At 65.9% G+C, this 57671-nt stretch carries 51 protein-coding genes (2 of these 51 only partly in view); 22 read left to right on the plus strand and 29 right to left on the minus strand.

Annotation, left to right across the window (positions count from 1 at the left end; genetic code table 11):
• On the plus strand, positions 1-602 hold the 3' portion of the coding sequence (locus KG104_RS15550) for a hypothetical protein (RefSeq protein WP_207347764.1). 187 nt of this gene lie to the left of the window's left edge; 602 of the gene's 789 nt are visible here — the last part of the coding sequence; its start codon lies beyond the left edge, outside the window; its stop codon occupies positions 600-602.
• 412 nt (positions 603-1014) lie between these two features.
• Positions 1015-1521 carry a hypothetical protein gene (locus tag KG104_RS15555; RefSeq protein ID WP_207347763.1) on the plus strand — a complete coding sequence of 169 codons (507 nt, stop codon included), beginning with the start codon at positions 1015-1017 and terminating at the stop codon, positions 1519-1521.
• A 27-nt stretch (positions 1522-1548) separates the two neighbouring features.
• Here the strand turns inward: KG104_RS15555 and KG104_RS15560 are convergent, their stop codons facing one another.
• A complete protein-coding gene (locus KG104_RS15560) occupies positions 1549-2256 on the minus strand; it encodes a redox-sensing transcriptional repressor Rex (protein ID WP_104053062.1) in 708 nt (235 codons plus the stop codon).
• Between the two features lie 30 nt (positions 2257-2286).
• Complete coding sequence (locus KG104_RS15565) at positions 2287-2577, minus strand: glutaredoxin family protein (protein WP_104053063.1); 291 nt, start codon at positions 2575-2577, stop codon at positions 2287-2289.
• An 85-nt stretch (positions 2578-2662) separates the two neighbouring features.
• Between KG104_RS15565 and KG104_RS15570 the strand changes: the two genes are divergently transcribed.
• Entirely contained in the window at positions 2663-3475 is an 813-nt protein-coding gene (locus KG104_RS15570; RefSeq protein ID WP_104053064.1) for an HAD family hydrolase, read from the plus strand.
• Positions 3476-3561: 86 nt separating this feature from the next.
• On the opposite strand, the gene KG104_RS15575 is transcribed toward KG104_RS15570, so the two are convergent.
• The 5 genes from KG104_RS15575 to KG104_RS15595 all read right to left on the minus strand — a co-directional run bounded on the left by KG104_RS15575 (position 3562) and on the right by KG104_RS15595 (position 7471).
• Positions 3562-3660 (minus strand): 30S ribosomal protein bS22, encoded by a 99-nt coding sequence (locus KG104_RS15575; protein WP_003792170.1) that lies wholly within the window; start codon positions 3658-3660, stop codon positions 3562-3564.
• Between the two features lie 147 nt (positions 3661-3807).
• Positions 3808-4020: a helix-turn-helix domain-containing protein gene (locus tag KG104_RS15580; RefSeq protein ID WP_104160292.1), complete on the minus strand. Its 213-nt coding sequence runs from the start codon at positions 4018-4020 to the stop codon at positions 3808-3810.
• A 181-nt stretch (positions 4021-4201) separates the two neighbouring features.
• Complete coding sequence (gene gdhA / locus KG104_RS15585; protein WP_104160291.1) at positions 4202-5542, minus strand: NADP-specific glutamate dehydrogenase; 1341 nt, start codon at positions 5540-5542, stop codon at positions 4202-4204.
• 82 nt (positions 5543-5624) lie between these two features.
• Positions 5625-6179, minus strand: coding sequence for an ArsR/SmtB family transcription factor (locus tag KG104_RS15590; RefSeq protein ID WP_207347762.1), 555 nt, complete (start codon positions 6177-6179; stop codon positions 5625-5627).
• A gap of 83 nt (positions 6180-6262) precedes the next feature.
• Positions 6263-7471 carry an acetoin utilization protein AcuC gene (locus tag KG104_RS15595; protein ID WP_237685642.1) on the minus strand — a complete coding sequence of 403 codons (1209 nt, stop codon included), beginning with the start codon at positions 7469-7471 and terminating at the stop codon, positions 6263-6265.
• Between the two features lie 154 nt (positions 7472-7625).
• Here KG104_RS15595 and KG104_RS15600 point away from each other — a divergent pair, with 154 nt between their 5' ends.
• Complete coding sequence (locus KG104_RS15600) at positions 7626-9053, plus strand: TrkH family potassium uptake protein (RefSeq protein ID WP_104053067.1); 1428 nt, start codon at positions 7626-7628, stop codon at positions 9051-9053.
• A complete protein-coding gene (locus tag KG104_RS15605; protein WP_104053068.1) occupies positions 9046-9714 on the plus strand; it encodes a potassium channel family protein in 669 nt (222 codons plus the stop codon). Before KG104_RS15600 ends, KG104_RS15605 begins: the two co-directional genes overlap by 8 nt.
• A gap of 78 nt (positions 9715-9792) precedes the next feature.
• Here KG104_RS15605 and proC read toward each other — a convergent pair whose 3' ends face one another.
• The 6 genes from proC to KG104_RS15635 all read right to left on the minus strand — a co-directional run bounded on the left by proC (position 9793) and on the right by KG104_RS15635 (position 18999).
• Positions 9793-10641, minus strand: a complete 849-nt coding sequence (gene proC / locus KG104_RS15610; RefSeq protein WP_104053069.1) for a pyrroline-5-carboxylate reductase — start codon at positions 10639-10641, stop codon at positions 9793-9795.
• Positions 10642-10707: 66 nt separating this feature from the next.
• On the minus strand, positions 10708-11538 hold the full coding sequence (locus KG104_RS15615; RefSeq protein WP_104053070.1) for a sugar phosphate isomerase/epimerase family protein: 831 nt from the start codon (positions 11536-11538) through the stop codon (positions 10708-10710).
• Positions 11539-12573, minus strand: coding sequence for a Ppx/GppA family phosphatase (locus KG104_RS15620; RefSeq protein WP_207347761.1), 1035 nt, complete (start codon positions 12571-12573; stop codon positions 11539-11541).
• 72 nt (positions 12574-12645) lie between these two features.
• Positions 12646-15381, minus strand: a complete 2736-nt coding sequence (gene topA / locus KG104_RS15625) for a type I DNA topoisomerase (RefSeq protein WP_207347760.1) — start codon at positions 15379-15381, stop codon at positions 12646-12648.
• A gap of 173 nt (positions 15382-15554) precedes the next feature.
• Positions 15555-17195, minus strand: a complete 1641-nt coding sequence (locus KG104_RS15630; RefSeq protein ID WP_207347759.1) for a DUF7059 domain-containing protein — start codon at positions 17193-17195, stop codon at positions 15555-15557.
• 49 nt (positions 17196-17244) lie between these two features.
• Positions 17245-18999, minus strand: coding sequence for an FAD-binding protein (locus KG104_RS15635; RefSeq protein ID WP_207347758.1), 1755 nt, complete (start codon positions 18997-18999; stop codon positions 17245-17247).
• Positions 19000-19231: 232 nt separating this feature from the next.
• Here KG104_RS15635 and KG104_RS15640 point away from each other — a divergent pair, with 232 nt between their 5' ends.
• The 10 genes from KG104_RS15640 (at position 19232) to KG104_RS15685 (ending at position 32590) form a co-directional block, all read left to right on the plus strand.
• The gene (locus KG104_RS15640; protein ID WP_207347757.1) at positions 19232-21439 is read left to right on the plus strand and encodes an acyl-CoA dehydrogenase family protein; all 2208 of its coding nucleotides are present in this window, start codon (positions 19232-19234) and stop codon (positions 21437-21439) included.
• A gap of 77 nt (positions 21440-21516) precedes the next feature.
• Positions 21517-23670, plus strand: a complete 2154-nt coding sequence (locus KG104_RS15645) for an acetate--CoA ligase family protein (protein ID WP_104053076.1) — start codon at positions 21517-21519, stop codon at positions 23668-23670.
• A 79-nt stretch (positions 23671-23749) separates the two neighbouring features.
• Positions 23750-24364 (plus strand): TetR/AcrR family transcriptional regulator, encoded by a 615-nt coding sequence (locus KG104_RS15650; RefSeq protein ID WP_207347756.1) that lies wholly within the window; start codon positions 23750-23752, stop codon positions 24362-24364.
• A 25-nt stretch (positions 24365-24389) separates the two neighbouring features.
• Positions 24390-25217, plus strand: a complete 828-nt coding sequence (locus KG104_RS15655) for a VOC family protein (RefSeq protein ID WP_207347755.1) — start codon at positions 24390-24392, stop codon at positions 25215-25217.
• 102 nt (positions 25218-25319) lie between these two features.
• On the plus strand, positions 25320-26525 hold the full coding sequence (locus KG104_RS15660; RefSeq protein ID WP_104053079.1) for a thiolase family protein: 1206 nt from the start codon (positions 25320-25322) through the stop codon (positions 26523-26525).
• Positions 26526-26536: 11 nt separating this feature from the next.
• Positions 26537-26968 (plus strand): Zn-ribbon domain-containing OB-fold protein, encoded by a 432-nt coding sequence (locus KG104_RS15665; RefSeq protein ID WP_104053080.1) that lies wholly within the window; start codon positions 26537-26539, stop codon positions 26966-26968.
• 2 nt (positions 26969-26970) lie between these two features.
• Positions 26971-28437: an aldehyde dehydrogenase family protein gene (locus tag KG104_RS15670; protein WP_207347754.1), complete on the plus strand. Its 1467-nt coding sequence runs from the start codon at positions 26971-26973 to the stop codon at positions 28435-28437.
• Positions 28438-28556: 119 nt separating this feature from the next.
• Positions 28557-30041 (plus strand): MFS transporter, encoded by a 1485-nt coding sequence (locus KG104_RS15675; protein WP_207347753.1) that lies wholly within the window; start codon positions 28557-28559, stop codon positions 30039-30041.
• 90 nt (positions 30042-30131) lie between these two features.
• Positions 30132-31616, plus strand: a complete 1485-nt coding sequence (locus KG104_RS15680) for an MFS transporter (RefSeq protein ID WP_207347752.1) — start codon at positions 30132-30134, stop codon at positions 31614-31616.
• An 80-nt stretch (positions 31617-31696) separates the two neighbouring features.
• Positions 31697-32590, plus strand: coding sequence for a MaoC/PaaZ C-terminal domain-containing protein (locus KG104_RS15685; RefSeq protein WP_207347751.1), 894 nt, complete (start codon positions 31697-31699; stop codon positions 32588-32590).
• 71 nt (positions 32591-32661) lie between these two features.
• Here KG104_RS15685 and trhO read toward each other — a convergent pair whose 3' ends face one another.
• Complete coding sequence (trhO, locus tag KG104_RS15690) at positions 32662-33555, minus strand: oxygen-dependent tRNA uridine(34) hydroxylase TrhO (protein ID WP_104101910.1); 894 nt, start codon at positions 33553-33555, stop codon at positions 32662-32664.
• Between the two features lie 82 nt (positions 33556-33637).
• Here trhO and KG104_RS15695 point away from each other — a divergent pair, with 82 nt between their 5' ends.
• Together KG104_RS15695 and KG104_RS15700 are read left to right on the plus strand one after the other, a co-directional pair.
• Entirely contained in the window at positions 33638-34288 is a 651-nt protein-coding gene (locus tag KG104_RS15695) for a GNAT family N-acetyltransferase (RefSeq protein WP_104053086.1), read from the plus strand.
• A gap of 138 nt (positions 34289-34426) precedes the next feature.
• On the plus strand, positions 34427-36817 hold the full coding sequence (locus KG104_RS15700) for a DEAD/DEAH box helicase (protein ID WP_207347750.1): 2391 nt from the start codon (positions 34427-34429) through the stop codon (positions 36815-36817).
• Between the two features lie 8 nt (positions 36818-36825).
• Here the strand turns inward: KG104_RS15700 and KG104_RS15705 are convergent, their stop codons facing one another.
• The 7 genes from KG104_RS15705 to ssd form a co-directional block, all read right to left on the minus strand.
• Positions 36826-37209 (minus strand): Rv3654c family TadE-like protein, encoded by a 384-nt coding sequence (locus KG104_RS15705; RefSeq protein ID WP_237688610.1) that lies wholly within the window; start codon positions 37207-37209, stop codon positions 36826-36828.
• A 72-nt stretch (positions 37210-37281) separates the two neighbouring features.
• The gene (locus KG104_RS15710) at positions 37282-37611 is read right to left on the minus strand and encodes a TadE family type IV pilus minor pilin (RefSeq protein ID WP_237688611.1); all 330 of its coding nucleotides are present in this window, start codon (positions 37609-37611) and stop codon (positions 37282-37284) included.
• Positions 37612-37654: 43 nt separating this feature from the next.
• Positions 37655-38113, minus strand: coding sequence for a DUF4244 domain-containing protein (locus KG104_RS18275; protein ID WP_308470489.1), 459 nt, complete (start codon positions 38111-38113; stop codon positions 37655-37657).
• Positions 38114-38211: 98 nt separating this feature from the next.
• Positions 38212-38802 (minus strand): type II secretion system F family protein, encoded by a 591-nt coding sequence (locus KG104_RS15720; protein WP_104053091.1) that lies wholly within the window; start codon positions 38800-38802, stop codon positions 38212-38214.
• Positions 38802-39620, minus strand: coding sequence for a type II secretion system F family protein (locus KG104_RS15725; RefSeq protein WP_237687089.1), 819 nt, complete (start codon positions 39618-39620; stop codon positions 38802-38804). The genes KG104_RS15720 and KG104_RS15725 overlap by 1 nt, the downstream gene beginning before the upstream one ends.
• A complete protein-coding gene (locus KG104_RS15730; RefSeq protein ID WP_372434161.1) occupies positions 39617-40912 on the minus strand; it encodes a TadA family conjugal transfer-associated ATPase in 1296 nt (431 codons plus the stop codon). The genes KG104_RS15725 and KG104_RS15730 overlap by 4 nt, the downstream gene beginning before the upstream one ends.
• A complete protein-coding gene (ssd, locus tag KG104_RS15735; RefSeq protein ID WP_207347749.1) occupies positions 40909-42198 on the minus strand; it encodes a septum site-determining protein Ssd in 1290 nt (429 codons plus the stop codon). Before ssd ends, KG104_RS15730 begins: the two co-directional genes overlap by 4 nt.
• A gap of 187 nt (positions 42199-42385) precedes the next feature.
• Here ssd and KG104_RS15740 point away from each other — a divergent pair, with 187 nt between their 5' ends.
• The gene (locus KG104_RS15740) at positions 42386-43177 is read left to right on the plus strand and encodes an alpha/beta fold hydrolase (RefSeq protein ID WP_207347748.1); all 792 of its coding nucleotides are present in this window, start codon (positions 42386-42388) and stop codon (positions 43175-43177) included.
• A gap of 25 nt (positions 43178-43202) precedes the next feature.
• Here KG104_RS15740 and KG104_RS15745 read toward each other — a convergent pair whose 3' ends face one another.
• The 3 genes from KG104_RS15745 to KG104_RS15755 all read right to left on the minus strand — a co-directional run bounded on the left by KG104_RS15745 (position 43203) and on the right by KG104_RS15755 (position 47253).
• The gene (locus KG104_RS15745) at positions 43203-45233 is read right to left on the minus strand and encodes an iron ABC transporter permease (RefSeq protein WP_207347897.1); all 2031 of its coding nucleotides are present in this window, start codon (positions 45231-45233) and stop codon (positions 43203-43205) included.
• A 71-nt stretch (positions 45234-45304) separates the two neighbouring features.
• On the minus strand, positions 45305-46363 hold the full coding sequence (locus tag KG104_RS15750) for an iron-siderophore ABC transporter substrate-binding protein (RefSeq protein ID WP_207347747.1): 1059 nt from the start codon (positions 46361-46363) through the stop codon (positions 45305-45307).
• Positions 46360-47253 (minus strand): ABC transporter ATP-binding protein, encoded by an 894-nt coding sequence (locus KG104_RS15755; RefSeq protein ID WP_207347746.1) that lies wholly within the window; start codon positions 47251-47253, stop codon positions 46360-46362. Before KG104_RS15755 ends, KG104_RS15750 begins: the two co-directional genes overlap by 4 nt.
• A 193-nt stretch (positions 47254-47446) precedes the next feature.
• Between KG104_RS15755 and KG104_RS15760 the strand changes: the two genes are divergently transcribed.
• Positions 47447-49162 (plus strand): bifunctional 3'-5' exonuclease/DNA polymerase, encoded by a 1716-nt coding sequence (locus KG104_RS15760; protein ID WP_207347745.1) that lies wholly within the window; start codon positions 47447-47449, stop codon positions 49160-49162.
• On the opposite strand, the gene KG104_RS15765 is transcribed toward KG104_RS15760, so the two are convergent.
• The gene (locus KG104_RS15765) at positions 49144-50085 is read right to left on the minus strand and encodes a CPBP family intramembrane glutamic endopeptidase (protein ID WP_207347744.1); all 942 of its coding nucleotides are present in this window, start codon (positions 50083-50085) and stop codon (positions 49144-49146) included. The genes KG104_RS15760 and KG104_RS15765 overlap by 19 nt on opposite strands.
• A gap of 131 nt (positions 50086-50216) precedes the next feature.
• Here KG104_RS15765 and KG104_RS15770 point away from each other — a divergent pair, with 131 nt between their 5' ends.
• Both KG104_RS15770 and KG104_RS15775 read left to right on the plus strand, forming a co-directional pair.
• Complete coding sequence (locus tag KG104_RS15770) at positions 50217-51383, plus strand: sensor histidine kinase (protein ID WP_207347743.1); 1167 nt, start codon at positions 50217-50219, stop codon at positions 51381-51383.
• Positions 51380-52117 carry a response regulator transcription factor gene (locus KG104_RS15775; RefSeq protein WP_307858999.1) on the plus strand — a complete coding sequence of 246 codons (738 nt, stop codon included), beginning with the start codon at positions 51380-51382 and terminating at the stop codon, positions 52115-52117. Before KG104_RS15770 ends, KG104_RS15775 begins: the two co-directional genes overlap by 4 nt.
• On the opposite strand, the gene KG104_RS15780 is transcribed toward KG104_RS15775, so the two are convergent.
• Genes KG104_RS15780 through KG104_RS15790 form a run of 3 tightly spaced genes read right to left on the minus strand, consistent with a single transcriptional unit; the run spans position 52044 to position 54911 of the window.
• On the minus strand, positions 52044-52727 hold the full coding sequence (locus KG104_RS15780) for an NUDIX hydrolase (RefSeq protein ID WP_207347742.1): 684 nt from the start codon (positions 52725-52727) through the stop codon (positions 52044-52046). The two genes, KG104_RS15775 and KG104_RS15780, sit on opposite strands and share 74 nt — an antisense overlap.
• Positions 52724-53521: an endonuclease III gene (gene nth / locus KG104_RS15785; RefSeq protein ID WP_258059833.1), complete on the minus strand. Its 798-nt coding sequence runs from the start codon at positions 53519-53521 to the stop codon at positions 52724-52726. The genes KG104_RS15780 and nth overlap by 4 nt, the downstream gene beginning before the upstream one ends.
• Before the next feature lie 49 nt (positions 53522-53570).
• The gene (locus KG104_RS15790; RefSeq protein WP_207347741.1) at positions 53571-54911 is read right to left on the minus strand and encodes an MFS transporter; all 1341 of its coding nucleotides are present in this window, start codon (positions 54909-54911) and stop codon (positions 53571-53573) included.
• Between the two features lie 314 nt (positions 54912-55225).
• Here KG104_RS15790 and acs point away from each other — a divergent pair, with 314 nt between their 5' ends.
• A complete protein-coding gene (gene acs, locus KG104_RS15795) occupies positions 55226-57214 on the plus strand; it encodes an acetate--CoA ligase (protein ID WP_207347740.1) in 1989 nt (662 codons plus the stop codon).
• A gap of 118 nt (positions 57215-57332) precedes the next feature.
• Here acs and KG104_RS15800 read toward each other — a convergent pair whose 3' ends face one another.
• Positions 57333-57671, minus strand: partial view of an organic hydroperoxide resistance protein gene (locus tag KG104_RS15800; protein WP_104053103.1) — the 3' portion only. Its footprint extends 81 nt past the window's final position; 339 of the gene's 420 nt are visible here — the last part of the coding sequence; the start codon falls outside the window, past its right edge — the gene reads right to left on this strand; its stop codon occupies positions 57333-57335.

Genomic DNA, 57671 nt, shown 5'->3' on the forward strand with positions numbered 1-57671 from the left:
ATGGCCAGCCCTATGGACAGCAGCCGTACGGGCAGCCCTATGGCCAGCCGCAAAGCCCTTACGGCTACCAGGCACCGCAGCCCTCCGGATATGCGTATCCGGGATCAGGCGGGCCGGTTCCGGGTGCCAAGGGGCCTGCGCCCCGCGAGGTCATGACTGGCTTCTGGCTCATCATCGCGGCCGGCATCGTGACCTTCCTGTCCACGATTATCACGGTGCTCTCCACCGCCGACGATCCCCTGGCCACGCTTCCTCCCGAAGACCGCCGGGTCATGGAGGACGCCGGTGTCACCGCGGAGCTGATGCGAAGTTCGTTCGTGACGGTCGGTGTGGTGATGGCGGCGATCGCTCTGCTGATCTATGTCCTGCTTGCCGTCCTGATCCGCAAGGGCAAGAACTGGGCACGGATTGTTGCCACGGTGTTCGCGGCGATATCCGCCGTCGGGCTGCTGCTTTCCCTGGTGGCCGGAATGGCCTTCTCCTCGCCGCTGAACCTGCTGAACATGCTGGGCACATTGGCCGGAATCGCCGGCGTTTTCTTGCTGTACCGCCCTGAGTCCCAGCCATATTTCCGCAGTCAGCCGCGTTTCGGACCCTACTGACGGACCTCCAAGGCAGCCGCTGCTGAGGCGGCACGCACCAAAAAAGCCGGACCGTTTCCACGGACCGGCTTTTTTGGTGCCCGGGCCTCCCGGAGCGGGCCTGCAGTGGTCACAACAGCAGGGAAGCGGCGTAGCGTTTGATCTCCCGCTGGGATGGGCAGCCCATCCAGGCGCGGAGAGCGTATCCCTTTGGACGAAGGCGGCACCCGCGATGAGTTCCCTTCCTGCTTCCCCCGATCCACAAAAAACCCGTGTTTCCGCCCTGGGCACCAAGGTGCGAACATTGGTCACTGCACGCATCCGAACAGCGCGATCCGGCCCCAGGGAACCCGGCGGCGAGCCGGTGTCCGCTGCCCGGCCCACGGAAAAACATCCGGCGCCACCGGCACCCAGGCACAGAGAGGTGGCCGGCGTGGTGGTTCCCGATATGCCCTCTGCGGTCCCCGCTCCTGCTTTGCCTGCCCGTATTCCCTACAGCGAATGGAAGGGCCCGCGGCCGCGTGCCGTCCGGGTGGCCTATGCCCTGATTATGCTGGCCGGCTGCATCAGCCTCATCAGCGGCGTGCAGGCCAGCCGGGCGCCCGTCACCGAGATGCCGCCTCTCGTCGTCCAATTGGGAGAGCTGGGCGTTGACACCGGCGAATACGCAGCGGTTCTGCAATTCGTGACCTTGGCTGCCACGCTTGTGGTCTTCGGCCTCTACCTGCTGTTCGCCTCCATGATTCGGGAAGGACGGAACTGGGCTCGCATCGGAGGCTCGGTCCTGGTCGCCTCGGCACTGGTCTGGGCCGTCCTGAACGCGGTGGTTCCCCAAACGGTTGCGCTGCTGGTGGCCGCCCTGGGCCTGGCACTGCTGTACCGGCGGGACTGCGCCAGGTACTTCCGGCCCAGGCGGAGCCAGTATCTCGGCGAGTCCTGACCCGGAACCGCGACGGCGGCTCCACTACTACGTGGCGAGCCGGGCCCGCGCCTGCGCCGCTATATCCGAGGCCTGAGCCCGCTGGGCGTGGTAGGCCAGAATCTGAAGTTCGGTGGCCATGTCCACCTTGCGCAGCTGAACGTGATCCGGAACCTGGAGCACCACGGGCGCGAAGCTCAGGATGCTGGTAATGCCGCTTGCGATAACGCTGTCACACAATTCCTGGGCCACCTCGGCGGGAACAGCCAGCACCGCCATGTTGGCCCGCGTACGGTGAACCACGGCTTCCAAATCCTTGACGGGGCTCACCCGCAGCCAGCCAACTTCCTGTCCTACGACCATTTGATCGGCGTCAAACAGGGCCACCACTTCGAAGCCGCGCGATCCGAACCCCGGATATCCTGCCAGCGCCTTGCCGAGGTTTCCGGCGCCTATGATGGCAACCCGCCAATTGCGCGTCAGCCCCAGCGCAGCTGAGATCTGGTCGCTCAGGTAGGAGACCTCATATCCCACGCCGCGGGTTCCGTAGGAGCCCAGGTAGGACAGGTCTTTGCGCAGTTTCGGAGAGTTGACTCCCGCCGCTGCCGCCAGTTCGTCGGACGAGACGCGCTCCACACCCTCCGCCAGCAGCGCGCCCAGCGCCCGCAGGTAAATGGTGAGCCGGGCCAGGGAGGCAGGCGGAATGTGCCGGTGGACAACTGCTCCTGCCGGTGCGGGTTCCTCAGAATTGCTCACAAAGTCTCTATCCGTCGGTGGATTTCCACTCTATGCCCGGCGGGAGTCCGGACGAAGCCCGGGCCATCCCTCTTCCAGGAGCCGGCGGATCCTCGCCTCGTCCAGCTGCCAGAAGTCCCGCTGCACGCCGTCGATCATCAGCACGGGAATCTCTTCGCCGAACCGGGACGTCAGATCCGCATCGCCTTCAATGGACTGTTCGCGCCACTCAATGGACAAATCCCTGCTGATTCGTTCCAGCACCTTGCGCGCATCGGCACACAAATGGCACCCCGGGCGGGTAAGCAGGAGCAGGTCCGGAGCAGCCGGTGAAGAAGTCATACCTCTAAATTAGCCGCTCCGTCTATTTCTCCTGCCGCTTTTAGTCACGGGCCGTTAGGACCAACTTTTTGCGTAGACTCGGGGTATGCCCAGAACCACCGCAGTACGAGCCGTCGAGCCCATGGCAGCGGCGGTCAAACCTGGCGAGGCTGCCTTCTTCGACGTCGACAACACTCTGATGCGCGGAGCAAGCCTTTTCCATGTGGGGCGCAAGATGTACCAGCGCCGGGTGTTCACGCTTCGCGAAGCGTTCGGCTTTGCCCGCAAACAGCTGCGGTTTATGCTGCAGGGCGAGAATCTCAAGGATGTTCACTCAGTGCGCGACGCCGCCCTGACGCTGGCCACCGGGCTGGCAGCCTCGGACATCCGCATTCTGGGCGAAGAAGTCTATGACGAGATGATCGAATCCAAGATTTGGCCGGGAACCCGTGCTCTCACCGAGCAGCATATGAAATCCGGCCGGCCGGTCTGGCTCGTCACCGGGACCCCCGTGGAGGTGGCCTCCGTGATTGCTGACCGGCTGCACCTGACCGGGGCGCTGGGAACGGTCAGTGAAATCGACGGCGGCCTCTACACCGGACGCCTGGTGGGCGAGTTCCTCCACGGCCCCGCCAAAGCCGAAGGCGTGCGGGTGCTCGCGGAAAAGGAAAACCTCGATCTGCAGCATTGCTGGGCGTACAGCGATTCCTATAACGACGTCCCCCTGCTGAGCATCGTGGGCCACCCCGTGGCCATCAACCCCGATGCCCGGCTGCGCCGCCATGCCCGGGACCGCAACTGGCCCATCTATGACTTCCGGTCCGGCCGGCGCGCCGCAACCCTGGGGCTAAAAGGTGCCACGGTGGCGGGCGGCGCTTACGGCCTGTGGCGCGGTTTTTCCTGGGTCCGCTCCCGCTAGTCTTCCGGCCACACCCGGGGCTTTTTTGGTTAAATGACAAACCCGCCGGCCCAAGGGGCGGCGGGTTTGTCCAGGAAAGATCCTGGTTACTTCTTGTTACGACGCTGGTGGCGGGTCTTGCGAAGCAGCTTACGATGCTTCTTCTTTGCCATACGCTTGCGGCGCTTCTTAATTACTGAACCCACAGAGTCCTCACAAACTTGAAATAGTCAGACGCCGGCTCCAACGCTTCGGCACCGTTGGCACCCGCGCGTCGACACCGGCAGTTAATTGCCACGGTGTAAAACGTTCTTTAACAGGGTACCGCCTCGCCGCGGTATCCAGTGACAGCGCTACGCGGTGTCTGTTCGGCGGTCGGAGACGGCGTTTTTAAGCACCTGCTGCACCGCGGATTCAGGCACCCGGTAGGAGCGCCCAAAACGGACGGCCGGCAGCTCGCCGGAGTGCACCAGCCGGTACACGGTCATCTTGGACACACGCATGACGTCCGCGACTTCTGACACGGTCAGAAACCGAACGTCCGAGAAATTGCCCTCGTCTGCCATATGCCTTTTGTTCCTTTGCTGATGTGCAGCCACCAAGCTGCACGGCAGGTGAGTCCTCAGACGCGGATGCCTGCCAAGGGAATGCTGCCCGGTCTTCCACTCTAGTGTCTCACGTCACCCCAGTGAAGTTGGCGGGCCATCTTAGGCCTCCAAACCATCCTTTCGGCCGGAGCCTCCGGGCTTAGATCACACCCTGGGCGAGCATGGCATCGGCCACCCGGACAAAACCGTTGATGTTCGCCCCCACCACATAGTTTCCGGGTGAGCCGTACTTTTCCGCCGTCTGCGCACAGTTGTCGTGAATGTTGACCATGATCTCGGTCAGACGGCGTTCGGTGTGCTCGAAGGACCATGAATCACGGCTGGCGTTCTGCTGCATTTCCAGCGCGGAGGTGGCTACGCCGCCGGCGTTGGCAGCCTTGCCGGGGCCAAACAGCACGCCGGCTTCCTGGAAGATTTCAATGGCCTCGGGCGTGCAGGGCATGTTGGCACCCTCTGCCACCGCCAGGACTCCGGATTTCACCAGCGTCCGGGCATCGTCGGCGTTCAACTCGTTCTGCGTGGCACAGGGCAGGGCCACTGTGGCGCCGGCGTCCCAGATGGAGCCACCGGGAACATAGGTTGCTGAGCTGCCCCGGCGCTTGGCGTAGTCGGTCATCCGGCCGCGCTCCACCTCTTTCACTTCGCGCAGCAGGGGTACATCAATGCCCGATTCATCCACTACGTAACCCTGGGAATCGGAACATGCAATGACGTTTGCGCCGAGGGACTGTGCTTTGGCGATGGCGTTGATGGCCACGTTTCCGGAGCCGGAGACAATGACGCGCTGGCCGTCCAGGCTCAGGCTGCGGGTCTTGAGCATTTCCTCGACAAACAGCACCACGCCGAAGCCGGTGGCCTCGGGCCGCACCAGCGAACCGCCCCAACTGGTGCCTTTGCCGGTCAGCACGCCGGACTCGTATCGGTTCGTGATCCGCTTGTACTGGCCAAACAGGTAACCGATTTCGCGTCCACCCACACCGATGTCCCCCGCAGGGACGTCCGTGTACTCGCCAATGTGGCGGTAGAGCTCAGTCATGAAGGACTGGCAGAAGCGCATGACTTCGGCGTCCGTTTTGCCGCGCGGGTCAAAATCGGATCCGCCTTTGCCGCCGCCGATGGGCATCCCGGTCAGGGCATTCTTGAAAATCTGCTCGAAACCGAGGAACTTCACGATGCCCAGGTAGACCGAGGGATGGAACCGCAGGCCCCCCTTGAACGGGCCGAGCGCCGAGTTGAACTCCACGCGGAAACCGCGGTTGATTTGCACCTGGCCTTTGTCATCGACCCAGGGAACACGGAAAATGATCTGGCGTTCCGGTTCACAGATGCGTTCCAGGATGGCGGCGTCGCGGAACTCGGGATGCTTCCGGAGCACCGGCTCCAAACTGTCGAAAACTTCGACTACCGCCTGATGAAATTCAGTTTCGCCCGGATTGCGGCGAAAGACTTCATCCCGGACGCTGATGAGTGTTGGGTCCATGGTGTGATGCTCCTTAGCGTATTTCCTCTTCTACGCTAGCGTTTGCGCGCCGTGCCTGCGATGTGTGACGGCGAAAGAAGGGCTAGGAGCGGCGACGCCGGAACTTCGGGAACTGCCCCAGCAGGTCTGCGGCGCGTTCAGCAGCCCTGCCCACAGTGCGGCCCAGATGGGGCGCGAGGGCCGGATCCACGCCGGCAGGTGATGCCTCTGCGCTTCCGGGCTCCAGTGCGGCCGCTGAGACCGCCGCTGCGGAACGGGGATCCGGCGCCCCTGACCGGCCGGTGAACAGCGGCCTTCCCTGACGTGAGGGCGCAACTGCCGATCCCGCGGTTACGGACGCGAGCCGGGAGTCTGCCGCGGATGCCGCCGAGAACGAGGGCAGGTCAAACGCGCGCAGCCACAGCACAATCTCCTCCAGCGGAGCTGTCTGCAGCGAGTAGTAGCGCTTTTGCCCCTCGGCCCGCATGCTGACCAGCCCAGCCTCACGGAGAACCTTCAGGTGCTTCGACACAGTGGGCTGGCTGACTTCCAGCTCCTCCACGAGTGTGCCCACGGATTTGTCTCCGCTGCGCAGCGCTCCCAGCAGTTCACGGCGGGTGCCTTCCGCAATGACCGCAAAAACATCATCGATGACCATGACACCCACTTTATCCGTTCCCCGGGGAAAGCCCGGTTTTGGCCGACTCGGGCAGGTTCCCGCCCCGTCCCGGCCGCGCGCTGCTAATCAAACCAGGGATCGAGTCCGTGCAGCGGAAAAACCTCTTTGCGGGTAGCCATCACCGTGCGGTCAATCTCGTCATTGGGGTCATAACCAACTTCCCAGGACCGCCACCAGAGTTCCACGCCGTCACCCATCATCGGCGGGGAGTCTTCTCCGTAGTGCTCCTTCACATACTTACGCCACGGTTCCGGAACGGGAGTGTTGCTGCGGATCCTGCCGTTGGCCGCCACGGACATCAGCAGGCTCCAGGAACGCGGAACCACGGACACCACGTTGTAGCCGCCCCCGCCCGTGGCGATCCATCTGCCTCCGCAGATGGTGTTGGCGAGGTCCGCAATGGTGAGGGCCGCCTGCCGCTGGGTTTCGACGCTGAGGCGGAGGTTGGTCAGCGGATCATGGAGGTGGCTGTCGCAACCGTGCTGGCTGACGATCACTTCCGGTTCAAAGGCGGCCGCGAGCTGCGGAACCACGGCGTGGAAGGCCCGCAGCCACCCGGCATCGGACGTCCGGGCCGGCAGCGCCACATTGACCGCGGTTCCTTCTGCTCCGGGGCCGCCCGTCTCGTTGGCGAAGCCCGTGCCGGGGAACAGCGTCAGGCCCGTCTCGTGCAGGGAAATGGTCATGACGCGCGGGTCATTCCAGAAGATGCTCTGGGTTCCGTCTCCGTGGTGGGCGTCGACGTCGATGTACAGGACCTTGCTGACACCGTTGTCCAGCAGGCGGGCGATGGCGGCCGCGGCGTCGTTGTAAATGCAGAAGCCGGAGGCGCGGCTGGCCGCGGCATGATGCATGCCGCCGCCAAAATTCACCGCATGCAGCACCTCTCCGGACAGGATGGCGTCCGCAGCTGCCAGGGAGCCGCCCGCCAGCCGGGCGCTGGCCTCGTGGATGCCGGCAAAAGCGGGGTTGTCCTCGGTTCCCAGCCCAAACTTCTCGCTGGTCGCCGTGGGGTCTGCGCTGACGGCACGGACGCCGGCAATGTAATCACTGCCGTGGACGGTGCCCAGCTCAGCGTCGCTGGCAACGAACGGCTCCCCCACGGACACGCCCGGCAGGTCGAAGATTCCCAGCTCGCGGGCAAGCCTGGCGGTGAGGTCCAGACGCAGCGGACTCATGGGATGGCCCGCACCGAAGTTGTAGGCCAGCATGGACTCGTGCCAGATGATGCGGGTTGGCATGACCGGAAGACTCAGTCCGCGGTTGATCATGCTGAACAGGCTACGCGATGTGCGCGATACTTGGAGTTTGTACGCAGCGGGAGCATCCCGGTCCGCTGCTTCGGCACCGCATCGGTGGTGTACTACTGTTGAGCACCGCGCGCCCAACCCGTAATCACCTGTCACCAAGGAAACAAGCACGAATATGGCAACCATCCGGCAGCACCGGGAGCCCCGGGAACGCCTGCGGCAGCTTCGGCAACTGCAGCCCTCCAAGGTGTTCTCCGGCCTGCGTGACTTTGTGGATGCAGTCGCCGCCGGCTCCCCGGCCCGGCTGGCCCTGATCGTCTTCGCCCTGGTCATCCTGGTGTTCACCGGGCTTCTGTCCCTGCCGGCTTCCTCGAGCACCGGTCAGGTCACTCCCCTGCATGATGCGCTCTTCACTGCAGTATCCGCCGTCTGCGTCACCGGACTCACCGTGGTTTCCACCGCCACGCACTGGTCCGGTTTTGGGCAGGTCCTGATCCTGATCGCCATCCAAGTGGGTGGTTTGGGCATCCTGACCATGGCCTCCCTGCTGGCTCTGGCCGTTAACCGGCGGCTCGGAGTGCGCGGAAAGCTGATTGCACAGGAAGGCATGAACACCGGCCGGCTGGGTGAAGTTGGTTCCCTGCTCCGCATCGTCGTCAGCACCACCGTGGCGATCGAGCTGATCCTGGCTGTGATTCTGGCGCCGCGGTTCATGATCCTGGGTGAATCCGCGGGCCAGGCCATCTGGCATGCGGTGTTTTATTCGGTGTCCGCCTTCAACAACGCGGGCTTCACTCCGCATTCGGACGGCCTGGTGCCCTATGACGAGGACCTCTGGATCCTGATTCCCCTGATGGTCGGGGTTTTCCTCGGCAGCCTCGGCTTCCCGGTCATCATGGTCCTGCTGCAAAGCAAGCTGCACCTTCGTCAATGGAACTTGCACACCAAGCTCACCCTGCTGGTCACCGGCATCCTGCTCGTGGGCGGCAGCATTCTGTGGGGGGCCTTCGAGTGGTTCAACACACGCACCATCGGCGACATGAACGTGGCGGACCGGATTCTGCATTCGGTCTTTGCATCCGTCATGACCCGCTCCGGCGGCTTCAGCCTGGTGAACATGTCCGATCTGGATTCCAGTACGCTGCTGATCACTGACATGCTGATGTTTGCCGGCGGCGGGTCGGCGTCCACGGCCGGCGGCATCAAGGTCACCACGTTGGCCGTCATCTTCCTCGCCATCGTGGCGGAGGCCCGGGGTGATTCTGATGTCCGGGCGTTCGGCCGCACCATTGCCTACAGCGCCATGCGGGTGGCCATCTCGGTGGTTATCCTCGGCGCCACCATGGTGGCCGTTTCCACTGTTGCGCTGCTGGCCATTACGGAGGAGACACTGCAGCCGGTGCTCTTCGAGGTAATTTCCGCCTTTGCCACCTGCGGGCTGAGTATTGGACTGAGCGAAGTGCTGCCGCCGGAAGGGAAGTACCTGCTGTCCGCCCTCATGTTCGCCGGCCGGGTGGGTACGATCACTTTGGCCGCAGCACTGGCAATCCGGCAGCGCAGCACCCTCTACCACTACCCCGAAGAAAGGCCGATCATTGGCTGACAGACCAGCTCACAATGCTCCGGTTCTGGTGATTGGACTGGGACGCTTTGGCTCCGCCACCGCCGAACAGCTGGTCAAGCAGGGCCGCGAGGTTCTGGCCATCGAGCGGGATCCCACCCTGGTCCAGAAGGCCTCGGGCATTCTCACCCATGTGGTCCAGGCCGATGCCACCAACATCGACGCCCTCAAGCAGCTGGGCGCGCAGGATTTCTCCTCCGCCGTCGTGGGCGTGGGCACCTCCATCGAATCCAGCGTGCTGATTACCGTTAACCTGGTGGACCTGGGTATCGAGCATCTCTGGGTCAAGGCCATCACCTCCGCGCACGGCAAGATCCTCACCCGGATCGGCGCCAACCACGTCATTTATCCGGAGGCCGACGCCGGCCGGCGCGCCGCTCACCTGGTGGGCGGGCGGATGCTGGACTTCATCGAGTTCGACGACGACTTCGCCATCGTGAAGATGTACCCGCCGCGCGAGACCCAGGGCTTCACCCTCGGAGAGTCCAACGTGCGTTCCAAATACGGGGTCACGGTGGTGGGGGTGAAGTCCCCGGGCGAGGACTTCACCTATGCCCGCGCGGACACCAGGGTTTCCTCCCGCGACATGCTCATCGTCTCCGGCCACGTGGACCTGCTCGAACGGTTCGCGGCCCGGCCGTAGCTCTGTGCGGTGCCGAGGCATCAATCCGCACACCGGGGAGGTCCGCCCGGGACGCTGAGGCAACCCCTGCCCGAAGTGCTACTTCTTGGCTGAAAGCTCCGCCGTGATTTCGGCTGCCCGTTCCGCTGCGGCCCGCGCTCCCCGGGCGATGACGCCGGGCAGGTCCTGCTCGTCGAAGGTCCGGATGGCTGCTTCGGTGGTGCCGTTGGGGCTGGTCACGCCGCGGCGCAGGGCGGTTGCGTCGGCGCCGGGCTCGGCGAGCATGTATCCGGCGCCGGCAACGGTGTCCCGCGCCAGGACTGTTGAAAGCTCAGGGTCCAGGCCCAGCTCTACGCCGGCGCGGGCCATGGCCTCGGCCAGGTAAAAGGCATAAGCGGGGCCCGATCCGCTGACCGCCGACACAGCGTCCACTTGGTCCTCAGGAACCTGCACCACGCGGCCGGTGGCCGACAGCAGCTCGGCGGCCAGCGCCATTGTTGCCTCGGTGGCACTGGTTCCGGCCGAGATCGACACCACGCCGCGACCCACCTTGGAGGGTGTGTTGGGCATGGACCTGATGACGGGCTGTCCGGCGGGAAGGCCCGCCTCCAGCATCTCCAGCGACACGGCGGCAGCCACGCTGATGACAACGGCGCCGCCGGGCAGAGCGGGGGAAATCTCCTCCAGCAGTGCTGCGACGCCCACGGGCTTGACCCCGATGATGACGACGTCGGCGCCGGCCACGGCGGTGCGGTTGGCCTCGGCGTCGTCATTGCCGGCGAGCACGGTGATCCCGTGGCGTTCGCGCAGCTCGGCCGCCCGTTCGGGACGGCGCACGGTGGCCGTCACCTGCGCAGCCGGCAGCCCGCCGGCGAGGATTCCGCTCAGGATGGCTTCATTCATTGAGCCGCAGCCCAGAAAGGTCAGGTGGGTTTCTCCGGTATCCATGTTTTCGATTCTGTCACGGCGCTGCGCGCTGCCATGTTCCGTGACAAGCGGCTCATAAGAAGCAGGCTATTCCGAAATCTGCCCCAGGTTCATCCGCGCGAAGTCCAGCGTCTGCTTCAGCTGGTCCTCCCGCTCCCCCGCCCCCTTGGCCTTCCGGGTGCTCACTTCAATGGCCACGACGCCGTCAAAGCCGGTTTCGCTGAGGTACTGCAGGGCTTCGGCGCAGCGCTGTGTACCTTCTCCGGGAAGCATGTGCTCGTCGCGGCCGTTGGGTGTGCCGTCGGTGAGGTGCACATGGTGCAGCCGGGGCCCGAGCTTTCGCAGTTCCTCATAGGAGTCCATGCCGGCGATGGCCGCGTGGGAGAAGTCCCAGGTGACGTGCTCATACGGTTCCGGAATGGGATTCCAGTGCGGCAGGTAGGCCTTGGCCTCGCGCCCGCGGACCCGCCACGGATACATGTTTTCCACCGCGATGGTGACGCCGTACTGCTCGGCAATGTGCCGCACGCCTTCGGCGAAGTTCTCGGCATAACCGGACTGCCAGCGGAACGGTGGATGAGCCACCACCGTGGTGGCTCCCACTTCGGCGGCCATGGCGGCGGAGAGTTCAATCTTGGTCCAGGCCTTGCCCCACACCTGCTGGGTGAGCAGCAGTGTGGGCGCATGAATAGCCAGGATGGGCTGCGAATAACGCTCGCTGAGTCCGTTTAGGATTTGCGGGTTCTGGCTGTCGCTGTTTCCCGTAACCATGATTTCCACCCCGTCATAGCCCAGGTCATGGGCAACGGCGAAGGTGTCATGCACGGACAGCGGATAGACGGAAGCGCTGGAGAGGGCCACCGGAATGACTTTGGCGCCGCTTTCCTCCGCCGGTGGAGTGTGGGGTGAAGAAGGCATTCAGTTGGACTTTCCGTAGATAAGGCTGCGTCCGGCTCCGGCGCCGGACTCCATGACTTGAGGGATGCTCTCAGTTCGCGGAGTGTCGGGCAGCGGCCCGTCGGATTCAAAGCGGAGAGTGTCAAAACGCTGCAGGATCAGTCCCTCGCGCAGGGCCCACGGGCAAATCTCCAGCACCGGCAGGTCGAAGGCCTCCATCGCGGCGTGGGCGGTCATAGCGCCGGCCAGCACCTGGGCGGCACGGATCGGAGACACTCCGCCGAGGTTGCTGCGGTCGTCAATGCTCATGGTCTCCAGCCGTTTGGTCCACAGTCCCAAGTCTGTGCGCTGCAGGCGCCGACGGACATAGGGGCCGTCCGCGGAAGGCGCGGCACCGGCAATCCGGGCCAGTGACCGAAAGGTCTTGGACGTGCCCACGGCGAGGTCAGGCCGGCCATGCCGTTCAAATTCCGCGGCAGCCTCACGGACCTCACCGCGGATGTACTTGCGCAGCTTCTTGATGCTTTTGGCCGTGGGCGGATCCCCCGTCAGCCAGTCCCGGGTCAGCCGGCCGGCGCCCAGGGGAAGCGACAGCGCCGTTTCGGGCAGCTCATCGGCCCCCTGCGCCATTTCAAAGGACCCGCCGCCAATGTCCAGGTCCAGCAGCGTTCCGGCGCCCCACCCGTACCACCGGCGGACAGCCAGGAACGTTAGGGACGCCTCCTCGGGACCGCTGAGTTCACGCAGGTGGACACCGCTTTCGGCCTCGACCCGGGCCAGCACGGCCGCACCGTTGGCCGCCTCGCGAATGGCCGAGGTACAGAATGCCAGGAGGTCCTGGGCACGGTGCCGGCGGGCAAAGTCCCCGGCTTCGGCGACGAAATTGATCAGCTCGCGCTGCCCCGCCTCGGTGATGGCGCCGTCGTCGTCCAGGTGCGCTATCAGCGACAGCGGACGCTTGTGGGAGGCAAACGGCAACGGCCGCGCACCCGGGTGCGCGTCCACCAAGAGGAGGTGGACGGTGTTGGAGCCAATGTCGAGCACGCCTAATCGCATAACCCCATTATCCGCTCAAAACACATCCGCTCTGAAACGCAGCCGCCGTACGGCGGCTGCGCTCTTCGCGGGCTACTTCTTCGCGGGTGCGCGCTTGCGGGCTGCCGGCTTGCGGGCGGCGGGCTTCTTCGCCGGACCCTTTTCGCGCTTCTCCGCCAGCAGGTCAATGGCCTGCTCGCGGGTCAGCTCTTCAATCGCCGTGGACCGCGGGACCGTGATGTTGGTGATGCCGTCGGTGATGTACGGACCAAAGCGGCCGTCCTTGACCACAATCGGCTTCTCGGAGACCGGGTCGGTGCCGAACTCGGCCAGCGGAGCCGCTGCCTGACGCCCGCCGCGCTGCTTGGGCTGGGAATAGATTTCCAGCGCCTGTTCCAGCGTGATGGTGAAGATTTCCTCTTCCGAACCGATGGAGCGGGAGTCGGTGCCCTTTTTCAGGTACGGGCCGAAGCGTCCGTTCTGCACGGTGATCTCGTTGCCCTCGGCGTCGGTGCCCAGCACGCGCGGGAGCTTCATCAGCTTGAGCGCTTCCTCGAGCGTGACGGTGTCCACGCTCATGGACTTGAACAGCGATCCGGTGCGCGGCTTCTGCTTTACGGGCTTCTTCGGCGGCTTGGGCTTGCCGTTCTTGTAATACTCCACCGGCTGGTTCGCCAGTTCCTCGGCAGTGACCTCGGGGATCAGCTCAATGACGTACGGGCCGTAGCGGCCGTTCCGGGCCACGATGGTGCGTCCGGTTTCCGGATCCTCGCCCAGGACGCGCTCTTCCGGTCCGGCCGTTTCCATCAGCTCGATCGCCTTCTCGGCGGTCAGCTCATCCGGGGCCAGGTCCTCCGGGACGTTGGCGCGCTCCGGCTCGGTGCCTTCGGGTGCGTCCGCGGGCAGCGGGCGCTCCAGGTACGGGCCGAACTTACCCACGCGCAGGGTGATGCCCGGGGCGATTTCGATCGAGTTGATGGCCTTGGCGTCGATTTCGCCGAGGTCGTTCACGATGGTGTGCAGTCCGGTGTCCACGCGGTCGCCGTAGTAGAACTGGTTCAGCCACTCCACGCGGCCGGCTTCGCCGCGGGCAATGCGGTCCAGGTCCTCTTCCAGCTCGGCCGTGAAGTCATAGTCCACGTAGTCGGTGAAGTGCTCTTCGAGCAGCCGCACCACGGAGAACGCGATCCAACTCGGCACCAGGGCCTGGCCGCGGTTGGTGACGTAGCCGCGGTCCATGATGGTGGAGATGGTGGCCGCGTAGGTGGACGGACGGCCGATGCCGAGCTCTTCGAGCACCTTCACCAGCGACGCTTCCGTGTAGCGCGGCGGCGGGGATGTTTCGTGCCCGACGGCGTTCAGCTCGGCTGCGGTCAGCGCATCGTCTGCCTTCAGGACCGGCAGGCGTGCGCCCTCGGTGCCTTCGGCGTCGTCGTCACGTGCCGCATCGCGGCCCTCCTCATAGGCGGCCATGAAGCCGCGGAAGGTGATGACAGTACCGGAGGCGGAGAACTCGGCGTCCCGGCCGTCGGAGGCCACAGCGCCGAGGCGGACGGACGCCGTGGAGCCCTTGGCATCGGCCATCTGCGATGCGACGGTGCGCTTCCAGATCAGTTCGTACAGCTTGAACTCGTCGCCGCGCAGTGATGAGGCGACCTGCGCCGGCGTGCGGAAGGAGTCACCGGCGGGGCGGATGGCCTCGTGGGCTTCCTGCGCGTTCTTGGACTTGCCCTTGTACACGCGGCGCGCTTCGGGCACGTATTCGGGGCCGTACAGTTCGGAGGCCTGGCGGCGGGCGGCGTTGATGGCCTGGTCCGACAGCGCCGGCGAATCGGTACGCATATAGGTGATGTAGCCGTTTTCATACAGCCGCTGGGCCACCTGCATGGTCACCTTGGAGGAGTAGCGCAGCTTGCGGCCGGCCTCCTGCTGCAGGGTGGAGGTGGTGAACGGAGCGGCCGGACGGCGGGTGTACGGCTTGGTGTCCACGGAGCGGACCGTGAACGACGACGATTCCAGGTTCGCTGCCAGCGAGGTGGCTGCCGCTTCGTCCAGGTGGGCCACGGACTTGGCCTTGAGCTCGCCCAGGTCGCTGAAGTCCTTGCCGGTGGCCACGCGGGCACCGTCCACGGACACCAGCTTGGCCTTGAAGGATTCGCCAGCGCCGGTGGCAAAGGTGCCCAGCAGGTCCCAGTAGGACGCCGGGCGGAAGGCCATGCGCTCACGTTCGCGCTCCACCACCAGGCGGGTGGCGACGGACTGCACGCGGCCGGCGGACAGGCCGCGGGCCACCTTGCGCCACAGCACCGGGGAAATCTCGTAGCCGTAGAGGCGGTCCAGGATGCGGCGGGTTTCCTGCGCGTCCACCATGGCAACGTCGACGTCGCGCATTTCCAGCAGCGCACGCTGGATGGCTTCCTTGGTGATTTCGGGGAAGGTCAGGCGGTGTACCGGGACCTTGGGCTTGAGCACCTGGAGCAGGTGCCAGGCAATGGCTTCGCCTTCACGGTCACCGTCAGTTGCGAGGTAGAGTTCGTCGGCGTCCTTGAGGGCAGCCTTGAGCTCGGCAACCTTCTTCTTCTTGTCCGCGGAGACCACGTAGTAGGGCTCGAAGTCTTTATCCAGGTCCACGGCAAACTTGCCGACGGCTGTCTTCTTCAACTCGGCAGGCAGGTCGGAGGGCTGCGGAAGGTCACGGATATGTCCCATGGACGCCGTCACCTCGAAACCCTCGCCGAGGTACCCGGCGATGGTTTTGCCCTTGGCCGGAGACTCGACAATTACAAGCTTCTTCTTGCCGGTCTTCTTGTCCGTCGCCTTAACTGGCACTGTTCTCCTACGTACGAAGGTGGTTCTCAAAGTATGGGTTGTTGTGGCCGGGCTCTGCTGCCTGGCCCGATTCATCCTCAGACAGTATGCGGGATGCCCCAGCACTAGGGTAGCCGCATTGAATAGGACTTATTGACGAGCCTACCGAAAAGCCGGAGGTCCTTCTGCGGACGTCAATTGGCTGCGGGAACCAGGAATCCGTCCAGGACCAGGTTGCGGACCTCGGCTTCCAGCCCGGCGGCAAACTCCGGTTCCGGGCGGTCCAGCAGCACCGCGAGCGCTCCAATGATCTGCCCCACGGACAGCTCTCCGTCGCTGGCGGAGACAAAGCCGGTCAGTTCCGTGCTCATGAGATTCGTACGCCGCAGTCCCGCTCCCTGGCGCAGCAGGATGACGCCGGGATGTTCCGCCCCCGGCCGTGAGTGGCGTTCCTCGGTCACGTCGTCGGCCACCTCCAAGTACGCCTCCGCCAGCGAGGGATGCGCCGCCAGCCAGTCAAAGCGCTCGACGGCGGCACCCAGGTGCGGCCCAACGGGCTGTTCCAGCGGGTGCGTGATCTCCTCGAAACGCCGCAGCGGAACAGCGTCCGGGGCCAAGCGGCGGCGAAGGAAGATGGATCCGAAGCCGATGGCCAGCACCCCTCGGGAGGCGAAGTCCTCGAGGTAGGCGGCGTAGGAGGCCAGGTATTCGGCGCGGTTCCGGTTCTCCGCGGCGTCCCGCAGCCACATTTCCGCGTATTCGGCGGGCTCCAGGATTTCGCGCTGGATCACCCACGCATCGGTTTCCGCCGGCAGCCAGGACTCGATCCGTTCCGACCAGTTCGGGGACCCGCTTTCCTGCGTTTCCGGAGACTCACTGTAGGGAAGATCACTGTCCTGAATCTCCCAGTTACCCAGCATTTGCGCCGTTCCGCCGGGAACCAGGGCGCCCTGCAGGCTGCGCACGAGCGTGGCGACGATTTCATCACCGGCCAAACCGCCGTCGCGGTACGTGAAGCGGTCCTCGGGATCTTCACTCCGGGGGCGGGGAGTAATCACAAACGGCGGATTGGACACCACCAGGTCAAACTGTTCTCCGGCCACCGGTTCCAGCAGGCTGCCTGCCCGCAGTTCCACCCGGTCCGCCAGGCGCTGGGGATTCAGATCCAGCGCGCCCGCGTTCAGCAGCAGGTTGAAGCGGGTGAACGCGAGCGCCCGTTCCGAAATATCCGTTGCCGTCACATGCCGGACGTGGCGGAGGAGGTGGAAAGCCTGGATCCCGCAGCCGGTGCCCAGGTCCAGGGCACGCTGAACCGGGCGGCGGATCGTCAGCTGTGCGAGGCTCAGCGAGGCCTGTCCGATGCCCAGCACGTGGTCGTGGCGGAGGACGCCCGGCCGCTGGTGAGCGCCCAAATCGCTGGCGACCCAGAGGTTGGTGCCGTCGGCGTCATCGTCGATTTCGTACGGGCGAAGGTCAACCGCGGCGCGAAGGCCTCCGTCCGGCACCGATTCGACCAGCCCCAAAGCAAGAAGCCCGCGGGTGCCGGTCCGCGGCAGGGCGGCATCCAACGGCGCCGCTTCCACTTCTTCTCCGGCAAGCCACAGCCGGATCAGGACGGAAACCGGAGCCGGGTTTTCCTTGGCCGCCTCTTCACGGCAGCGCAGGACCGCCGGTACCAGCTGGTCCCGGCCCAAGGCTGCGGCGGCAGACTCCCCCAGGAAGTCCGCCACCCCATCCACCGTGTAGCGGACAGCCGCCAAATCCGCGGCAAGGCTCTGGATCAGGGGAAGGTCGGAACTCTGGGGTGCATCCGGGACACCGGCGAAATCAGTCACCTCCCCAGTTTATGGCTGGCTTGCCGGGTGCCCGGACACAGGGTTTTTGCTACTGGGAAGAAACCTCCTGCAGCTCGCCGCGTTCATCAGCCACCGGTTCGGATTTCCGCCCGGCCGCGTGCCGTGCCGCCAGATAGCCGAAGACCGCAGCCGGGGCAATGGTGGCTCCCGCCCCGGGGTAGGTCCGGCCCATGACCGAGGCCGTGGTGTTTCCTGCCGCATACAGTCCCTGGATCACCGAACCATCTTCCCGGAGCACCCGTGCGTCCGGATCCGTGACCAGTCCGCCCTTGGTGCCCAGGTCCCCGGGATAGAGGCGGACGGCGGTGAACGGGCCCTTTTCCAGGGCGCCCAGGTTCGGGTTCGGTTTTACCCCGGGATCACCGTAGTAGTTGTCATAGGCGGTGTTGCCCCGGCCGAAATCCTCGTCCACGCCGGTCCGTGCAAATCCGTTGAACCGTTGCACCGTGGCCGCCAGGCCCGCCGCCGGAACGCCCATCTTCTCCGCCAGCTCTTCCACCGTGCCAGCCTCCAGCAGCAGCCCCTCGGCAGCCCACTTTTTCTTCCCGACCATGATGGCCGAGAACAGATAGCGCCGCCGGTGCCGCGCCTCCATCACCAGCCAGGACGGATTGGCCGTCACCGTCTCATTGCGTTCGAGCATGTGGTGCCCAAAGTCGACATAGGACTCGGACTCGTTCAGGTACCGATGCCCCGAGGCATCCACCACCAGCGAGTGCGGCATGGAACGCTCGGCGAGTGAAAACGCGACTCCGCCTCCCGGACCCACCGTGGACGGCCCCCACCATGCGTCGTCCATGAGCGCCAGGGCTCCGCCGCGCTGGGCCACCAGGTCAATGACGTCGCCCCGGTCCCCCTCCGGCGCCGAGGAATACTCCTGCTCCAGCCCGTGGTACTTTTTGCGCCATTGCGCGTTGCGGGCAAATCCGCCGGCGCCCAGCATTACGCCCTTCCGTGTCCGGATGCGGATGCTGCGCCCGCGGCGGGTGACAACGGCGCCCACCACCGCGCCGTCGTCGTCCTGGATCAGATCAGTCAGCGGCGAGGACAGCCACACCGGTGTCTGCTGCTGGCGCACGATGTGCATGAGGGAGCAGGACAGCGCTCCGCCCAGACCGTACAGCCGTTTGCCGCGGGCCAGCCCGCCCAGGGTCCGGAAAACAAAACGGGCACCGCGGATGAACCCGCCGGGCGTGGACCAGGCGCGGGAGAGCTCCCAGACATCGTCAGTCATCAGCGGCACCGGGATGCCGGATTTGGCGGCCCGGGACTGCTTGAACCAGGAACCGAGCAGTTTGGTGTCAAACGGGCGGACTTCCAGGGAACGCCCGATCATGCCGCCGGGTTTGTCCGGGTAGTAGTCGGGATAATCCTTGGACCGCATCCACTGCACGCCCAGGGTACCCAGCAGGGTGACCACGTCGGGAACGGCATTCAGGAACGCCAGCTTGCGTTCGCGGGAGGACACCGGGCCGACATCGTCGATTACCGTTTCCATGTAGGTGAGAGCCTTTTCCGTACTGTCCGGAACCCCGACCCTGCCCATCAGCGGATTGTTCGGCATCCACAGTCCCCCGCCCGAAATCGAAGTGGTGCCGCCCCACACATCGGTGCTTTCCACCACCAGGACATCCAGGCCCTCCTCCGCCGCGGTGACAGCGGCGGTGAGGGCTGCCGCTCCGGTGCCCACCACCAGGACGTCTACGATCCTGTCCCACTCTTCGCTCCCCGGCGGCGTTGTGTCCTTTGTGGTGCCCGTTCGCGTGCTCTGCTCCTGCGTCATGGCCTGCTCCCCCTATGGGTCCGCGTGTCCCGGACGTCAGCGTCCGGGGTGCGACGAATGCTACATGATGACTTTTCAGTGGAAATCAGTGGTCCGGCCGCAAAACCCAACCAAGCAAAGTGTTGCCTACATCACATTTGTGAATTAGAGTCCAGTTTCAGTTCAGGATCTGAAACATGCACCGGCCGTCTCCGTGAAGCAGCTCGGTGCGCTACGACATTGGAGTCAGCACATGGCGTTTGCCCTTACCGAAGAGCATGCGGACCTTTGCTCCGTTGCAGCCGACTTTGCGGGCCGCTTCGCCGACACACGGGTCACCCGCGAGCAGCTGGACTCTTACGGGAACGGGGAACCCGCGCCGTTTTGGGATGACCTGGTTGCCAACGGACTGCACGCCCTGCATATCGGCGAAGAGCACGGCGGACAGGGCGGAACGGTGGCTGACACGGCCATCGTGGTAGAGGAATTTGCCCGCCGGCTGGTGCCCGGCCCCTTCCTCTCAACGGTGCTCGCCAGTGCGGCCGTCGCGGCAGCCGGTGACTGCAAAGCCTCAGCCAGCGGCCTGGCCGCCTTCGCTGAAGGCGCCCGCGGCACCCTGGTTCTTTCTTCCGCGATCACCGGCACCTCCGCCGCTGAGGGCGGCTGGCTCCTGCACGGAACCGCCAACGTACTCTCACTCCAGTCAGCCGATCTTTTGGTGGTTGGCTTCAACGACGGCGGAACCACCCGGTTTGCCCTGGTCGATGCCCGCAGCGCCGGCGTCAGCCGCAGGGTCCAGGCCTGCACGGATCTGACCCGCGACGCCGGGATCCTCGAACTCTCCTCGGTGGCCGTGGGCTCCGAAGCAATCCTGGAAAACCTCGGGGCAAGCCGCGTGGAAACCCTGCAGACCTGCCTGCTCGCCGTGGAAGCAGCCGGCGTGAGCCGCTGGGCTGTGGAAGCTGCCGCTGAATACGCCAAGCTGCGCGAACAGTTCGGTTCGCCGATCGGTTCCTTCCAGGCCGTCAAGCACAAGTGTGCCAACCTGCTCATCACCGCCGAACTGGCCGCAGCGGCAGCCTGGTCCGCCGTCGTGTCCCTAGACCAGGATGAGGACCAGCAAAAACTGGCTGCCGGTGCAGCCGTTCAGGCCGCGATCGCCCCGTCGGCAGAAGCGGTCACCGAAGCAGTGACCATTTTCGGCGGAATCGGCTTCACCTGGGAACATGATGCCCATCTGTACTGGCGGCGGGCAATGACGCTGGCCGCTCTGGTGCCGGCCATGAACGACGCCTCCGCATCGTTGGGCAGGGTTGCCCTGGAGCAGGACCGCCGCATTGACATTGAACTGCCCGACGAGGATCCGGCCTTCCGCGCCCGCATCGGCGAACTGCTCGATCATGCCCGGACACTGTCCAATGAGCACGACGGCGGGCGCTGGTACTCGCGAGGATCGCAGCGGACATTCCTCGCGGAAAACGGACTCGCCGCCCCGCACTGGCCTGCCCCCTATGGGCTGGGCGCCACTCCCGCCCAGCAGGTGGTCATCTCCCAGGAATATGCCCGCCGCGGGATGACCCAGCCGTCGTCGGTGATCGGCGAATGGGCCATGCCCACCGTGCTGGCCTACGGCAGTGAAGCGGTCAAGGAACAGTTTGCGCTGCCTACCCTGCGCGGCGAGTTGATCTGGTGCCAGCTCTTCTCCGAACCCGGTGCCGGGTCCGACCTCGCCGGGCTGAGCACCCGGGCAGCCAAAGTGGACGGCGGATGGGAGCTGCGGGGACAAAAGGTTTGGACGTCCGGCGCCCATGAGGCGGACTGGGGCATCTGCCTGGCCCGCACGGACAGCGAGGTCCCTAAGCACAAGGGACTGAGTTACTTCCTCATCGACATGCGAACCGCAGGGGTGGATGTCCGTCCCCTGAAGCAGTCCACCGGAGACGCCGAATTCAATGAGGTGTTCCTGGACTCGGTCTTCGTGCCCGACGCCTACCTGCTGGGGGAACCCGGCCAGGGCTGGCGCATCACGGCCATGACGCTGCAGAACGAGCGGACCCAGATTTCCTCCGGTGTTTCGGTGGGTACGGAGGACGCACTGCGGTCCATGATCACCCAGGGCACCTACGCCGGCCGCGAGCATGACGCACTCTCGTCCCTCGGCAGGATCGCAGCCTTCAGCTCGGCCATCGGCGCCCTGAACCTGCGGGAGACCCTGCGCCAGGTCAACGGCATGGCACCGGGTGCCGGATCTTCGCTGGCCAAGGTTGCCCACGCCCGGCTAACCCGCGAGGCCGCATCTCGCGTCCTGGCGCTGGCCGGACCCGGAGCGCTCTTTGCCCAGGCTCCCGGAGACGCAGTGACCGGACAGCTTTCCGTTCCGCAGGTGCTGATCGGCGGCGGAACGGTGGAAATCCAGCTCAATGTCATTGCTGAACGCATCCTTGGACTTCCCCGCGGCTGATCCAGGACAGCAGGACCCGCCGCACCCCCGAGCGCAGTGACCCCACAACCAAGCTCCACCGGAAGGAACCGTTTCGCATGACAACGTTGACGAGCGAGACCGACAGCCCACGCACCCTGGATCCCGCCCGCCTGCGGGAACTCCTGGAGCCCAAGTCCATTGTGATCATCGGAGCAAATACCCGATCCGCCTGGTCCCACTTCACCTACAGCAACCTGGTCTCCGGCGGGTTCGAGGGCAAGCTTTACCTGGTCAACCGCCGGGGCGAGGACTGCCACGGCCAGGCATCATTTGCCACGATTGCCGATCTGCCGGAGGCGCCGGACCTGGCGATTGTCCTGACCGGAACGGATTCCCTGGCGACCATCCTGGAGGAAGCCCGGATCAAGGGCATCCGCAACCTGATCATGCTGGCTGCAGGGCTGGGCGAGGCCGGAGCCGAGGGCGCTGCCCTGCAGGCCAGTCTGGTGGAGCGGGCGCGAGCGGCGGACCAGCTGATCCTGGGACCCAACAACCTGGGATTCCTCAACACGCATTCCAGGGTTGCAGCCTTCAGCCATATGACCCAGATGCCCATGATCAGCGGCGGCGTGGGAATTGCCACCCAATCCGGCGCGCTCGCCATCTATCTGCTTCCCTACATGGCCTCGCGCGGCGTCGGCTGCTCCACGGCGGTGACCGTGGGGAACGAGGCGATGATCTCTGCCATCGATGTCATGAGCCTGCTGGTGGACGACGAGAACACCAAGGTCATCGCCGCTTACCTGGAACAGATTTCCGACCCGGCGCAGTTCCTCGACGTGGCTGCCCGCGCCCGCGCCGCAGGCAAGCCGATTGTCATTTTCAAGGCCGGACGCAGTGAAGCATCGGCCCGGGTCGCAGCAGCCCACACCGGTTCGCTGGTGGGCGACGACACCGTCATTGACGCAGCCTGCCGCCAGCACGGAGTCATCCGGGTGGAAGGCATCGAGGACCTCGTGGCCACCGCGGGCCTCATCGAGGCCTACGGCGCCCTGCCCGGCCGCCGCATGGGCGTTGTCACCGGCTCCGGTGCCATGTGCGCCCTTGTGGCCGACAAGGCCGACGCCGCAGGGCTGGACCTGCCCGCTCCGCACCCCGACACGGTGCAGGGACTGCACGATGCCGGGCTTCCCGCCTTCTCCACCGTCAACAACCCGATGGACACCACCGGGTATGTGTCAGTTGACCCGACCATCCTCACCAAGGCTGCCCAGTGCTTTATCGATGACCCGAATTATGACTTCGTAGTGGTCAACGGCTCCTGGCCCGCCAACCAAGCCGTGGCGGACATGAGCCGGGCCACGCAGGATGAGATGCTCCGGCAGTTGACATCCTCCCCCAAACCCGTCATTGCGATGAGCTTCCTGCCCACGGAGGTGACCGAGTTTGGCCGCGCGTTTGCCGCGGAACACGGCTTCCCGCATGCCTCCGATTCGTTTGACCGCGGCATTACCGCGGCCGCCCGCAGCGCCTGGTGGGGACAGCGTGCCGCTGAACTCGCAGCCGACGGCGAACCGCCGGCCGCCGCACCGATCGCCAAACCGGCCGGTGCGGATTCATGGACGGAAGTCCAGAGCGGTGAATTCCTCCGCAGCCTTGGCGTGCCGTACGTGCCTGCAGTGGTTGCTTCCTCCGCTGAGGAAGCCGTGGCCGCCGCCGAAGACCTGGGCTACCCGGTGGTACTGAAGATTGCGTCGGAGGACATCGCACATAAGACCGAGGTTGGCGGTGTCCGGCTGATGCTCTCGGATGCCGATGCGGTGGCCGAGGCGTACCGGTTCATCCGTGCTTCCGTGGCTGAACTGGCACCGGCTGCCCGGGTCCAGGGTGTTGCGGTATCTCCGATGCGTCCTGCAGGCACCGAAATGCTGGTAGGCGTTGTCCGTGACCCGCGCTGGGGGCTCGTGCTCGCCGTCGGATTCGGCGGGGTCATGGTGGAGCTGCTCAAGGATTCGGCGGTGCGCCTGCTGCCGGTGGGGCCCGCCGAGATCCGCCGCATGCTCGAATCCCTGAAGGGCATTGACCTCCTGACCGGCTTCCGTGGCGGAGAAGCCACCGACCTCGACGAGCTGGCTGAGGCCATCTTTAAGATTTCCCAGGTGGCCGTGGGACTCGGCGATGAACTCGAGGAACTCGAAATCAATCCGCTCCGGGTTTCCGGTAACCAGATCGAGGCGCTGGACGCGCTGATCCGCTGGAAGGACCAGTAGCCGGTGAGCCACATCCAAGGGCGCCGGGAGGCGGTGATAACGTTGCAATTTCTGAGGGAATTCGGCCGGGAGGCGAGTGATGGTTCGGCAACTAACGCGCGAAACAATGGACCTTCCTGCCTATCAGGTGGAGCGCCGGCAACGGATCCTGGATGCTGCGAAAAACCTGCTCCGCGCCAACGAGTACGAATCAATCCAAATCCGCGACGTCGCGTCCGAGGCGAATGTGGCGCTCGGAACGCTGTACCGGTACTTCTCCTCGAAGGAGCACCTGTATGCGAACGTCGTTTACGACTGGAGCGTTCCGTTTGGTGCAGCGGACGAGGCCGTGCCGGACAGCCTCAGCACCACCGAGCGGGTCGCCCAGCGGCTGCGGCAGGCGCTGGCCGCGTTCCAGAAAAGGCCGAATTTCTACCAGACGATCCTGATGCTGCGGACTTCCTCCGACCCGGATGTGCGCGAGCTGATGCAGCAGCTGGTCCTGTTGCTCGAGGAACCTCTCCGTGCCGATTTCTCCACCCTGTCACCGGACGAGGCTGCGGACATTACCGCCATGGTGTGGGCCATCCTCATGGACATGGTGGGGCGCCTGCTGGCCAGCAACCAGACGTTGGAGGATGCCAACCGGGTCCTGGTCCGCTTTGTGAAAATGATCGGGCTGCGGCTCGACCAGGTCGAAGCGGGAGCACTTTAACCGCTGCAGCAGGCCGGGTGTCTGAATGAGCGCCCATGAACTCGACCATGTTGCCTTTGCCGTTCCGGCCTGGGGCCGGGCCGGAACGATGCTGCACCGGGAACTCGGAGCGCGGTTTGCCAGCGGTTTCACCCTGCCGGAGTTCAACCCGTGCCAGGTTGCCCTCGCCGAAGACATGCGGCTGGAGCTGCTGGAACCCGGCAGCTCCTCCACATCCTTCATCGCACGGTTCCTCTCCGAAAACGCAGGAAACGCCGCACCGCACCACATCACCTTCAAGGTGCAGGACATCTCCGCAGCAATCGCAGGGGCACAGGCGGCCGGAATCGAGCCGATTCTGGTGAACACCGAGCATCCGCTGTGGCAGGAAGCCTTTTTGCATCCCAAGGACACCGGGCTCGGGTTCCTGACGCAGATGGTCCAGACATCTGAAGCTCTGGAGGACATCACCGCTGCCAACGAGTTCACTGCGGACTGCCCCTGGGAGGAAGACCCGTCCTCTCCGGCCCGGCTGCCGGTTGTCTTTGGGCTGGTAACTGACCTGCAGCGTGCGGAACACGTGCTCGTCAACGTTCTCGGCGCCCGCAGGCAGCAGCTGCCGGAAGTTCCCGACGGAGAACCAGCGGCCAGCATTTTCCGGTGGCCGGAAGGCGCGGATCTCATCCTGCAGGAATCGGTGCCCGGCGCCGGAGACTCAGGCCTCAAAGCCCTGGGCTTCACCGCAGCGGACGAGCCCTGGGCCGGACCGGATTCCCCCGGACTTCTGGAATTGCTCGGTGCGGGGTCTTTTTATCCCGAACTGGGCATCAGGATTTCGCCGCTGCGCATTCCCGCCCCGGCCAGATCCGGCTAGACCGTTCACGCCTACCCAACCAGCCGGCGTCGCACATCCGGCATCTGCACGGACCTTTGTGCACCACACATTTCATATACCAGCAATGAGGAGAACAAACGTATGGGACTTCGTGGAGAAGCCGCAATCCTGGGCTATTTTGAGCTGCCGCCGGAACGCAAGCTGAAGCGTGAGAAGACCTTCAACCTGGAACAGTGGGCCCGGCTCTCCAAGGCGGCGCTGGATGACGCCGGACTGGACGCCACCGACGTCAACGGCATCGTCACCCCGATGATCGGGGAAGCGGACATGTTTGTTCCCTCCACCATCACGGAATACCTCGGCATCAACGCAAATTTCGCCGAGATCGTGGACCTCGGCGGAGCAGGTTCCGCCGCCGGAGTGTGGCGGGCCGCAGCGGCCGTGGAACTGGGACTGTGCGACGCCGTACTGGTTACCTTCCCGGGCACCCACGACGTACCGGCCGACGCCCGCCGGCCGTTCGAGATGACCGACAAAATGTACTTCGGTGCCTCATCCAACGCCTACGGGTCGCCGCAGGCAGAATTTGAAATCCCGTACGGAAACCTGGGGCAGAACGGTCCCTACGGGCAAATTGCCAAGCGGTACGGCCACGAATTCGGCTACGACGAGCGCGCCATGGCAAAAATTGCCGTGGACCAGCGCACCAACGCCTGCGCCACCCCGGGCGCCGTTTTCCACGGTCAGCCCATCACCATTGAGGACGTGCTGGCATCACCCATGGTGGCGGACCCGCTGCACATGCTCGAAATCGTGATGCCGTGCCAGGGCGGTGCCGCTGTGGTGATTGGAAACAAGGACCTCGCAGCCAAATCCAAGAACCGTCCGGTGTGGATCAAGGGCTTCGGAGAACGGGTGCCCTACAAGACACCAACCTACGCACGGGATCTGATGCACTCACCCATGATCCACGCAGCCGACCAGGCGTTTGGCATGGCCGGCATCGGACGCAACGAGGTGGACATGGTCTCCATCTACGACTGCTATTCCATCACTGTGCTGATGAGCCTGGAGGATGCCGGCTTCACCGAAAAGGGCAAAGGCATGCAGTTCGTGAACGAACACGATCTCACCTTCCGCGGGGACTTCCCGATGAACACCGCCGGCGGGCAGCTTTCCTTCGGGCAGGCGGGCATTGCCGGCGGCATGCACCACGTGATCGACGGCGTGCGCCAGATCATGGGCCGTGCCGGTGAAGCGCAGGTGACCGACTGCAACCGGGCCTTCGTGACCGGCAACGGCGGCATCATGAGCGAACAAACGGCACTGATCCTCGAAGGCAACTAGGAGTACACCCCATGAGCACCTCATACACTCTTCCGGATCTGCAGCGTCCGATGCCGGTCCCGACACCCCTGACCAAGCCGTTCTGGGATGCACTGGCGGAGCACCGCATCCGCATCCAGTATTCGCCTTCACTGGGCGAATACATCTTCTACCCCCGCCCCCTGGCCCCGGGCACCCTCGCCGACGACCTGGAATGGCGGGAAATATCCGGAGCCGGAACCCTGTACACGTATACCGTCTCCACCCGGCCGGTGGCCCCGCACTTCGCGAAGGAAGGCACCTTGGTGCTCGCGGTGGTGCAGTGGGATGAAGGCCCGAAGTTTTCCACCGAACTCGTCAACGTAGCCCACGATGACATCGAGGTGGGTATGCGGGTTAAGCCCGTTTTCTGCGATTACCCCGAAGCGGGAATCACCATGCTGCGCTACGAACCGGAGAACTGAAAATGACAGTCAGCACCGATTTTGCCCTGCCACCCGTCACCCTGCGCATCGGCAGTGAAGCGCGCAGCACGGGCAGTGGAACGCACACCCATATCAACCCCGCCACCGGCGAAGCCCAGGCACAGGTCCCGCTGGCAGGTGCCGCGGACGTTGACGACGCCGTCAACGCCGCCCACGCTGCCTTCGCGCTCTGGCGGGCAACACCGGCGGGCACCCGCGCCAAGGCGCTGCTCAAGCTGGCGCAGCTGGTCGAGGACCACACCGAGGACTTCGTCAATCTCGCCATTGCCGACAACGGCATTGCCCGCTCCAATGCCTATCCCACGGTTAACGCCGCGGTGGAGTGGATCCGGTACTACGGCGGCTGGGCTGACAAACTCCCGCTGGGCCGGATCACCTCGGTGGCCGGTGCGGGAGGATCGTTCGGCCATACCCTGCGTCAGCCCTACGGCGTGATCGGTGCAATCATCACGTGGAACGCACCGCTGATGTCCCTGGCCATGAAGGTTCCCGCCGCTCTGGCCGCCGGAAACACCGTGGTGGTCAAGCCGAGCGAGCTGACTCCCTTCACCGCTATGCTCTTCGCCGATCTGGTCACCGAAGCCGGCATACCCGAGGGCGTGTTCAATGTGGTTCCGGGCGGTGCCGAGGCAGGGGCGGCCCTGGTGGAGCACAAACTGGTCAAGAAGGTGACGTTTACCGGCGGCCCCGACACCGCACGCAAGATCACCGCGGCCTGCGCGCAGACCTTCAAACCGGTGGTCCTGGAGCTGGGCGGCAAGTCCGCCAACCTCGTCTTCGCCGACGCCGACCTCGAGGCCGCTGCCATGCACTCAACCTTCATGGCTTTCGGCATCATGAGCGGACAGGCCTGCGCCCTGCCCACCCGCCTGCTGGTCCAGGACTCCATCTACGACTCCTTTGTGGCCACCATCGGTGCAATCGCGGCCTCCTTCAAGACCGGAAACCCCCAGGAACTCGACACGATCTGCGGTCCGGTCATCAACCAAGCCGCCATCGACCGGATTCATTCGATGGTCACCCAGGCCCAGGAAGACGGGGCCCGCCTGGTTACCGGCGGACAGCGGCTTGCCGAGGACCTCGCTGACGGTTTCTTCTATCCGCCCACGGTCCTGGCCGATGTGGATCCTGCCAGCGAACTGGCGCAGAAGGAAGTCTTTGGCCCAGTGCTGGCCATCACCCGCTTCAGCGACGAGGCCGAGGCAATCGCCCTGGCCAACAGCACCGACTACGGGCTCTCCGGATACGTCTGGACCGGCGACGCCCGCCGGGCCGTCCGCGTGACCGAGGCGCTCGAAACCGGTGAAGTAACCATCAACGGCGCCCCCAGCGCAGTGGCGGAACGCCCCTTCGGCGGCATCGGCCACTCCGGCACCGGCAATGAAGGCGGCCTGGAGGGACTTGAAGAGTTCTTCTGGACCAAATCCGTCGCCTACGGGAACGGCTAACACCGAGTACAGCACCACCGCACCACCTTTCTCTAAAGATCGTCTGCTCCACCGCCGCCCGATACCTGTCGGCCGGCGCCGCTGCATTCTGTTGACCTCATAGGAAAGGCAGGACACCGATGTCCTCCACCACTCGGGCGCTCAAGCGCCCAGGCTTTGCTTCAGTAGTCATAGTCCTGGTTCTGGCCGAAATCATCTCGGCCTTCGAACTGTCCATGATGTACGTCATGCTGCCGACCCTGATCGCGGATTTCCAGGTAGACGCCAACACGGTCGCCTGGGTCGTCACCGCCTATCTGCTGGTCTCCGCCTCAGCCGCTGTGCTGGGCGGACGCTTCGGCGACATGTACGGCCGGCGAAAGGTCATGGTCATTGTCCTGGCCATCGCAGCCGTCGGTTCGCTCATCTCGCTGCTCGGGGGCTCCCTGGGCATGATTATCTTCGGCCGCGCCATTCAGGGTGTTGCCGGTGCCGTCCTGGGCCTGGCCTTCGGGCTGGCCCGCGAACACCTGGATGAAAAGCGGGTGCCGGTCGGCATCTCCATGGTCGGCGCCTCGGCCCTGATCGCCGGCGCCGGCGGATCCATGATCGCCGGGTTCATGATCGATCTCTTCTCCTGGCACGGGATCTTCGTCTTCGCTGCCGTCCTGGCGGTCATTGCCGCTGTGGCCATCCAGCTGGTTATTCCGCGGGACACCAACGCAGTCACCACGGACAAACCCGACTACCTGGGTGCCATCCTGCTGCCCATCGCGGTCAGCGCCCTCCTGCTGGGACTCTCCAACAGCTCAAAGACCGGCTTCCTGTCGGTGGAGTTCCTGGGCCTGATCGGCCTGGGCCTCGCTGCTGCCGCGGTGTGGGCGTGGTGGGAACTGCGGGTTGAATCGCCGATCGTGAACCTGCGGATGTTCAAGAACAAGCAGATTGCCCTGGCCATGACCGCAACGGTGTTCGCCGCCGTCGGTCCCCTGGGCGGAGTGTCCGTTCCCTCGCAGATGATCATGCAGTCCCCCGAGTCGCTGGGGTACGGGCTGGGCTTTACGCCCACCGAATCGGGCGTCATCATCTGCCTTACCGCCCTTGTTGGCTTCGCTCTCTCGCCGGTGGGCGGGAAACTGTCCTTCCGGTACGGGGCGCGGATTGTGTTTATCGGAGGGCTCGTGCTGATGGCCCTGGTCCTGCCCCTCATCCTGCTCACCTACGGGAACGTGGCAATGTACGTAGTGGCGATGACTCTGAACGGCGTCGGCATTTCCCTCACCTACGGTGCGCTGCCGAACCTGCTCGTTGAGGTGGTCCCGGAAACCCACACCTCGGAAACAGCCGGAACCAACACCATGATCCGCAACGTCGGCCAGTCCGCGGCGATCGCCATCGGCGCGTTCATCCTCGCCAAGAACACGGACCCGGCAACCCAGGCCATTTCACAGCAGGGCATCAGCGCCGCCCTGCTCCTGGTCCTGGCCTTTGCCGTGCTCTCGGTCATCATGGGGCTGATGCTGAGCCGCAATCCCAAGCCCTGGGTTCCCGAGACGGTTGGCGAGCGCGACATTCGCCGCGGGACAACGCGCGATCCGGAAGGCATCGTTTCAGCCTCTGCCTAGTCAACAGCGAAGTTCCCGTAAGCGCTGGCATGCACCGCCTCACGCGGTGCATGCCAGCCTTTGGTTTCCACACACGAAAGGCAGGACGCGATGTCCTCCACCGCAAGGGCGCTGAAACGTCCCGGGTTTGCACCGATTGTCATAGTCCTGATTCTCGCTGAGATTGTCTCGGCCTTCGAGCTGTCCATGATGTACGTAACCCTGCCCACCCTGATGAGGGACTTCCAGGTGGACGCAAACACGGTTGCCTGGGTTGTTACGGCCTTCCTGCTGGTGTCAGCCTCCGCCGGTGTTCTGGGTGGACGCTTCGGAGATCTGTACGGCAGGCGGAAGGTCATGGTCATTGCCCTGGTCATCGCAGCCATCGGTTCGCTCATCTCGCTGCTCGGGGGCTCCCTTGGCATGATCATCTTCGGCCGCGCCATTCAGGGTGTTACCGGTGCGGTGCTGGGTCTGGCTTTCGGACTGGCCCGCGAACATCTCGACGAAAAACGTGTTCCGGTGGGCATCTCCATGGTGGGGGCCTCGGCGCTCATCGCCGGCGGGGGCGGCGCACTGATCGCCGGATTCATGATTGATGCCTTCTCCTGGCACGGCATCTTCGTCTTTGCTGCCGTCGTGTCGGTTATGGCCGCGGTGAGCATCCAATTGGTGATTCCCCGGGACACGGTGCTGCCCAGCCGGGAGAAACCGGATTACCTTGGCGCGGTACTGCTGCCCATCGCCGTGAGTGCCATTCTGCTCGCGTTTTCCGGCGCTTCGAAGACCGGTTTTGCGTCCGCCCAGTTCGTCGCCCTGATCAGCGTTGGGATCGTCGCCGCCGCCGTGTGGGCGTGGTGGGAGCTGCGGGTGGAATCCCCCATCGTGAACCTTCGGATGTTCAAGAACCGCCAAATTGCCCTGGCCATGACCGCCACCGTGCTCGCCGCCGTCGGGCCTTTGGGCGGCGGGAACGTCCCGGCGCAGCTCATCATGCAATCGCCCACCTCGTCGGGATACGGGCTTGGTTTTTCCCCCACCGGCGCCGGGGTTCTGATCAGCTCAACTCTGCTGGTGGGCTACTTATTCTCACCGCTGGGCGGAAAGCTGGCCTTCCGGTTCGGCGCCCGCACAGTCTTCATCGTTGGCCTGGCGCTGGTGGCCCTGGTCATTCCCATCATCCTGCTGACCTATGGAAGCGTGCTGATGTTCATCATTGCGATGGTCCTGAACAGCACCGGCATATCGCTTGCCTACGGCGCGCTGCCGAACCTGCTCATTGAAGTGGTCCCGGAAACCCACACTTCGGAAACTGCCGGCACCAACACCATGATCCGCAACATCGGCCAGTCCGCCGCCGTTGCCATTGGCGCGTACATCCTGGCCAGCCACACCGACCCGGCCACAACGGCCGTTGCGCAGGAAGGCATCAGCTCAGCGTTCATCTTCGTGTTGATTTTCGCTGCATTGTCAGTAGTGGTGGCACTGATGCTGCGACGCACTCCCGCACAGTGGGTTCCCGAGACTGCCGGCGAGCGCGACATTCGCCGCGGCACCAACCGAAGCCCGCAAGACACGGTCCACGCACCGCTGTAACCCTCAGCTGCGAAGTCCCCGGAGCCGCCGGGGCCCATGAAATCCGCATTTCAGTAAACGCTTGTGAAAGAGGAAAGACCATGACAATCCATCTTCAGAACATCGGGAAGGTCACGGAAGGCGCTCCCGTTTCATGGGAGTCCAAGGACGCTCTCCTGTACGCCCTAAGCGTGGGTGCCGGTGCCCGCGACCAAACAGCAAACCTTGCCTTCACCACGGAAAACTCCCGGGGGATCGATCAGAGCGTGCTGCCCACCTTCGCCGTGCTTCTGGGCGGATCCGGCGGTTCCATGGATGAGCTCGGGGACTTCAAGCTTTCCCAGATCCTGCACGGCGGACAAACGGTCACGCTGCACCGCACGCTGGCCCCGGCCGGAACCGTGATTCCGCGCAGCTTTATGAGCGGCGCCTGGGACAAAGGCAAGAATGCCGTTGTTGAGCTCACCACCCACCTGCTCGACGCCGACACCCGGGAGCTCACTGCCACCTCAGTGACCTCCATGATTATCCGCGGAGAGGGCGGCTTCGGATCCGAGCCGGCACCGCATGACGGGTGGGAGCTGCCCGACCGCCCGGCCGATCTTGTGGACGTACAAAGGACCTCTCCCGACCAGGCCCTGCTCTACCGCCTCAACGGCGACCGCAACCCGCTGCATTCAGACCCCGCGATGGCCGCCATGATCGGCTTTGAGAAGCCCATCCTGCACGGACTGTGCACTATGGGCTTCGCCGGCCGTGCCCTCCTGGAAGGCGCGTTGGGGTCCGACGTCGATGCGTTCGGCTCGCTGAGCGTCCGTTTTGCCGCACCGGTGATTCCGGGCGACGAGCTGACCACCAGCATGTGGATGACCGAAACCGGTGCCGTTTTCCAGACACGGGTTGGGGACACCGTGGTCCTGGACCGCGGCACCTGCCTCCGCCGCGATGCGCTGGCGGCCGGTGAAAGCCTGCTTTCCGAACCGGCTACGGCCTAACGTCACGGTCCGGCGGCGCGGCGGCGGCCCCACCAGGCTTCGCGCCCGGGCTGCCGCCGTCGTCATCGTTCCTATTCGATGCAGCCGTCCGGGCACCGCAGGGTGGACGGGTCCGAGGCGCACTCCGCGCAGTACAGGGTGAGCTTGCGGCAGGAGGGGTTGGAGCAGTTCTCGAACTTGCTGGTGGGAGCCTCGCAGCGCACACACTTGCCGATGGTGGCGGCGTCCTCGGTGAACTCCATGTGCATCCGCTTGTCGAAGACGTAGAGCGAGCCTTCCCACAGTCCCTTGTCACCGTAGGCTTCCCCGTAGCGGACAATCCCGCCCTGCATCTGGTAAACCTCTTTGAAGCCGCGGTTGACCATCAGCGAGGACAGGACCTCGCAGCGGATGCCGCCGGTGCAGTAGGTCACCACCGGCTTGTCCTTGAGATCGTCGTATTTGCCGGAATCCAGTTCGGCGATGAAGTCATGCGTGGTGGCAACGTCGGGCACCACGGCCCCCTTGAACTTGCCGATCTGGGCTTCAAAGGCATTCCGGCCGTCAAAAAAGACCACCTCTTCGCCGTCGGCCTTCTTCTCCTCCACCAGCTGGTGGAGTTCTTCCGGCCGCAGGTGGGTGCCTCCGCCCACTACTCCGTTCTCGTCAACCTTCAGTTCACCCGGGGCGCCGAAGCTGACGATTTCCTGGCGGACCTTGACGCTCAGCCGCGGGAAGTCCTCCGCACCGCCCTCGGAATACTTGATGTCCATCTTCTTGAAGGCCGGATATTCGCGGGTGGCCTTCACATATGCCTTCACGGCGTCAAGCTCGCCGCCCACGGTTCCGTTGATCCCGTCGGGCGAGATCAGGATCCGGCCGCGCAGTCCCAACTTCTCGCAGAGGGCGCGCTGCCAGAGGCGCACGGCCTCCGGATCGGGGAGGGGCGTAAAGGCGTAATACAGTGCAATTCGGTTCAAAGCCACACATTAAGGGTAGACCGGCGCGGGACCCCGAATTTCATCAGCGCACATACCTTTCACCTGCCGCCCCCGCTAGTGTTCATTCATGAGCCTGCTGGACGATGATTTGCTTGAGACCTGGGTGACCGGATGGGCGCAGGCCCGCGGCTATCGAACCCGACGGGAAGGCCGTTTTCCGGCGGCTTTCCTGCACGACAAAACCAACGACTGGGAGTACTTCGCCCTGGAACCCTCCCATGACGAATTCGCGGCGCTGGCTTCCTCGGCCCGGATGAGTCCCGGGCGGCTCTTCACCATCGTCACCGGACGCGTGAATGAAATCCACGGCGCCGCCTTGGTTTACGGGCTGAATGTCCGGTCCGCGGACGAGGTTTTCATGACACTGGACATGACCGGGCAGGACATTGAAGACCCGCTGCCGCTGGACGGTTTTGAAGCGGAAACGGTGCGCAACGGCAAGGTGGGCACCGTTACCGTCACAGCCGACGGCGAGCTGGCCGCGCGGGGCAGCGTGGCGATCGTGGAAGGGCATGCGGTGTACGACCGGATTGTCACCGAGCCCGGGTTCCGACGGCGCGGGCTGGGCAGCTACGTGACGCGGGCTCTCACCGCAGTGGCCATGGAACACGACGCCGATTCCGGGCTGCTGGTCGCCACCGCCGACGGGCTGGAACTGTACACCTACCTGGGCTGGGAAAACCTGGCCAGCGTGGTGATGTTCGAACCGCGGCTGTAGGCGTCTGCGGCCGGTTTGCGGCGGCTTTTGTGGTGGCTTTTGCGGTCGTGTTTGCGGCGGAAACGCAGCGGTTCAGCCCGGAGCTGAGCGGGCGCGTTTAACAGCGGCTGTCCAGACGGCCGGTGGGAGAATGGCACAGTGGCCCTACATGATTCCCTGATCCCCCTGCTCGGCTCCGGCGCCGACCCGGAACAGCTGGTCCATGTCCACGAAATCCCCGCCCGCCAGGCTGTTCCCGTTCCGTGGCCGGACTGGGCGCACCCCGACGTCGTTGCCGCCTACGCCACGGTGGGTGTCCACGAACCCTGGCGCCACCAGATTGAAGCCGCAGAGTCCGCGCACTCGGGGCAGCACACGATTATTTCCACCGGCACCGCCTCCGGAAAATCCCTGGCCTACCTGCTGCCTGCCCTGGACGAGATCCACCGCACGGCACTGGATGACCGGGTCACGCTGGAGCCAACCGGGTCGGTGGCCCTCTATCTGGCCCCCACCAAGGCATTGGCCGCTGACCAGCTTTCCGCCGTGAACGCCCTGCAGCTTCCCACCGTGCGCGCTGAAACATACGACGGCGATACAGACACCGGTGCCCGGCGCTGGATCCGGGACCACGCCAACCTGGTGCTGGCCAACCCCGACATGCTGCACTTCGGGGTACTGCCCAACCATGCCTGGTGGGCCAGGTTCTTCCGCCGGCTGAAGTACGTCATCATTGACGAGGCCCACAGCTACCGCGGTGTCTTCGGTTCCAACGTTGCCAACCTCATGCGCCGGCTGCGCCGGATCTGCCGCTACTACGGCGCCGACCCGGTGTTCATCGGAGCGTCCGCCACCTCGGCGGACCCGGCCTCCTCCTTCGGCAGGTTGATCGGCGGCGAGGTCACCGCCGTCACCCGCGACGCCTCTCCGCACGGAGCCACCACCGTGGCGCTCTGGGAGCCGCAGCTCACCGAGCTCAAGGGCGAAAACGGGGTGCGCTCCCGGCGGACCGTCATTGCCGAAACCTCCGACCTGCTGGCCAACCTGGTGGCGGCACAGGTCCGCACCATTGCCTTCATCAAGTCCCGCCGCGGCGCCGAAACCATTGCCACCATCACCCGCCGGCTGCTGGATGAGGTGCATCCCTCGCTGCCGGACCGGGTGGCCGCGTACCGCTCCGGATACCTCCCGGAGGAACGCCGCGAGCTGGAACGCCGGCTGCGCAGCGGCGAGCTGCTGGGCATTTCCAGCACCTCCGCCCTGGAGCTCGGTATCGATGTTTCCGGGCTCGACGCCGTGCTGGTGGCCGGCTGGCCCGGCACCCGGGCTTCCCTCTTCCAGCAGATCGGGCGGGCCGGCCGCTCCGGCCAGGACGCGCTGGCCGCCTTCGTGGCCAGTGACGATCCCCTCGATACGTACCTGGTGCACCATCCGGAGGCGATCTTCGACATTTCGGTGGAAGCAACTGTCTTTGACCCGTCCAACCCCTATGTGCTCGGCCCGCACCTCTGTGCCGCCGCCGCCGAAATCCCGCTGACCCCCGACGAGCGGGAGCTCTTTGGTCCCACCGCTGCCGGACTGCTGGATCAACTGGTGGACCAGGGCTACCTGCGGCGCCGGCCCTCGGGGTGGTTCTGGACGCATGCGGAAAGTGCAGCCGCCCTGGTGAACCTGCGGGCGGACGGCGGCGGGCCGATCAACATTGTGGAATCCGACACCGGAATGCTGCTGGGCACCATGGATTCGCCGCAGAGCCAGTACCAGGCCCACACCGGCGCGGTCTACGTGCATCAGGGCCAGACGTTCCTGGTGGACGAGCTTAATGAAGCGGACCACTGCGCGATGGTCACCCGCGGCAACCCGGAGTTCTACACCCAGGCCCGGGACGTCACCCAGATTGAAGTGATCGAGACGGAACGGACCTCGCATTGGGGCGAGATTCAGGTCTGTTTCGGCACCGTGAAGGTCACCACCCAGGTGGTCTCTTTTCAGCGCAAGGCCCTGATTTCCAACGAGATCCTGGGCGAGGAGCCGCTGGAACTTGAGGCCAAGGAACTGTTCACCAAAGCGGTGTGGTTTGTCATTGACGAGCACCTGCTCACCGGGGCGGGCCTGATTCCGGCCGATTTTCCCGGCGCCCTGCACGCTGCCGAGCATGCCTCCATCGGGATGCTGCCGCTGATCGCCACCTCCGACCGCTGGGACATCGGCGGCGTTTCCACCGCCCTGCACGCCGACACCGAGAAGCCCACCATCTTCGTGTACGACGGACATCCCGGCGGTGCAGGCTTTGCGGAACGGGCCTATGAAGCCGCCGAGCTGTGGCTGACCGCCACCCGCGACGCCATCCGTGCCTGCGAGTGCGAGCGCGGCTGCCCCTCCTGCGTGCAGTCCCCCAAGTGCGGCAACAAGAACAATCCGCTGTCCAAGGCCGGTGCGGTGACCCTGCTGCAGGTGCTGCTGGACAACGCCCGCAGCAGGGAAACCGAACCCGGCTCCGGCGCTGCTCCCGCTGCGGCTGCAGCAGCGCCGGTCCGGCAAGCGGGCTAAGACCAGACTCACGGCGGAGGTCCGGCGCGGGCATGCCCGGTGGCAGGCTGCGGCAGCAGCGGGACGGGCACCCGGGTTTCCACCTGGACGGTCCGCTCTCCGGTGTCCACCGTGCATGCTGCCAGTACGGCGCCGTTGCGGCCGGCCACCTCTGCAGCCACCACGCACGGCTCTCCGCTCCGAAGTTCACGAACCGTGTCAGCGGCCGCGAGTGCTGCCAGATCGGCCGCGGTGGCCGCCCTGCTTGCGGCCACCGCGGTTTGCAGCAGCATCAGAACGGCTGCGCACAGGATCAGCAGCAATAGTCCGGAACCCAGCACCATGACCGTGCCCGCGCCCTCCTCGGTTTTATCTCCTTTCCCGGCCGCAGCGGCCGCTCGCGCTTCTCCCACGTTGGTTCGTCCTTTCGGCTGGTCGTGGTCCGATCTGTCCGGTTGCCCGGCGGCACGCTTCCTCTGGCTTGTTTAGTTTCCGGGTGGCAGGGATTCCGGAAGCGCCGCGGCAGATCCGGTCAGCTCAAGCGGCAGCCGGTCCAGCAGCGGAGCCGAGACGGAGGTCCCTACTTCCACCAGCATCCATTCCCCGTCCGCGGTGACGGTCACCCGTGCACCGGGTCCTGCGATCCGGCGGGCCGCGTCCTCCGCTTCGGCGGTGCCTCCGCGCATGATTTCCCGTGCCGCCGCCCGCGCGGCTTCTTCCACCCGCAGTTGGGTGGCTCCCGCTGCCACTCCCGTCAGGACGGCGGCCAGGAGCAGCACGACGGCGGGCAGGCCCACGGCCAGTTCAGCGGTCACCGCTCCGCGTGAGGACTCTGCCGGTGGATTCTCCCGCTGTACGCTACCCAAGGGTGAGGGCACTGCGGATCAATCCCATGAGCAGGGACCGCACCTCGCCGCTGCCCAGGACCGCTACCAGAAGGGCGGCAAAGGCAACGGCCGCCAAGGTGGCAATCGCATATTCTGCCGTTGCCATTCCTGCTTCGCTGTCGCGGAAGCTTCTCCGGCGGCGCTCCCCTCTGTTGAGGGGAATCGGCAACACGTTCTCCGTTGCCCGGGGGTAGAGCACGGTCACTGTGCCGAATCCCGAGCCGCAGGGTTGGCTCCCGGAAGCCGGCGCCCCGGGACTGTGCTCCGTTGAAAAAACGGGCGCGTCCGGCTCGCAGTTCGACTCACCGGTGCTGCCCCGGCCGCGCTGGACGGTGGTAACGGATCTGCTTAAACCTGGCATGGTTCCTCCTGATGTGATTGCTGTGAGCTGTAACTGCACCGCTGTTGAGGCGGTGATCCGATCCTTCATCGGCCGGCCCCTCGGAACCAGTGAGGATGTTGCCGTTCCGGACAACGCCCGCGGGCAAGACGGTTGTGGAGGATGCGCAGCACCCGCGCAGATGTGTCTTAGGGAAGCGACGGCAGCAGGGACATCAGCAGCGGCACCACTGTCAGGGCCACGAATGCCGGGAGCGCACACAGCCCCAGGGGAACCACGAGCCGGACCCCCAGAGCCGCGGCACGGCGTTCCGCTTCGCGGGCCCGGCGGCGGCGTATCTGCGCCGCCTCCGCCACCAGGACCGCAGCTGACGGCGCCCCGGTGGTGGCTGCGAATCTCAGTGCTTCGCGGAGGTGTGCTGCGGGCTCGGGGAGCCGGCTGCGCTCCGGTGCCGCCAGATCCCACGCTGCCGCCCAGGGGGCACCCAGCTCCAGGGCAGCCTGCACCCGGCAAAGACACACTGAGGTGTCCGGTTCCACTACCTCTGCCAAGACGGAAAGCGCCTGGAGGAGCGGCTGCCCGGCCTCCAGCATGGCTGCCGTCAGATCCAGCATCAGGGCAGGATCCTCTATGCCTGCCCCGGGAACGGCGTTGTGTCCCGGTGTCCTCTGCGCACCGTCCCCGTTTGGAGAGACAGTGAGCGGCGCGGTATTCCATCCCGGCAGCAGGAGCAGCGCAACGGCGGCAGCAAGAAATACCGCCACCAGGGCTCCGGTCATCAGATGCCTGCTGCCTGACGCACGAGCGCACGCGACCAGAACCTTCCAGCCAGGGACAAGGCAACTCCTGCCGTCCCTGCCAACCAGCCAAGGGGACTGCCCAGCAGCACGCCCACGGGATCTGCCCCCAGCAAATAACCAAGGCCCAGCCCTCCCACCGGTAACCAGGTCAGCAGGCGGACGGTTGCCTGGGGTCCGGCCATTGCGGTCTCCCGCGCCGCCTGGCTGTCCAAACCGCTCTCCAGCTGCGCGGCATACCGTCCGAGGACACCGGCCAGAGGTGCACCGCTGCGCTCCGTCACGCTCACGCACGCCGCAAGTCCGGTCCACAACCCGGCCAGGGATGCTGCGTCACGGCTCCGGCCCGACCGCCGCGTCTTCCGAGCTGTTCCAGTCTGTTCCTGCGCAGCGGCACGGAAAACCGGTACAGGGCTGATGCCCAGGGATGCGGACTGCGCGGCGGCCTCCAGCACCGGCAGCAGCCGCGCGGGCAGGGACCCAGCGGATTCCTTCCCGGCCGCTGCCTGCAGGGTTGCTGCGTCAGCCCAGAGCTGGTGCGGGGCGCGGCCGGCCGCCAGCAGACCAGTGAGCTGATGGATCAGAAGTGGCAGCTCCTGCAGTGCCGGCTCAGAACGGGACCGTCGAAAGTCCGAAGATAGCCGATGCAAAAGCGAGGGCCGCAGGAACCGGTCCTCTGGCCGGCCGGGACCCGACAGGCGGCGGCCCAGGCCCGGACTCAATTGCCCCGGGTTTCGGGAAGGCGACAGCAGCAGAACCGCCGACAGCCCGAGCAGCCCGGTAATCCAAAGACCGGTCATGAAACGGAGGTCTCCAAGGCCCCGGCGATTCCGCAGGAGGGCTGTTGCCCGTCTGGGCGGGACGGTGCCGCTTCCTCCCCGGAACCGCCGATCCGCCCCTGAAGCGCAGCCCACCCCTCGCCGTGCCGATCTGCAGCATCCGTTGGCAGCAGCGGCCGCAACGCCGGCACCGCCAGCAGCCGGCCGTCAGCCGATGCCGTGATCACGGCTATTTCGGCAACCCGGCGGCCGGCGGCGCTGCGGGCCAGATGCACCACCACGTCCAGGGCGCTTGCAGCCTGCAGAGTAACCGCGGTGCTGCTCATGCCGGCGAGCGCCCCGAGAGCTGCCAGCCGGGCGGGAACATTGGCAGCCGAGTTGGCATGGATTGTGCCACCGGCGCCGTCGTGACCGGTGTTCATGGCGGCCAGGAGTTCACGGACCTCGGCGCCGCGGCACTCCCCCACGATCAGCCGGTCCGGCCGCATCCGCAGAGCCTGGCGCACCAGTTCGGCCTGATCCACTGACCCGGCTCCTTCGACGTTGCCATGCCGGCTTTGCAGGCCCACAACATGCGGGTGGCGGGGATCCAGCTCTGCGGCGTCCTCCACGAGCACCAGCCGTTCGTGCGGTTTACTCAATGACAGCAAGGTGGAGAGCAGTGTGGTCTTTCCCGTGCCGGTGGCTCCGCTGATCAGGAAGTTCAGGCGGGACGCGATGATGCGCCGAAGCACTGCGGCGCACTCAGGATCCATAGTTCCACCGGCCTGCAGTTCCTCCATGGTGAAGGTCAGCGTGCGCCGGATGCGGATGGAGAGCAGCGTGGAACCGGTGGATACCGGACGCAGCACCGCATGGACCCGGTAGCCGCGCAGCTGAACATCCACGCACGGATTGGAGTCATCCAGCCGCCTTCCCCCGGCGGCAATCAACCGGGCGGCAAGTCCCTGAACCTCCGCGTCGGAACCGAACCGCAGCCCGGTCAGTTCCAGCCCGTGCCCGCTGTCCACCCATACCCGGTCCGGCCCGTTCACGAGGATGTCACTGATCCCCGGGAGTAACGCCAGTTCCTGCAGCGGGCCGAGCCCCTGCAGTTCCGCCTGCACCCGGTCAACGGCGCGCAGGGCCCCCTGGGTGCCGAGCAGCCGCCCGCTGGAGTGCACTGCAGCTGCCAACCGGGCCGCGGTGACGGGCTCGCCGTCGTCCAGCATCCTGCGGCGAACCTCCCGCACCATGGTCGAATCACCGGCGCGGGGTGCCTGGTCATCTGCGGGCAAGGAAGATGCTGCCCGGCGGCCCTTTGCCCCGCTCATGACAGCGGCCTTTGCCTCGGGTCAGCGGGCTGGGGCACCTCGGCGGCAAACCGTTCCACCAGCTGTCCGGTTACCCGCCGGATGCTGCGGCTGCGGCCACGCTGCAGCAACAGTCCGCGTGCCTCGGCGTGTTCGAGGCGGCGCGTCGCGGGCAGGTAGCCGGCCAGGGGCAGCCCGGCGGCGTCAGCTGCACGGGCGTCGTCCAGTCCGTCGCCCAGCGGTCCACGGACCACTGCTGCTTTGGGTACGGTGCCTCCCAGGCTTCGACTCAATGATCTGGCTGCGAGCACGGGCCGCAGCCGTCCCGGAACCACCACCAGCAATGCGTCGCAGGAGAGCAGCAGCTGACCGGGCAGGTGCCGTGCGCAGTCCACAATGGTGAGGGCAAAGGCCGCACGGGCTGCGTCCATGACTGCCCGGATGCTTTCTTCCGCAGGAGCTTCAACCAAGGACTGTGTTCCCGAATACCCGGGTCCCGCCTCGCCGTCGTCGGCATCGGAATCCGCGGAACCACCGGCGAGCAGCGCAAAACCCGACACCCGAGGCAGCGCAGAAGTGAGCTGCACCGGGTTCAACGCCCCGCGGACCTCCGTCAAGTCGGGCCAGCGCACTCCGGGGACTTCACCGCTTCCCAGGCTGGCGTCCAGTCCACCGCCGAGGGGGTCGCCGTCCACCAACAGCGTTTCCATCCGGTGTTCGGCAGCTTCCTGGGCCAGCCAGCACGAAAGGGTGGAGGCCCCGGCTCCCCCGCTTCCGCCCACGACTCCCAGCACAAAGCCCGAATTGTGTTCTCGCCGGCGACCAAGGTATTCCGCCAACCAGCCCGAAGCCGCCGGAAGCACGGCTACGCGCGCGGCTTCGAGCCGGGCTGCCTGCTTCCACAAATCCGTGTCCTGCTCGAAGCCCACCAGGATGGTTTCCGCCCGTCGACGCCGGTTCCTGTCCGGTGACATACGGTGTCCAGGTCCCACACCCGCCAGGTCGCTGCCCAAGAGCATCACTTCTGGGTTGCGCTGGAATGCGGCTGCTGCGTCCGGCATCACTTCCAACTCCACGCCCGCTGCCGCAGCAATTCTGGCCACCTCATCCTGGATCCGCTGGGATGCACTGATCAGGATGACCGGCGCCGAGGTGCTTGGACCGCGGGCCGTTGAATGGGACGGGGCACTCTCCGTGCGCAGGTTAAACCGAGCCGGTGCCCGTGTGTGTTCCGCCGGGAACTGCGCCCGCAGCGCGCGTGCCTTCCGGTGCCCGGAGGACGGCACCCACAGTTGTTCTTCGCTCATGCTCCCAGAGTTGCCCAGCCGCAGCAGCAGTACAGCGGACCACTGCAGCGCTGGGGACAAGCCGAGGTTGCCCGTACGGTGTGGAGGACGGGCGTGAAGGAACACAGCGCCGGCAGCCCGCGTGGGAGGATGGAGGGGCTACATCCGCGGTGAAAACAGAAGTGGAACAGGAAGGTATGCCGGACGCATGACGTACCTGCAGATCAACGGCATGGACCTTTATGCAGAGGTTGCCGGCGACGGCGCCCCTGTTCTCCTGCTCCACGGCGGCTTCTGCTCCCTGGAAGCGATGCGGGAGCTCTCCGATTCCCTGGTCCCGCACTATCGGGTGCATGCCTTCGAGCGTCCCGGCCACGGCCGCTCCGCCGACATCGACGGCGAATACAGCTACGCCCGCGGACTGGCTGACACGCTGGCCTACCTCGACAGCCAGAACCTCGAAGCTGTCCATGTCATCGGTTACAGCGACGGCGCCATCCTTGGGTTGCTGCTCGCACTAGAGCATCCGGGGCGTGTCCGCTCCCTCACGGCCATCAGCGCCAACCTGGATCCCTCTGCCTTCAGCACCGACGAAGAGCACCAATCGCTGGTGCTCACACCGGCGCGGCAGAGTCCTGTCCACACCGCTGGCGGACCCGACGGCGACGGCGCATCCGCTTCGGCCGCCAAACCCGACGTCGAACGCCTGCACTACGAACGGCTGTCACCCGACGGCCCGGAGCACGCCGACGTCGTCCTCAATAAGCTGTTCCGGCTCTGGACCACGGAACCGAACATCCCGGCAGCGGACCTTACCCGCATCACCGCTCCCGTCCTGATCATGGCCGCGGACCGCGACTCGATTCGGCCGGACCACACCCTCCTGATGGCAGCCTCCATTCCCGGCGCCCGGCTGTGCATAGTGCCGGGCGCATCGCACGGATTGGTGGCCGAGCACCCGAAGCTGATCAGCACCGTGATCCGCGGCTTCCTGCCCTAGTCAGCTGGTCAGCAGCCGGCACCGCCTAGCGTGAGCGGCGCAGCAGCCAGACGAAGTACGGCGCGCCGATTAGCGCAATCATCAGCCCCGCGGGAATAGAGGCGGGGGCGATGAGCGTGCGGCCCAGCGTATCCGCAACGCAGACGAGCAGTGCTCCGACCATCATGGACACGGGGATGAGGCGCCCGTGCCGCGCTCCGACCAAAGCCCGGGCAAGATGCGGAGCCACCAGGCCCACAAAGCCCACTGCTCCGACGGCGACCACACTGAGTGAAGCGAGGACGGCCGCGACGGACAGCACCCCGAGCCGGGTCCGTTCCAGCTGCACGCCGAGGATGCGCGGAGTGTCCTCATCCACCGCGAGGAGATCGAGCTGCCGCCGCATGCCAAACAGCAGCGGAACCGCGACAACGAGCGCGGCCGCGACCGGAACGACGTCGGGCAGCGTCCTTCCATATGTTGTGCCGGACAGCCAGGTGAGGATGCGCGGCGTATTCCATGGATCGGCGCGGAGCAGGAAAAAGGTCGTCAGGGCGCTCAGCCCGTAGCCGCAGCCGATGCCGATCAGCACGAAACGGTCCGGCAGGAACCCGCCGCGCCAGGTCAGGAGGGCAATCAGGCCGAACGTGGCCAGTCCCGTCGCCACCGCGGTGAGGATCAGGAGGGACCGCCCGCCGCCGAGCATGGTGACGACTATGACGGCGCCGAGGCCCGCGCCGGCGGTGATGCCGAGGATGCCGGGTTCGGCGAGCGGATTGCGCACCGTGCTCTGCACCACGCAGCCGGCCAGCGCCAGTGCGGCACCGGCCAGCAATGCTGCGGCCACACGCGGCATCCGGTCATCCAGCGCCCGCCCAATCAGGTCCGGTGCCGTGCCGTTCAGCCACAGGGCAACGTCGCCGGTGCGCAGCCACAGGCTGCCGGCGAGCAGGCCCGCCACAGCGGCGGCCGCGAGCAGGACGCCGGCACCGGCCAGCACCAGCACGAAGCGGCGACGGGTGCGCAGCCCGCCGCGTGCCTGCGGGGGCTGGCGGACCGGGCCGGAGTCCCGCAGCCGCAGCGCGAGCAGAACAATGACCACGGCCCCGAGCAGGGCGGTGGGGATCCCGGTGGGAATGGACGAAGCACCTTCAGCCCCGAGGAGAGCCCGCAGGGTCGCGTCTGCCAGCAGGATCAGGAGTGAACCGAGGAGGCCGGACACGGGAATCAGGAAAACGTGGCGGTTCAGCACCGGGATCCGGCTGGCAAGCAGCCGCGCGAGTACCGGTGCCCCGAGACCGACAAAGGCGATCGGCCCTGCAAGCGTCACGGAGACGGCCGTGAGCACGACGGCGGCAACAACTGCGGCGATGCGGGTTGAACGGAGCGGCACGCCGAGCGAAAACGCGGTGTCATCGCCGAGGCCGAGCACGTCCAGGCGCCTGGCAAGCAGCAGGGCACCCGCGAGCGCGACAATGATGACCGGCGCTGCACGTACGGACGCGTCGAGGTTCAGCTGCGCCAGGGATCCGCTGCCCCAGGCAAAGAGACCTGTCGTGTTCTCCTTGAAGAGGATCAGGAGCATCGCGGTGGCCGCATCCAGGGCCATGGCGGTCGCGGACCCGGCAAGGATGAGCCGTGTGGTTCCCGAGCCGGCGGAAGTTCCGGCGAGACCCAGCACGAGTGCGGCAGCGGCCAGCCCGCCCACAAACGCGACGCCGCTGGATGCCCAGAGCGGAACGGCCAAGCCAAAGGCGGCGACAATGGTGAGCGCGAAGTAGGAACCGGCGGTGACCGCGAGCGTGTCCGGCGACGCGAGGGTGTTCCGGGAGATCGACTGCAGCAGCGCTCCGGCAACCCCAAGCGCGAAACCGACCCCCACTCCGGCGAACAGACGCGGCAGGCGGGAACCGGTCAAAATGTCGCTGACCGGCACGCCGCCAATGTCCTCCCGGGCACCGCCGGCCAGGCGCACCAGATCCAGCATGCCAACACCGGACGTGCCCTGGGTCAGGTGCCACATGCCCACCAAAACGACGGCGGCGAGCAGGGCGGCCAATACGGCCGCCCCGCTCATCCCGGCGCGAAGACCGGCGTCCGGCACCGGAGCATGTCCGGTGCCGGACGGTGCTGTTCGGGCGGAGTTGCTCAACCCTGCTCGGTAATGATGTTGACGTACGCGTCGATTGCCTGCTGGTTGGACAGCGGACCGCCGGCACCCCAGACTCCTGCCGGGAACTCGTGCGCACGGCCTTCCTTCACGGCAGGAAGAGCGGTCCAGATCGGGCTCTTCTCGAACTCGCTGACATACCCGTCGGCACCCTCGTCGGCAGAGTAGAAGAAGGTGGCGTTGCCGACGGCGGTGAGGCCCTCGATATCCGTCTGGCCCAGACCGTACGAGGGATCGACGCCGCCGCTGCCGTAGGAGGCATCAATCTCGTCGGTCCAGGCAGCGGTGAGGCCAAGCTCCTCGCCCAGCGCGGTGAAGAGAGCACCCTCGCCGTACGGGCGGATCACCACGTTGCCGCCTTCCATCCATCCGTCGAAGAAGAGGAAGTCGGTGGTCGGCAGGTCAACGGCCTGGACCTTGTCCTTGGCAGCAGCCAGATGTGCGTCGAAGTCCCCCAGTACTTCGGCGGCACGATCGGTGCGGCCGGTCGCCTCGGCGATCATGTTGAACACGTTCTTCATGTTGCCGATCGGGTCCGCGCCGTCCGCGCCGACAGTGGCAAGCACGGGAACGCCGCGTTCCTCGAGCTGGGCGATGAGTTCATCGTCGGCGCTGTAGGCCTCGATGATGATCAGGTCAGGGTCCGCTGCGTAGAGTGCGTCCATGTCGGGTTCGCCGCGGGTGCCGATGTCGGCAACGCCCTCCGGGATGGTTTCGGCGCTTACGTACGTTCCGTAGCCCTCGGCGTCGGAGACAGCCACAGGTGTTACGCACAGTGTGAGAGCGTCCTCGATCTGCTGCCACTCAAGCACCGCGATGCGCTCGGCGGGCTTGTCGAGCTCCACCGTGCGGCCCACGCCGTCGGTCATTGAGACCGCATCGGTGGAGGTGGTCGTCGTGTCTGCCGCGCAGCTCTCGGACGTTGCGGCGGCGACATCGGCAGCTTCGCTGACCTCGGTGGTGCCGCAGGCGCTGAGGGCGAGGGCGGCGACGGCAAGTGTCGCGGCCGTGCTCGCAAAAGAACGGGAACGGATCATCGGTGGTCCTCTCGGGTGGCGCTCCGGGGCGGAGCAGGAACTTGGGTTGCGGTGCGGTTGGCATGGCGTCCAACGGGATCGATGCGCAGATGGTTAGTGCGCGGGTCGAGGGCGACCTCGACGGAGAGCTCGTACACTTCGCTGATGTTCGCGGCGGTCAGTACCTCGAGCGGGCTGCCGGAGGCGTGGATCCGGCCGTCCGACAGCAGGAGCAGGTGATCGGCGATCCGGGCAGCGTGGTCGAGATCGTGCAGCACGATGCCGACAGCAACGCCGTGGTCATCCACGAGGTCGCGGACCAGATCGAGGGTCTCGATCTGGTAGCGGAGGTCAAGATGATTGGTTGGCTCATCCAGCAGGACGACGCCGGTCTCCTGCGCTACGCACGCGGCGAGCCAGACGCGCTGCACTTCGCCGCCGGAGAGTTCCCCGACCGGCCGCTGCGCCATGTCCATGACTCCGGTGGCGCGCAGGGCACGGTTCACGGCGCTGCGGTCCGCGGCGGAGAGGCCGGCAAATCGCCGCCGGTACGGGTGGCGGCCGAAGGCAACCACCTCACTCACCGTCAAGCCCTGGGGAGCCGGCCGCGACTGGGCAAACAACGTGACCTCACGCGCGAACTCGCGCGCACTGAGCAGGGAAGCCTCGCATTCGGGCCGGTCGATTCCGCCGCCCAGCTTTACGGTCCCCCCGTCGACGCGGTGCAGACGTGCCAGGGAGCGCAGCAAGGTCGACTTCCCGCTGCCGTTTGGGCCGACAAGCGCGGTGACCCGGCCGGGTTCCAGCGTCAGCGAAACACCCTGGACCACGAGCGTGCTGCCGTAGCGGAGTACCAGATTCTCTCCGCGCATCGCCTGGAGCCGCGAGCATTGGTCTTGCACTGTGGACATAAGGAACCTGAATCGTCGCGGGCCTGAGGCGGGAGGGCGGCGTACCAATGGCGTTTACGGACCACGCGAGTTAGGGTTGCCAAACCTAATATAAACGATACTGGTGTGACCTATGTAATGAGGAGTGACGCACGTTTTTATTCGTCATGTTGGGTCGGCTGAAGCACCGCCGGCAGGCAGGGACAATGGAACCATGTACGTTGTCCTCTCCGCCGCCGGGCCGGCCTCCCCCGCCGGGTCCCTTTTGCTGCAGGAAATGGACGACGCCGGGCAGCCCGGCGCAGCACCCGCCGTCGTCGCCCCCGGGCACTTGGCCGCCGCGGTGCGGCATTACGAGGAACGGCCGCAGAACGTCCGCTGGGTTTTCGGCAGCACACGGGACATCTATCCCCGTCTGCTGGACGCCGGGGTCACCGTGGAACGCAGCCATGATCTGGCCCTGGTCCGCGGGATCCTGCGTTTTTCCGAAGCCGTGCCGGCGTCCCCTTATATCGACAAACTGCGTGCCGAGACGCCGGGCGAGGATGCGGACCTGCTCCCGCGCCAGCTGCTGCCGGTCCAGCCGGCACCGAACCAGAGCTCGCTTTTTGAGGACCTCGAGGGTTTCGACGCCCTGGCCGGCAGGCGCGGTCCGTCGCCGGAGGACCAGGCGGCCGAGCTGCAGGACCAACTGGCGGCCGTCGCGGCTTCCTCCGCCCCAGGCCGGCTGGCACTGCTGCTGGCCGCCGAATCCGCCGGCGGCCTGATTGCCGTGGAAATGGAACACGCCGGCCTGCCCTGGCGCCGCGATATTCACGAAGCCATGCTGGAGGCCGAGCTGGGGCCGCGCCCGCCCGAGGGGCAGCATCCGGTGCGGCTGGAACAGCTCGCAGCAGAGCTGCGGGACAAACTGGGGAACCCGGGGTTCAATCCGGATTCGCCGCAGGAACTGCTGCGCGCCCTGCACCGGGCCGGCATCGAGGTGAAATCCACCCGCTCCTGGGAGCTGCAGCAGCATGAACACCCCGCCATTGCTCCGCTGCTGGAATACAAGCGGCTCTCGCGGCTGCTGAACGCCAACGGCTGGACCTGGCTGGATGCCTGGGTGGACGGCGGCAGGTTCCGGCCCGAATACGTGGTGGGCGGGGTGGTCTCCGGCCGGTGGGCCTCCCGCGGCGGCGGTGCCCTGCAGATTCCCAAGTACGTGCGTGATGCGGTGCGCCCGGATCCGGGTTACCGGTTGATTGTCGCCGATGCCGCGCAGCTGGAACCCCGGGTGCTGGCCGCTCTGGGCCGAGACAATGCCCTGGCTGCCGCGGCCCGCGGAAAGGACCTGTACCAGGGCATCGCGGACCAGAACTTCAACGGCGACCGGGCGCTGGCCAAAATGGCCATGCTCGGTGCCATGTACGGTGCCACTTCGGGTGAAGCCGGCCGGCTGATGCCCGCCCTGACCCGGTCCTACCCGCAGGCAATTGGAGTGGTGGAGCGCGGTGCCCGGGCAGGGGAAGCCGGAAAGACGGTCAGCAGCCATTTGGGCCGCACCTCGCCGCCGGTCTCCGAACGCTGGCTGCGTGCCCAGCAGACCGCGTCCGCCGAGGAACAGCGCCGCGCCGATTCCCTCGCCCGCTCCCAGGGCCGGTTCACCCGCAACTTTGTAGTGCAGTCCACAGCGGCGGAATGGGCGCTGTGCTGGCTGGCGGAAATACGACGGCGGCTGCGGGCGGCGTCGTCCTCCTCCCCGGCGGGGCAGCTGGTCTTTTTCCTGCATGACGAAGTGATGCTTCATGTGCCCGCTGACCGGGCAGATGAGGTCAGCGCCCTGGTCACCGAGGCCGCTGCGGCAGCCACCCGCCTGCTGTTCGGCCGGATCCCGCTGGAATTCCCGGTGGTGGCCGTAACCGTGGATTCCTACGCCGAAGCCAAGTAACGCTCCGCCGCACGCGACGGCACAGGAGCCGGGAACCAACGGATGACGATCAGGGAGTAGGCCAACAGGAAGGCCAGCGAGAAGGGCAGGGCGGCCCACGGCAGGTCGGTGGCATTGAGGTCCCCGAAGCCCGCCGCGCCCAGGCCGAACGCTCCCAGGTTGTTGATGACGTGCAGCGCGATCGCTGCTTCCAGCCCGCCGGTGCGCCAGGTGATCCAGCCGGCCGCGACGGCAAAGGCAGCCACGTCAATCTGCCCCGCCGGTCCGTAGCCGTGGCCAAGGACAAAGAGGGGAACCGGCAGCAGAATGGCGAAGGCCGGATGGCGCAGCCAGGAACCGATGCCCTGCATCAGCAGACCGCGGAACACATACTCCTCAGCAGTTGCCTGCACTGGCACCAGCGCCAGGACCACCAGCAGCAGAAGCCAGACATCACCGGGGTTTGGTCTCCCGTCCGGGACTCCGCCGCTTCCTCGCAAGGACTCCGGCACCAGCAGGCTCAGGGCGTTCAAAGCCGCGAACAGGCCGGCCGCGAGGACGAGCGGCTTGGGAAACAACCGCCAGCGCAGCCGGCCGGTGACCGAAGAGAGAGTTCCGGCGGAACGCCTGCCGCCCCACCGCACGCCCAGTGCCGCCGCGGGCCAGAGCAGGCAGACGGTTCCGAGCAGAAAGGCGAGCTGCACCGGGTCCCCGAGGTCTGATTGCGCTGACAATGCCCGGTCAACCATGGCGGAAACCTCCGGCACAAAGATCCCCACCACCGCTGTTATCCCCATCGACAGCATGCTCAGGACAAAGAACAGGACAACCATGACCAACACCGTGGTCAGCGGATGCCACCAGCGGTAGCCGGGCAGGGAGCGGGGCAGGCGGTGAAAGGGATAGGCGGGAGCGGCGGCAGGATGATCAGCAGAGAAAGTCATGCTCCCAGCCTGCCCGCCCGGCGCCGCGTTCCGCTTCGGCCCATCGGCTCCCGCCACCAGCCACATGACGGAAAAGACTTCATGCTTTTGGCTAATTGTTCTCCGGCAGACCGCTCACTAGGATTTCTAGAATGCCGCTCCCGACTCAACGCCCCAGCCCCTGGAAGACGGCCGGCATCACCGCCGCCGCCGCGGCAGTCGGGGTCCTGGTTTTCCTGATCGTCCGCGGCTCCATGCTGCCGCCGGACGACTCCGATCCGCTGCCTTTCATAGGGCTGATGTTCCTGGACTTCATCCTGGGTCTGACCGCCGTCGGCCTCCTCCCCATCGCCCTGCGCCGGTCACCGGTGGGCGCCGGACTTGCCATCATTGCCCTCAGCGGACTCTCCACCCTGGCCCTTCCCGCCGCCTGCCTGTGCATCGTCCGCCTCGCGGCCCTGCGGCGACCTCGTCTTCTGGCCGCCACTGCGCTTGTCTTTCTTGCAGCCGTGTTGGTCGACTTGGCGGTCAACCCGGTTGATGGCGCCGAAGACTACGGGTGGGTGCTGTTGATCGCTTTGGGCATGCTGGGAGTTCTGGTGCTGATCGGGCTGAACCGCGGCGCCAAAAGAGCATTGATCGTCTCCCTCCGGCAGGAAGCGGACAGCGCCCGCCGGGAACAGGATGCGCGGGCGGATCAGGCACGGCTGGCCGAGCGCACCCGGATCGCCCGGGAAATGCACGACACCCTGGCGCACCGCCTGAGCCTGATCAGCATGCATGCCGGCGCCCTGGAATACCGCACCGATCTGGAGCCGGAGACCATCCGTTCCACGGCCGGGGTCCTCCGGGAGACCGCTGCCAAAGCTGCGTCGGAGCTGCGCCAGGTACTGGCCGTTCTTCGTGAAGAGCCGGAGGCCACGGCGCCCCAGCCCAATATCTCCGCCATTCCGGCACTCGTGGAATCAGCCCGGGCGGCCGGCACCGACATCACGCTGAGCATCGAACCGGCGCTGCTGGCAGCCGGAGCGGATGGTCCCGCCGATGCCACCTCCCGCCATCTGTACCGGGTGGCGCAGGAGGGCATCACCAACGCCCAAAAACATGCTCCCGGCCATCCCGTGGCTGTGTCCCTCACAGGTGCACCCGGGGAGGGCATCACGGTGACGGTCAGTAATCCGGTTTCCCGCTCCACGTCCCCTGCACCGGACGGGCTCGGCCTGATTGGGCTGGCCGAGCGGGCCAGGCTCTCCGGCGGCTCCTTTGAATCGGGTGCTAAGCGCGGGGTCTACACCACCGCAGTGCAGGTTCCCTGGTGAGCACCGCGTCAATCAAGGTCCTGCTCGCGGACGATGAACCCCTCATCCGTGCAGGGCTCCGGCTCATTCTCGACGGGGCGCCGGATATTGCCATCATCGGTGAAGCTGACGACGGCGACACCGCCGTTCGGCTTGCCGCCGAGCTAGCGCCCGACGTCGTCCTCATGGACATCCGGATGCCTCGCCTGAGCGGCATCGCCGCCACGGAGCGCATCACGGCGGCGCCGGAGCCGCCCCGGGTGATCGTCCTGACGTCCTTCGACACCGATGATTTCATTCTGTCCGCGCTGCGTGCCGGTGCGAGTGGATTCCTGCTCAAGGACACGCCGCCGGCAGACATGGTCTCTGCCGTCCGGGCGGCAGCTGCCGACAACCTGCGCTTCTCCCCCGGTGTCCTCAAGCGCATCGTGGCGGCCGCGGCGGCCGCATCCGCAGAATTCTCGGAGCCCGCGTCACAGCACAACCCGCTGGCGGTCCTCAGTGAACGCGAGCACGTCATTGCCCGGGCCGTTGCCCGCGGGCTGACCAACGCTGAAATCAGCGCCGAACTCTACGTCAGCATTGCCACCGTCAAAACCCACATCGCCAACGCCTTCACGAAGCTGAACGTCACCAACCGTGTCCAGCTGGCCGTGACCGTCCTGCAGGCCCAACCAGCGTCTACAGATCGGGAACGATTTCCCGGTTTTCATCCCAGGGCAGAGTCCAGCCCAGCTCCTCAAGCACCCCGCTGAGGATGATTCCCGTGAAACCCCACACCAGCACCCCGTTCACGAGGAAGGCGGGCGAGCGGTGCTTGTTCCGGCCGTGGCTCATCACCGCGGTGCGACGGTTTTCGGGGTTCAGCAGGTCCGCCACCGGGACCCGGAACACGGACGCCGACTCGCCGTAATCCACCACATCCACCGGGGTGGGCCGGTCCCACCAGCCCAGCACCGGAGTCACCAGGAAGTTGCTGACCGGCAGGCCAACCTCGGGCAGCGTGCCCAGAACGACGACGCCGTCCGGGTCCAGCCCCGTTTCCTCCTGCGCTTCGCGCAGGGCGGCGGCCTCCGGGCCGGAATCCACCGCGTCCACGGAGCCGCCGGGAAAGGCCACCTGCCCGGGATGGTCGTTCAGGGTGGCGGCCCGCTCCACCAGCAGGACATCCAATTCCTCGGGAACACCGGCGGTACGGAAGTCAGCGGGCTTGTCATCCAGGTTGCCGAAGAGGATCAGCACCGCGGCACGGCGGGCAGTGGCCGGGTCCACGCTGCGGCGCAGCAGCTCCAGATTCGCGTCGAAGCTGGTGCTGCGGGCCGAGGCTGAAACACCCAGCTCCCTCAGATCGGCGTAGGCGCTCATGCTTCCAGCCCGTAGCCCGCGGCACGCAGCTGGGCACGGGTCTCAGCGGCCATCATCCGGGCGTGCAGTTCTTCGCGGCCCGGAGCCAGCTCATACTTCAGCAGTTTTTTCGCCTTTTCCGGATCTGTTTCGCCCTCGCCGTAGGACGGGCACAGCGCGGCCACCGCGCAGGCGCCGCAGGCCGGGTTCTTGGCGTGGCAGACCCGCCGGCCGTGGAAAACCACCCGATTGGACAGGGGCGTCCAGTCCTTGGGTTCAAACAACTCGGCGACGTCCTCCTCCACCTTCACGGGGTCCTTGGCAGTCGTCCAGCCGAACCGGCGTGACAGCCGGCCAAAGTGCGTGTCGACCGTGATCCCGGGGATGCCGAAGGCGTTGCCGAGCACCACGTTGGCCGTCTTCCGGCCCACTCCCGGCAGCGTGACGAGCTCTTCCAGCTTGTCCGGCACCTCGCCGTCGTACTCATCCACCAGCCGGGTGGACAACGCCTTGATGCTGGCGGCCTTGGCCCGGAAGAAACCGGTGGGCCGGATCAGCTCCTGCAGCTCCGTCTCGTCCGCCTCGGCCAGTGCCTTGGCGTCCGGATAACGGGCAAACAGCGCGGGAGTGACGGCGTTGACCCGGATGTCGGTGGTCTGCGCCGACAAGACGGTGGCCACCAGCAGCTCAAACGCGTTGGTGAAATCCAATTCAGCCACAGCGTAGGGGTACAGCTCCCCCAGCATCCGGTTGATCTTCCGGGCCCTGCGTTTCAGGGCCAGCAGGGAGGGATCACTCCCGGTTGCCTTTGCCACTTGGTTGGTGTCCTTCTGTTGCGCCGCTGCGGTGGTGGGGGTTTCCGGACTACTCGCCGGAATCCTCACCAACGCGCTCGATGTTGCTCAAGTCCCGCAGCACGCCGATGCGGCCGGTGCGCTTGTCCTGGACCAGGAATTCGGTGCCGCGGTCTTCCAGGCCCAGCTCCCAGTCTCCCGGGTGGAACATGAACAGCGGCAGTCCGGTGCGTTCATCCACGATCTGGCGCGGGGTTCCCACCGCAAACCAGAATGCTTCCACCACGTTTTCGGACTCTTCACGGGTGGCGCTGATGGATTCATTGCCCGACGACGGCACCTGGGCCGAGGCCTGCGTGGCCGGTTCCGCCTCGGCGGACTTTGCCCGAACCACCGGGTTGACCGTGGTGGCCGCGAGGGCATCCTCGCTGTCCGGCGCCGCTGCGGGAGCCTGAGACCCTGCGGGAGCCTGAGTCGAAGCGGAACCCTGGGATGCGGCGGGTACCTGAGTCGAAGCGGAACCCTGGGATGCGGCGTTCTGGTCAGCTGTGGATTCTGCCCGGGCTGAGTCGGCAGGAACAGCTTCCGTGCGGGCAGGTTCCGTGCGGCCCGCTCCGGAGCCGGCTTCCGCGGCATCTGCCGGGATGCCGTTAACGGCGGGGGCATCGGCGCCGGGGGTCACGCCGTCGTTAGCCTTGCGGCCAAACAATCCGGTCGGGGCCAGCTTGCCCATACCCTTGCCCATCCCTGCGAAGCGCGATTCTGCAGGCTCGGCGCTGTTGCCGGCGTTCTCACCGGTGCCGTGCTCCGCACCGGCGGCCGTGGCTCCCTGTGGTGCGGGCTTGGCCGGACGGCGGCGCAAACGGACAGCGTCGCGGGCCATGACGTGGGCCGGTGCCGCGGGGCGCTCGTCGAACTCGCGGGAGAAGGGCGGGATGTGCGGTGCGAGCGTGGTGGAGGCCACCAGGCCCAGGGCTCCGATGAGGGTGACCAGGGCGCCAATCGTGAAGTCGTTGACCATCTGCAGGAAGAAGAAGGCCACCGCCAAAACAGCTACAACGGAACCAAACTGGTCCACGGAGAGCGAGCCAACGCGGTATTTCAGTTCGGGAGCCATCCGGCGGGCGGCAAAGAGCCCGGCGACGAGCAGCGGCAGGATGATGCCGATTCCGAGGAAGAACAACGGCGTCAGCGGGGACCAGAAGGTGGCTTCCAGGCCGAACGCAAAGCTCCACGGCAGCAGGGAACCAATCAGCATGAGGAGGACGGAGCCACCGACCACGGTGTCCCGCAGGCCAAACGGACCCAGGACTGCCGTCCGGGCGTTGTCCTCGCCGGCGGAATGAATCTCCGACGGTGCCGGAGTCTCCGTCGCCGTTCGGGCGTCGTTCTCAACGGGGGGCTGGTTCATTCGTTTCTCCATTCGCGGCCGCCGCCTGCAGGCCGGCAGAACATCTGCGGTCCGCGGCAGGGCGAGCCGCCTGCACTGGTAAAAAGCGGTTGCTTCCCTGCACAGCCTAGTCAACGCCGGCACCGCAGACTAGCCGAACTGCCGCTGCGACACGGGCCGTGATCTACCGCTCACCGCACAAATACCCCCGTTACCGGGCCTGAATGTGACGGTTAACACACTGGCGGCCGATCGGCGTTAGGGTAATTGCAACGCTACGGCAGCCCCTCGATCCGGGCTGGACCGTGGGCGACAGCTAAGCGAAAGGGTTCATGATGTCTGAACAGTCCCCCGTCAAGCAGCAAGGCGACGCACTGGAGAACCTGCTCCACGAGCGCCGCAGTTTTCCGCCCAGCGCGGATTTCGCCGCCGGCGCGGTTGCCCAGCAGTCGGTCTATGACGAAGCAGCGGCCGAAGGTCCGGAGTTCTGGGCCCGCCAGGCCCGCAGTCTGCTGACCTGGGACGAAGACTTCACCGAGACCCTGGACTGGTCCGACGCGCCCTTTGCCAAGTGGTTTGGCGGCGGAAAACTCAACGCGGCCTACAATGCCCTGGACCGCCATGTTGAAGCCGGCCGCGGCGACCGTGTGGCCATCTACTTCGAGGGCGAGCCCGGTGACACCCGCACCTACACTTATGCCCAGCTCACTGAAGAGGTCAAGAAGGCCGCCAACGCCTTCGAATCCCTGGGCGTATCCAAGGGCGACCGGGTAGCCGTGTACCTGCCCATGATCCCCGAAGCCGTGATCACCATGCTCGCGTGCGCCCGCATCGGAGCGGTCCACTCGGTGGTGTTCGGCGGGTTCTCCGCTGATGCACTGCGCAACCGCATTGACGATGCCGAAGCCAAGCTGGTGGTGACCGCCGACGGCTCCTACCGCCGCGGAAAGCCCACCGCCCTGAAGCCCGCCGTGGATGAATCACTGGCGAAGGAAGGCCATACCGTCACCAGCGTCCTGGTCGTTCGCCGCAACGGCGAACCCGTCGAGTGGACCGAGGGCCGGGACATCTGGTGGGAGGACGCCGTCGGTTCCGCGAGCGCCGAGCACACCGCGGTGGGCCACGACTCCGAGCATCCGCTGTTCATCCTCTACACCTCCGGCACCACGGGAAAGCCCAAGGGCATCCTGCACACCACCGGCGGCTACCTGGCGCAGACGGCGTTCACCCACCTCAACACCTTTGACCTGAAACCGGAAACCGACGTGTACTGGTGCACCGCGGACATCGGCTGGGTCACCGGGCACAGCTACGTCACCTACGCCCCGCTGGTCAACGGTGCCACCCAGCTCATCTACGAGGGCACCCCTGACACTCCGCACCAGGGACGCTGGTGGGAACTGGTGGAGAAATACAAGGTCTCCATCCTTTACACCGCGCCAACCGCCATCCGCACCTGCATGAAGTGGGGCCGGGACATTCCCGGAAAGTTCAATCTGGACTCCATCCGCGTGCTGGGCTCCGTGGGCGAGCCCATCAACCCGGAGGCGTGGATGTGGTACCGCACCGTCATCGGCGCCAACGGCAACCAGAAGGAAATCCCGGCACCCATCGTGGACACCTGGTGGCAGACGGAGACCGGCGCGCACATGATTGCCCCCATGCCGGGCGTCACGGCCACCAAACCCGGTTCCGCACAGGTTGCCGTTCCCGGCATCTCGATTGACGTGGTGGACGAGATGGGAGAATCCGTGCCCAACGGATCCGGCGGTTTCCTGGTCATCAAGGAACCGTGGCCGGCCATGCTGCGCGGCATCTGGGGCGACCCTGAGCGCTTCAAGGCAACCTACTGGTCCCGGTTCGACAACATGTACTTCGCGGGCGACGGCGCCAAGAAGGACGAGGACGGCGACATCTGGCTGCTGGGCCGCGTCGATGACGTGATGAACGTGTCCGGACACCGGCTCTCCACCACCGAAATCGAGTCCGCACTGGTAAGCCACCCCTCGGTGGCGGAAGCCGCCGTCGTGGGCGCCGCGGATGAGACAACCGGCGAGGCCGTGGTGGCCTTTGTGATCCTGCGCGGCAGCGCCAAGGACGACGACGACATTGTCGCCACGCTGCGCAACCACGTGGGCAGGGAAATCGGTCCGATCGCCAAGCCGCGGCACATTCTGGTGGTGCCGGAGCTGCCCAAGACCCGTTCCGGCAAGATCATGCGGCGCCTGCTCAAAGACGTCGCCGAAGGCCGCGAGGCCGGGGATTCCAGCACGCTGGCGGACAACACCGTCATGCAGCAGATCGCGGAGTCGATGCGGAGCTAACGTCCCGCGCTGAGCCAACAAACGCTGAGCCAACAAAAGGTGCACGCCCCCGGACCGGGGCGTGCACCTTTTGTGTTTTGTGTTCTGTGTTTTCCGGGGTTGTCCCGCGGAGAGGCTGTTAGGCCGTGGTGACGTCCAGTTCCACGTCAATGTTGCCGCGGGTCGCGTTGGAGTACGGGCAGACCTGGTGGGCGGCGTCCACCAGCTTCTCGGCCGTGGCCTGGTCCACGCCGGACATTTCCACATGCAGGGCCACGCCCAGCTTGAAGCCGACGTCCTGCTTGTGGATGCTGACATCGGCCGTAATGGCTGCGTCGGCGATCGGAGCCTTTTCGGCGCGCGCAATCATCTTCAGGGCGGACAGGAAGCAGGCCGCGTAGCCGGCGGCGAAGAGCTGCTCCGGGTTGGTGCCGTCGCCTGAGCCGCCCATCTCCGTGGGAGTGGCCAGGTTGACCTT

The sequence above is a fragment of the Arthrobacter sunyaminii genome (genome assembly GCF_018866305.1).
Classification (GTDB): Bacteria; Actinomycetota; Actinomycetes; order Actinomycetales; family Micrococcaceae; genus Arthrobacter_B; species Arthrobacter_B sunyaminii.

Coding starts and splice junctions, on each gene's coding strand:
- KG104_RS15565 (WP_104053063.1), bottom strand. CDS start 2,577: ATGACTTCTTCACCGGCTGCTCCGGACCTGCTCCTGCTTACCCGCCCG.
- KG104_RS15570 (WP_104053064.1), top strand. CDS start 2,663: ATGCCCAGAACCACCGCAGTACGAGCCGTCGAGCCCATGGCAGCGGCG.
- KG104_RS15580 (WP_104160292.1), bottom strand. CDS start 4,020: ATGGCAGACGAGGGCAATTTCTCGGACGTTCGGTTTCTGACCGTGTCA.
- gdhA (WP_104160291.1), bottom strand. CDS start 5,542: ATGGACCCAACACTCATCAGCGTCCGGGATGAAGTCTTTCGCCGCAAT.
- KG104_RS15590 (WP_207347762.1), bottom strand. CDS start 6,179: ATGGTCATCGATGATGTTTTTGCGGTCATTGCGGAAGGCACCCGCCGT.
- KG104_RS15595 (WP_237685642.1), bottom strand. CDS start 7,471: ATGATCAACCGCGGACTGAGTCTTCCGGTCATGCCAACCCGCATCATC.
- KG104_RS15600 (WP_104053067.1), top strand. CDS start 7,626: ATGGCAACCATCCGGCAGCACCGGGAGCCCCGGGAACGCCTGCGGCAG.
- proC (WP_104053069.1), bottom strand. CDS start 10,641: ATGGATACCGGAGAAACCCACCTGACCTTTCTGGGCTGCGGCTCAATG.
- KG104_RS15615 (WP_104053070.1), bottom strand. CDS start 11,538: ATGCCTTCTTCACCCCACACTCCACCGGCGGAGGAAAGCGGCGCCAAA.
- KG104_RS15620 (WP_207347761.1), bottom strand. CDS start 12,573: ATGCGATTAGGCGTGCTCGACATTGGCTCCAACACCGTCCACCTCCTC.
- KG104_RS15635 (WP_207347758.1), bottom strand. CDS start 18,999: ATGACGCAGGAGCAGAGCACGCGAACGGGCACCACAAAGGACACAACG.
- KG104_RS15640 (WP_207347757.1), top strand. CDS start 19,232: ATGGCGTTTGCCCTTACCGAAGAGCATGCGGACCTTTGCTCCGTTGCA.
- KG104_RS15645 (WP_104053076.1), top strand. CDS start 21,517: ATGACAACGTTGACGAGCGAGACCGACAGCCCACGCACCCTGGATCCC.
- KG104_RS15650 (WP_207347756.1), top strand. CDS start 23,750: ATGGTTCGGCAACTAACGCGCGAAACAATGGACCTTCCTGCCTATCAG.
- KG104_RS15655 (WP_207347755.1), top strand. CDS start 24,390: ATGAGCGCCCATGAACTCGACCATGTTGCCTTTGCCGTTCCGGCCTGG.
- KG104_RS15660 (WP_104053079.1), top strand. CDS start 25,320: ATGGGACTTCGTGGAGAAGCCGCAATCCTGGGCTATTTTGAGCTGCCG.
- KG104_RS15665 (WP_104053080.1), top strand. CDS start 26,537: ATGAGCACCTCATACACTCTTCCGGATCTGCAGCGTCCGATGCCGGTC.
- KG104_RS15670 (WP_207347754.1), top strand. CDS start 26,971: ATGACAGTCAGCACCGATTTTGCCCTGCCACCCGTCACCCTGCGCATC.
- KG104_RS15675 (WP_207347753.1), top strand. CDS start 28,557: ATGTCCTCCACCACTCGGGCGCTCAAGCGCCCAGGCTTTGCTTCAGTA.
- KG104_RS15680 (WP_207347752.1), top strand. CDS start 30,132: ATGTCCTCCACCGCAAGGGCGCTGAAACGTCCCGGGTTTGCACCGATT.
- KG104_RS15685 (WP_207347751.1), top strand. CDS start 31,697: ATGACAATCCATCTTCAGAACATCGGGAAGGTCACGGAAGGCGCTCCC.
- KG104_RS15695 (WP_104053086.1), top strand. CDS start 33,638: ATGAGCCTGCTGGACGATGATTTGCTTGAGACCTGGGTGACCGGATGG.
- KG104_RS18275 (WP_308470489.1), bottom strand. CDS start 38,113: ATGAAGGATCGGATCACCGCCTCAACAGCGGTGCAGTTACAGCTCACA.
- KG104_RS15720 (WP_104053091.1), bottom strand. CDS start 38,802: ATGACCGGAGCCCTGGTGGCGGTATTTCTTGCTGCCGCCGTTGCGCTG.
- KG104_RS15725 (WP_237687089.1), bottom strand. CDS start 39,620: ATGACCGGTCTTTGGATTACCGGGCTGCTCGGGCTGTCGGCGGTTCTG.
- KG104_RS15730 (WP_372434161.1), bottom strand. CDS start 40,912: ATGAGCGGGGCAAAGGGCCGCCGGGCAGCATCTTCCTTGCCCGCAGAT.
- ssd (WP_207347749.1), bottom strand. CDS start 42,198: ATGAGCGAAGAACAACTGTGGGTGCCGTCCTCCGGGCACCGGAAGGCA.
- KG104_RS15740 (WP_207347748.1), top strand. CDS start 42,386: ATGACGTACCTGCAGATCAACGGCATGGACCTTTATGCAGAGGTTGCC.
- KG104_RS15745 (WP_207347897.1), bottom strand. CDS start 45,233: ATGAGCGGGGCGGCCGTATTGGCCGCCCTGCTCGCCGCCGTCGTTTTG.
- KG104_RS15750 (WP_207347747.1), bottom strand. CDS start 46,363: ATGATCCGTTCCCGTTCTTTTGCGAGCACGGCCGCGACACTTGCCGTC.
- KG104_RS15755 (WP_207347746.1), bottom strand. CDS start 47,253: ATGTCCACAGTGCAAGACCAATGCTCGCGGCTCCAGGCGATGCGCGGA.
- KG104_RS15760 (WP_207347745.1), top strand. CDS start 47,447: ATGTACGTTGTCCTCTCCGCCGCCGGGCCGGCCTCCCCCGCCGGGTCC.
- KG104_RS15765 (WP_207347744.1), bottom strand. CDS start 50,085: ATGACTTTCTCTGCTGATCATCCTGCCGCCGCTCCCGCCTATCCCTTT.
- KG104_RS15770 (WP_207347743.1), top strand. CDS start 50,217: ATGCCGCTCCCGACTCAACGCCCCAGCCCCTGGAAGACGGCCGGCATC.
- KG104_RS15780 (WP_207347742.1), bottom strand. CDS start 52,727: ATGAGCGCCTACGCCGATCTGAGGGAGCTGGGTGTTTCAGCCTCGGCC.
- KG104_RS15790 (WP_207347741.1), bottom strand. CDS start 54,911: ATGAACCAGCCCCCCGTTGAGAACGACGCCCGAACGGCGACGGAGACT.
- acs (WP_207347740.1), top strand. CDS start 55,226: ATGTCTGAACAGTCCCCCGTCAAGCAGCAAGGCGACGCACTGGAGAAC.